The sequence below is a fragment of the Pseudomonas alliivorans genome (genome assembly GCF_017826695.1).
Lineage (GTDB): Bacteria > Pseudomonadota > Gammaproteobacteria > Pseudomonadales > Pseudomonadaceae > Aquipseudomonas > Aquipseudomonas alliivorans.
Window position 1 is genome coordinate 57,672 of the sequence record NZ_JAFFZW010000009.1, and the last position, 57,671, is coordinate 115,342.

The window sequence follows — 57,671 nt, forward strand, 5'->3', positions numbered from 1 at the left end:
AACAGCACTGCGAACCCGACGCTGGCAATCAATGACCAGCCTCCGGCCACCACCAGAGAGCGACGCAGGGTTGTTCGGTCGCGCGCACCAATGGCATGGCCGCACAAGGCCTCCACCGCATGAGCCAGTCCGTCCAGCGCGTGGGAAGTCAGCAACAGTCCGTTGAGCAGCAGTGCGTTGGCCGCCACTGTCGCATCGCCCAGCCGGGCGCCCTGCACGGTGATCAAAAACATCACCGATTGCAGCGCCAGCGTGCGCAGAAAGATGTCGCGATTGACCGCCAGCAGCGGTCTCCAGTTGCTCCACAGTTTCAGCGCCGCCCAGGCAATCTGGCCGGGCCAGACCCGCAGCACCCTGCGCGCCAGAATCAGGCCGAGCACGACCCCGGTCCACTCGGCCAGCACAGAGGCCCGCGCGGAGCCGACTACGCCCCAGTCCAGACCGATCACGAACCAGAGATTGAGCGCGATGTTCACCAGGTTCGTGGTCAGCAGAATCGCCAAAGGCGCTCTCGCGTTCTGAGTGCCCAGAAACCAGCCGACCAGCGCATAGCTGGCCAGCGCGGCGGGCAGACCGAACAGTCGGGTGTGAAAGAAATCCAGCGTCATCTGCAGCAGGTCGGCAGACGGTTGCATCATGGCCAGCGCCAGTTGGCTGAAGGGCACGGCGACCACACCCAGCACCAGCGCCAGGCCGACCGCCAGCAGCAGGCCCTGCAACAGAATCTGGCGCAGCGCGGCGCCATCCGAGCGCCCCGCCGCCTGCGCCGCAAAGCCGGTGGTGCCCATACGCAGAAAACCCATCGCCCAGGCCAGAAAGGTATAGAGCGTCGCGCCGACCGCCACCGCGCCCAACTGATGCGCATGCGGCAGATGGCCGATCACCGCGCTGTCGACCAGCGCCACCAGTGGCACGGAGATATTCGACAAGATCATCGGCGCAGCCAGCGCCCAGACCCGACGGTGGGTGGGGCGATGACGCCAATCGTGGAACAAACTGGACATGAGGACTCCCGGCAAGGCGGGCATTGTAGCCAGCGCTGCGCGGGTTTGCCGATGGAAGATTCTGCGAGAGCCATCACACCCATCGCTTCTTACGCTCCGCGTGGGAATGCCGCTCTGGATGCTCCGCGTCCGGGTTGCGCCAGTTGCGAACAAAGTCTCAATCCGAGGGTCTATTCGCGCGCCTTGTAATAAATGTAACCTTGACTGCTATATAGTCTCACCCGTTACAGCCCCCTCTCTATTGCCGTCGATGAGTGCCCAAATGTTCAACAAAGGACTGTTTTTGGCTTGCGCGCTTGCGCTGCTGAGCGCCTGTGATTCTTCAACGTCGCAAAAGCCTGCCCCCGCAGCAGCGCCTACCACCCAAACGACCGCAGCCGAGACCAGACCCAAACCCGCGGTGGATCTGGCGGCGTTGAGCAAGCGCTACGCAGGCCGCGAATTGACAGTTATTGATGTCTCGGAAATCCAGGTCGATGGCGCCAGCACGCTGTCGGTGAGTTTTTCCGTGCCGCTGGACCCGGAACAGAAATTTGGCGAGAAGCTGCACCTGGTGGACAGCAAGAATGGCAAGGTCGATGGCGCCTGGGAGCTGTCCGACAATCTGATGGAGCTGCGTCTGCGCCATCTGGAACCGCAACGCAAACTGGTCCTGACTGTCGATGCCGGTTTGCTGGCCGTCAACAAGGCCAGACTGGCCGCCGAGTTCATCAGCCGTCTGGAAACCCGCGACCTGCAACCGAGCGTGGGCTTTGCCAGCCGTGGCAGCCTGTTGCCGACCCGACTTGCCGAAGGCCTGCCGGTGATCGCGCTGAACGTCGACAAGGTTGATGTCGAATTTTTCCGCGTCAAAGCCGACTCGATGCCCAGCTTCCTGGCTCAGTGGGATGGCGCATCCAGCCTGTCCAGTTACAGCTCCGAAGAACTGCTGCCCATGGCCGACCTGGTGTACGGCGGCCGCTTCGACCTCAAGCCTGCCCGCAACACACGCGAAACGTTGCTGCTGCCGATTGCCGGAATCAAGGCCCTGCAACAACCCGGCGTCTATCTGGCGGTGATGCGTGCCTCAGGCACTTACAGTTACTCGCAGCCTGCGACCCTGTTCACGCTCAGCGATATTGGCCTGTCGGTGCACCGTTACAGCAATCGCCTGGACGTGTTCACCCAGGCGCTGGAAGGCGGCAAGGCCATCAGTGACGTCAACGTCGACGTCTACGATGAAAGCGGCAAGGTGGTCGCTCAAGGCAAGACCGAGGGCGACGGCCACACCCAACTGCCGTTGCCTGCCAAGGCTGCGGTAGTGCTGGCGCACAAGGATAAGCAGACCAGCATGCTGCGTCTGAACAGCTCCGCGCTGGACCTGGCCGAGTTCGACATTTCCGGCCCGCAGGCGCACCCGCTGCAATTCTTCATCTTCGGCCCGCGCGACCTGTATCGCCCAGGCGAAACCGTACTGCTCAACGGCCTGCTGCGCGACAACGACGGCAAGAACGTCAAGCCGCAGCCAATCACCGTCGAAGTACGCCGCCCTGACGATCAGGTCAGCCGCAAGTTTGTCTGGGAAGCCGACAAGGACGGCTTCTATCAGTATCAATTGCATCTCGCCGACGAGGCCCCGACGGGGCGCTGGCAGTTGGTGTTCGACCTGGGCGACGGCAAGCCGCAGCTCTATGAATTCAAGGTCGAAGACTTTTTGCCGGAGCGTCTGGCACTGGAACTCAAGGGCAGCGATGAACCTGTCGCACCCGCAGACAATCCCGAATTCGACATCACTGGCCGCTACCTGTATGGCGCGCCAGCCTCGGGCAATACCCTGACCGGTCAGGTGTACGTGCGCCCGTTGCGTGAAGCCGTGCCTGAACTGCCGGGCTACCAGTTCGGCTCCATCACCGAAGAAGACCTCAGGCACGATGTCGATCTGGAGCCCGTCACCCTCGACCCCAACGGCCACACAACGCTGGCGGTTGAAACCAAATGGTCTGAAGCCAAATCGCCGCTGCAACTGATTTTGCAGGCCAGCCTGCAGGAATCCGGTGGCCGCCCGATCACCCGTCGCCTGGTTCAGCCGATCTGGCCTGCCGAGCAGTTGCCGGGCGTACGTGCGCTGTTCGGCAAGAGCACTGGCGACGATGAGTACGACGAGGACGCCAGCAAGGGCGAAGCGCAGACCGATGGTGACGGCCCGGCCGAGTTCGAAATCGTCATGGCAGACGCTGCGGGCAACAAGCTGGCAGCGGACAACGTCAAGGTGCGTCTGATTCGCGAACGCCGCGACTACTACTGGAACTACTCGGCCGACGATGGCTGGAGCTATCACTTCAACGAGAAATTCCTGAACCTGAACGAGGAAACCGTCAGCCTCAAGAAGGACTCCACGGCCAAAATCAGCTTTCCGGTCGAGTGGGGCCCGTACCGCGTCGAAGTGGAAGACCCATCCACCGGCATGGTCAGCAGCATGCGTTTCTGGGCCGGTTACCGCTGGCAGGACAACACCGACGGCGGCGCGGTCAGACCGGATCAGGTCAAGCTCGCGCTGGACAAACCCGCTTACAACGACGGCGACACCGCCAAAATCACAGTAACGCCTCCTGCCGCAGGCAAGGGTTATCTGCTGGTCGAATCCAGTGAAGGCCCGCTATGGTGGAAGGAAATCGACGTACCGGTGGAAGGCAAGTCGTTCGATATCCCGCTGGACAAGAAGTGGGCACGCCACGACCTGTACGTGACGGCACTGGTGGTGCGTCCCGGCGAGCGCAAGGCCAATGTCACGCCCAAGCGTGCCGTCGGTGTTCTGCACCTGCCGCTGGACCGTTCGCAACGCAAGCTGGCATTGACCGTTACTGCGCCGGAGAAGATGCGTCCCAAGCAACCGCTGAAACTCAAGGTGGCCGCGAAAAACGTCGATGGCAGCGTGCCAAAACAGGTGCACGTGCTGGTTTCGGCCGTGGACGTGGGCATCCTCAACATCACCCGCTATGCCACGCCTGATCCGTTTGCCAGCCTGTTCGGGCGCAAGGAGTACGGCGCCGACCAACTGGACATCTACGGCCAGTTGATCGAAGCCGGTCAGGGTCGTCTGGCCAGTCTCGCTTTTGGTGGTGACGCTCTGGCCAAGGGCGGAAAACGTCCTGACACCAGCGTCACCATCGTGGCCCTGCAAAGTGCACCGGTTACGCTGAACGACGCCGGTGAAGGCGAAGTCAGCGTGGACATCCCGGACTTCAACGGCGAGTTGCGCGTCATGGCGCAGGCCTGGACCGAGGACCGCTATGGCATGGCCGAAGCGAAGACGGTGGTCGCCGCGCCGATCATTGCCGAGCTGTCGACACCGCGCTTCCTGGCCGGTGGCGACCAGACCACAGTGGCGCTGGACGTCTCCAACCTGTCAGGCGCGGCTCAAAAGCTGGACGTGAAGATCAGCGCCGAAGGCCAGTTGAGCATTCCCGGTGGCGATCAGCTCAAGCCACTGCAACTCAAGCAAGGTCAGCGCGTCACCCTGAAAATACCGGTGCTGGCGCAAGGTGGCCTCGGCCAGGGCACGATCAAAGTGCGGGTGGAAGGCCTGAACCTGCCGGGCGAAAACCTGCCTGCGTTTACGCGTGAATGGACCGTCGGCGTGCGCCCGGCCTACCCGGCCCTGCTCAAACATTACCGCGCGACCCTGAACGATCAGCCCTGGAACCTGCCCGAAGGTGCTCTGGAAGCCTTCGAGCCGGCTGGCCGCGAAGCCATGCTGTCGCTGTCGAGTCGTCCGCCGTTGAACCTGGGCGAACAGATCCGGGCGTTGAAGGCCTACCCTTACGGCTGCCTGGAGCAGACCGCGAGCGGGCTGTACCCGTCGCTGTATGCCGACGCCGCCACCCTCAAGCGTCTGGGCCTGACCGGCGAACCGGATGCCGAACGCAAGCGCAAGGTCGAAATCGGTATCGAGCGCCTGCTGGTCATGCAGCGTTACAACGGCAGCTTCGGTCTGTGGAGCTCAGACAGCGAGGAGGAATACTGGCTGACGGCTTACGTCACTGACTTCCTCCTGCGTGCCCGTGATCAGGGCTTTGCCGTCGCGCCGGATTCACTCAAGAAGGCCAACGAGCGTCTGCTGCGTTATTTGCAGGATGCCGGTCAGATCCAGGTCAGCTACAGCCAGAACGCCGAGCACACCCGCTTTGCTGTTCAGGCGTACGCCGGTCTGGTGCTGTCGCGCAGTCAGCAGGCGCCGCTGGCCGCGCTGCGCAGCCTGTTCGATCGCCGCAGTGATGCACGCTCCGGTCTGCCGCTGGTGCAACTGGCCGTCGCGCTGGAAAAAATGGGCGACAAGCCGCGTGCCGATCTGGCGCTCACGGCGGGTCTGGCAATCAACCGCAAGAACGAATGGCTGGCCGACTACGGCAGCTCGTTGCGTGATCAGGCGCTGATTCTGGCGTTGCTGGAAGAAAACGACATGGCCAGGGACAAGCGCGATGAACGCTTGTTTACCCTGGCCGATGAAGTCGCCGCCAATCGCTATCTGTCCACGCAGGAAAGCAACTCGCTGTTCCTGGCCGGTCGCAACCTGCTGAACAAGCCGGACAAGGACTGGGCGGCACAACTCACCAGCGGCACTGACATGCGTGAGCTGAGCAATAAGCAGCCGGCCCTCAAACTCGACGGCCCGCTGCTGGCTTCGCCACTGTCGGTCCACAACGAAGGCAGTGAACCGCTTTATCAGCAACTGACGGTGTCGGGCTACCCGACTCAGGCGCCGGTGGCCGGTGGCGACAACCTCGGTATTCGTCGTGAGTACCTGAGCCTGAGCGGCGCGCCATTGAACGTTGGCGCGTTGAAAACCGGGCAACTGGTGCTGGTGCATCTGGAAATCGGCGCTCGTCAGCGAGTACCTGATGCGCTGGTCGTGGACTTGCTGCCAGCCGGTCTTGAACTGGAAAACCAGAACCTGGCACAAAGTTCGGCCAGCCTGGCAGACGCCAGCGAAGAGGTAAGAACCCTGCGCGAGTCGATGGAGAACGCCGGAATCAAGCATCAGGAATATCGAGGTGACCGCTATGTGGCCGCGCTGGATATCAACGCAGGCACCAGTGTGCACCTGCTGTACCTGGCTCGCGCCGTGACGCCGGGCACCTACCGTGTACCACCGCCGCAGGTGGAGTCGATGTATCGGCCAAACTGGCAGGCTCTGGGTGATGCGCCTGCGCAGATGGTTGTGAAGGGTAAGTGAGGTGCCTTACGTGCCCGCTTGCACAGGGGCACGTTGCCGCGTGAAGGGCTGAATCAGTGAATGATCCAGCTCAGAAGCCACAGGCCCAGTGCCAGCCAGATGATCCCGAGGATGATCGACGCACGCATGAAGGCCCGTACCGCGGAGTACAGCAGCATCAGCCCGATGACCAGCGCCACGATGCTGATCAGCGAGGTGTCCATGCCCAATGTGCGGGACAATCCGTCGACAAAGTTGCCGCCCGCGTTGGTGAAACCGTTGAACAGCCACGCCAGACCGTCGACGAAGAAGCGGATGACCGCGCCGATTGCCTGCCCGAGCCACTCAAAAAAGCCTTCTACCTGCATATGTCCATCCTGATTGGGGCCATGAATAAAATGATCTGTGCGCTTTGGCTGTCGCCAGGCGTATCAGGTTCCGTGGATGATAAAGGCTCTTTGCGTTGAAACCTGAATTTCTTGTGCGTCTCATGACCGTACTCAAGCCTGCACCGGGCTCGCTGCGCACCTCGCGCATCTACCAATGCGTGCGCTGGACGGTGTGTGCCTTGCTACTGTTGATCGCCCTGCTCTGGCTGGCGGACCGCATCTGGCCTCTGCCACTGCCCAGGGACGATCTGGCCCGCGTGGTGCTGGCCGAAGACGGCACGCCGCTGTGGCGCTTTGCCGATGCCAATGGGGTGTGGCGCTACCCGATCAGCAACGATCAGGTGTCGCCGTACTACCTTGAAGCGCTCCTGACCTACGAGGATCGCTGGTTCTACAGCCATCCCGGCGTGAATCCGCTGGCGCTGGTGCGCGCCACCTGGCAGAACGTCACCGGTGCGCGTGTGGTGTCGGGCGGCAGCACGCTGTCGATGCAGGTCGCACGCCTGCTCGATCCGCATTCACGCACGCTGTTCGGCAAGCTGCGCCAGTTGTGGCGCACCGCACAGTTGGAATGGCATTTGTCGAAAGACCAGATCCTCGGTATCTACCTCAACCGCGCTCCGTTCGGTGGCACATTGCAAGGTGTGGCGGCTGCCAGTTGGGCGTATCTTGGCAAATCCCCGCACAACCTGACCCGTGCCGAAGCGGCGCTGCTGGCGGTATTGCCTCAGGCACCGAGTCGTCTGCGCCCGGATCGTCACCCGCAGCGGGCTCAGGCCGCACGGGACAAGGTCCTCAGGCGCCTGGCCGAATTTCACGTGTGGCCGCAAGGCAGTGTGGACGAGGCGCTTGAAGAACCTTTGTGGCTGGCGCCGCGCCAGGAACCGAGCCTTGCTCCGCTGCTGGCCCGGCGTCTGAACCGCCCGAACAGCCCGCCGCTGATTCGAACAACGCTGGACGCCAGCCTGCAACGGCGCATGGAAGACCTGTTGCTGGGCTGGCGCGCACGACTTCCGGAACGCACGTCGGCGGCCATTCTGGTGGTCGAGGCGGACACCATGGCGGTGCGTGCTTACGTGGGTTCGGTGGACATCAACGATGCCAAACGTTTTGGCCATGTGGACATGGTGACGGCGCTGCGCTCACCGGGTTCGACGCTCAAGCCGTTTCTTTACGGCATGGCGATGGACGCCGGGCTGATCCATTCCGAATCGCTGATGCAGGACGTGCCGCGCCGGTATGGTGATTACCGGCCGGGTAACTTTTCGACCGGTTTCGGCGGTCCGGTGGCGGCCAGTTCCGCGCTGTCCATGTCGCTCAATCTGCCAGCGGTGCAACTGCTGGAAGTCTATGGGCCAAAGCGCTTTGCCGCCGAACTGCGCAACGGCGGAGTGCCGCTGACACTGCCGCCGCTGGCGGAGCCCAATCTTGCGCTTATTCTGGGGGGGGCAGGCAGTCGGCTGGAAGATCTGGTGACCGGTTACAGCGCCTTCGCTCGCGGCGGACGCAGTGCAGACGTGCGCTTGCAGCCGCAGGACCGTTTGCGCGAACGACGAATGATGTCGCCCGGCGCAGCATGGATCATTCGGCGGATTCTCAGCGGTCAGTCACGACCTGACATCGACCCTCGGGCCGAACTGGTGCAGCGTCCGCAACTGGCCTGGAAGACCGGCACCAGCTACGGCTTTCGCGATGCCTGGGCGATTGGCGTCGGGCCGCGCTTTCTGGTGGGTGTGTGGATCGGCAGGCCCGACGGCACACCGGTGCCGGGGCAATTCGGGCTGGCGTCGGCAGCGCCACTGATGCTTCAGGTCCACGACGTGCTGGTGAACCGCGACAGCCAGCGCGGCATCGTCGCGCCGGTGCAGCCAGTGCCGATGAACGTCGGCGTGGCGGCCATCTGCTGGCCGCTGGGTCAGCCGATGAGCAAGAGCGACCCGAATTGTCGTCGTCAGCGTTTTGCCTGGACCCTGGATGGCACCACACCGCCCACGCTGCAAGCCGCCGATCAACCGCTGGGGCTGGGGTTACAGGAAAGAATCTGGATCAACGCCAAGGGGCTGCGGGTCGCCCCCGGTTGCCCGGATGCCCAGCCGGAAGACATCGCGCTATGGCCTGCACCGCTTGAGCCCTGGCTCCCCCGAGCCGAACGTCGCGAAGCGCGCCTGCCTGCTGTCGACCCGGATTGCCCGCCACAAAACCTCAACCTGGCGCCGCCGTTGAGCATCGTCGGCGTGCGCGACGGCGACCACCTGCGCCTGCCCGCCGCCAGCCGTCAGGCCTTGCGCCTCAAGCTGTCGGCACTGGGCGGCAGCGGTCGGCGCTGGTGGTTCATCGATGGCGCGCAGGTCGCGGACACCGACAACGAACAGGACTTCACCCCGACCCTGAACCGATTGGGGGGTTATCAACTGAGCGTGCTCGACGAAAGCGGTCAGACGGCGCGGGTGGAGTTCAGCGTGGTGGATTGAGGCTACACGTACAACAAATCCCATGGGAAGCGGCTTGCCGGCGATAACGTCAGGCCCGTCACCGACAGGCCTACTGCCAAAATGCATCGCCGACAAGCCGCCCTCCACAAGGTATGCAGTTATCCAGTGAGAGCTGGTTAGAAAGGGGAACGCTGCTCAAGCGACTTGAGCACGATAAGGCGGTCAGGCACCGGCTCACTGAACCTGAAAGATCTTCGGCTCGGGGAAGAGGTTGTTCAGGGTTTCCAACAGACGCACGTGGTAGATGGGTTTTCGAAACAGGTCAAGCACGTGCAGACGCAGCATGTCACTCACGTCGTCCATGTCGGCATGGCCGGAGGTGACGATCACCGGCAAGTGCTGACGCGAGGTGTGTTCCCGCAGATGTTTGATCAACTGAAGACCGCTTTCCTCGGGCATGCGCAGATCGGTGATCACCAACGCGATGTCCGGATGAAGGGTCAGTTGCTGCAGGGCGATCTTGACCGAGGAAGCCGTGAAGCAGCAGAACCCCTCACCTTCGAGCAATTCCGCCAACTCTTCATTGGCGTCCTCTTCATCGTCGACCAGAAGCAACTGTTGGCGGGTAGGCTGGACGGCCATCGTGAATACCTTTAAGCATGAGTCGTCGCGAGCAGGATATCCAGATTTCCCCGTGCGAAAAAGAGCAGCGCGGACAATGACCGTTCAAATCACAACGCATTCTGGATATTGGTAAACATCGTAGTGATCCTGCCACTGATGGCCGGTACAAACGCAACGAGCGCAACCGCGACCATTGCCGCCAGCAAGGCGTACTCAATACCCGAAGCACCCTCCTGATCCTTGATGAAGGTTCTGATGCGAGTGTGACACTCAACATAAAGCGCCGTAAGGAACATCTTATTTCTCCTTGCGCCCCGAAGGGCGCGACATGCATACACATGTGAAACCGTCTGCACTTACAGCATTGTCTCCATTCCCCAAACCCACAATCGTAATAAAGCATTAGTCGAAAAGTGATAGGCGACGTGATGCATGCCTTGCTGAGAGACTCGCCAGACCATGCCACGAGCGGCTCTATGGGAGCTCGTCCAGGAGCGCAACCCGACGACAGTGTGGGTATTACCGATTAGCCCTCGAATGGCGCTTTGAGGGCATTGGGCTACTTTCATAGAACGAAATGGATACGTTCATCCTTGCGCGCTCGCTCAGTTCACGCAAGCGCTTGAGGTTGTCGTGCGATGACAAAGGGAAAGTTGCCATGAGCAGTCGTATCACCATGGTGCTCGCCGTGCTGTTTTTGCTGGGTGCGATCATCGCCGGGTATCTGGGAATCATTGTCAGCAGGCAACCTGAAGCTGCGCCGCCCGTCGCTGCTCCACAGACTGCAGCAGAGCCGGCCACAGCGCTGCCTGCTGCACCGTCACCGGCAACGGCGCCGATGGAGGATGCCCTGCGCCAGAGCGTCGTTGTGCTGGCCCGGGATGTTCCGGCGTACACGCCGATCACGGCGGATGACTTGACGGTGGAGCGCCTCAAGGTCGCGCCCGTCGGCAGCTTCGATTCGATCGAACCTGTCATTGGACGGATGAGCTGGCGTACGCTGAGCGCTGGAGCCTGGCTGAACGAAAGCATCTTCGACGTCGGAGGCGCGCTGGCCCGCATGATCCGCCCTCAGGAACGTGCGCTGGCGCTGTCAGTGGATGAAGTCACGGGCGCAGCCGGCCAGTTGAGCCCCGGCGACTACGTGGATGTGCTGCTGTTCTTGCCGACCGATGCCGATAACCCTCGCCGCTCCAGTCAGGTCGCGATCCCCGCGCTGCGGGTCCTGAGCGTTGGCGAACTGCTCGGGCCGGACCTCGACGGCAAGCCGGTCGATGCCATCAGCGCCAGTGACCGTATCAAGCAGGAAGAACGCCGTGCCACTGCTCGTACCGTGGTGGTTGCCGTACCGCAGGCTCTGCTCGCCCGCCTGATGCTTGCCACGCAGAGCGGCGTGCTGCGTCTGGCCGTGCGCAGCGCGTCCGAGGGCAACCTGCAGGATTACTGGGCCAGCGAGAGCACAACCCGCGCCGTGGCCGAGCGGCTGGATTCAGCCAATCGCCAGATGGTCAGTTTCAGCCAGTTGAGCCTGAGTTCGCCAGCCAACCCCATTCAGACCGGTGCACCTCGTGCCCGGCATGCCGTCGAGGTAATACGCGGTAACCAGATCACGCAACAAACTCCCTGATTGAGCAAGGATTGCCATTGATGAGCTGTTGTTCCCTGCCTGTTGCAAAACCCGGATTGCTGGCGTTGCTGCTGACTGCCCTCTCCGCCCCGACAGCCTGGGCTGCGCCTGAGACGTGTGCCGGCCTCAGTGCGCTGCCCGCCGTGGTGGAAGTCAGCCAGGGTGTGCAGCAGAACGTTCAGTCGCCGGTAGCCATTACCCGAATTGCCGTGGGCGATCCGAAAATCGCCGATGTGCATGTGAGCAGCAACGACGGTTTTCTGCTCACCGGCGTTGCCCCCGGCACGACCAGCCTGATGGTCTGGACAGACTGTTCCAAGGCCCCGCGCCAGAGCATGGTGTTCGTGCGTGGCCGGGCAACCGCTTCGATGGTGGACGCACAACCTCTGCCCTCCGCCGATGCGCAGTTGCCCAGTCAGGTTCAGACCGACATCCGTTTCATCGAAGTGAGCCGCCGCAAACTCAAGGAAGCAAGCACCTCGATCTTCGGCAAGGGCTCGAACAACTTCCTGTTCGGCGCGCCCGGCACGGTGCCGGGCGTGAACGTGACACCGGGCACCGTCAGCGGTACAAGGCCTAGCATTCCGCTGAACAACGACACCTTCAACATCGTCTGGGGCGGTGGCAGCAGCAAAGTACTGGGCATGATCAACGCCATGGAAAACAGCGGCTTCGCCTACACGCTGGCGCGCCCGAGCCTGGTGGCTCTCAACGGACAGAGCGCAAGCTTTCTGGCTGGGGGCGAGTTTCCCGTTCCAGTGCCCAATGGCGAAGGCAACGGCATCTCCATCGAGTACAAGGAGTTCGGCGTGCGCCTGACCCTGACGCCGACCGTGGTGGGCCGCGACCGGATTCTGCTCAAAGTCGCTCCAGAGGTCAGCGAACTGGACTTTTCCGCAGGCATCACCATCGCAGGGACCACTGTTCCGGCGCTGAACATTCGGCGTACCGACACCAGCATCTCACTGGCTGACGGCGAAAGCTTCGTGATCAGCGGTCTGATCAGCTCCAGTAACGTCTCGTCTGTGGACAAGTTTCCCGGCCTCGGCGATATCCCGGTGCTTGGGGCATTCTTTCGCAGTTCGCAGATCCAGCGTGACGAGCGCGAACTGCTGATGATCGTCACTCCGCATCTCGTCCAGCCACTGGCTGCCAACGCGCAACTGCCGTCGTTGCCCGGCGAAGGCCTGCGCAACTACGACCCCAGCTTTTTACGCATGTACTTCATGGAAAACGGCGACTTCGATCGCCGGGGCGGATTGTCCCAATGAGTCAGAGCCTGAGCCAGACGTTTCTGGCAATCACCCGCAACACCACCGATCTTGAATGGCTGCAAGGCGCGCTGGGCTCACTGGGCCAGGTGGTCAGCGCGGGCACCGGCAGCCTGGACGATCTGCTGGCGCTGGTGGATGTTACCTTCGCCAGCGTGGTGTTCGTGGGCCTGGACCGGGAGCACCTGATGAACCAGAGCGCGCTGATCGAGGGCGCACTGGAAGCCAAACCGATGCTGGCGATTGTGGCGCTGGGCGATGGCATGGATAACCAACTGGTGCTCAACGCCATGCGCGCCGGGGCGAGGGATTTCGTCGCCTATGGTTCCCGCTCCAGCGAAGTGGCCGGTCTGGTTCGGCGCTTGAGCAAGCGCTTGCCCGCCGTAGCGCCCAATCCCAACATGAGCGGGCTGTCGATGCTGTATGGCGCGCAAAGTGATGGCGACGGTGCCTTGATCGCCACGCACCTGGCCATGACGGTACAGAAAAGCGGACAGCGCGCCCTGCTGCTGGACCTGGGTCTGCCGCGCGGTGACAGCCTGGCGATGCTCGGTCTGGAATCGTCGTTCAGTTTCGGCGATGCCCTGCGTCACTTGCGCAGGCTGGATGCAACGCTGATCGACAGCGCCTTCACGACACACGAGAGCGGTCTGCGAATCCTCGCCTACACCGAAGCCGATGATCATCTGGAGCAATCCAGCGCCGCGGAGCTGTACATGCTGCTTAGCGCCCTGCGTCAGCACTTTCAGCACGTGATCGTGAATCTGGTCGGCCAGCCGGACAGCGAAGCGTTGCGCACCCTGGTCAGCCACTGCGACCAGTTGCTGTGGTACACGGACCAGAGCGTGCTGGGCTGTCGACGCAACCTCACTGTGCTGAACCTGTGGCGGGAAAAAGGCATGAAGCTGCAACACGCAGGGCTGCTGGTCGACCGCTACCTGCGTTCAGTCGCGCCCAACTCGGACACCATCGGCAAGACCTTTGGCCTGCCAATACGCGCTGTGCTGCCGTATGCCCCGGAATTGCGTCTCAACGCCAAGAACCAGGGGCTGACGCTGTTCGAGCTGGCCTCGCGTGATTCGCTGTGTTCCGGGCTGCGCAAACTGGGCGAGCACCTCATAAGCAACGCCGACGCCCATGACAAACCCGAACAAGGCTGGCTGGCCCGGCTGTGGGAGAACAGGTAATGCCGGAAAAACTGTTTGGCGTCTCCTCGCGTTCGCAAACCGGTGCCGATGATGGGCAGGGCCTGAAACTGGTGCTGCACCGTTACATCATTGACGGCATCGAAGAAAGCGGCAAAAACCTGCTGGAGGGTTCAAGGCCGGTTCTGGCGCAGTTTGTCATCGACAAGGTCGCCGAATACGTCGCACGCCTGAGGCTGGCGATTTCGCGTTATGAGATGGAGCGTCTCGCCGAAGAATTGGTGGATGAACTGACGGGCTTCGGCCCGCTGGAAGTCCTGTTGCGCGACAACTCGGTGACGGAAATCCTCGTCAACGGGCCAGGCAAAGTCTTTGTCGAACGTGACGGCGTGCTGCACCACACCGACCTGCGCTTCATCGACTCGCACCACGTCGAGCGCGTCATGCAGCGCATTCTTGCCCCGCTCGGGCGCAGGCTCGACGAGTCTTCCCCCATGGTGGATGCCCGACTTCCCGATGGCAGCCGGGTCAACGCGATCATCCCGCCCATTGCCCTGGACGGGCCATGCCTGTCGATCCGGAAATTTCGTCGCGAGATGTTCAAGAGTGCCGATCTGGTGGCGATGCAGACCATCGACCAGCCGATTTTCGACTTCTTCGCCGAGGCTGTGGGCAAGCGCTGCAACATACTGGTCAGCGGCGGGACCGGCACGGGCAAGACCACCCTGCTCAACGTGCTCAGCCAGTTGATCGACACGCACCAGCGTCTGGTGACTATCGAGGACGTGGCCGAACTCCAGCTTGATCACCCCCACGTTGTGCGTCTGGAAACCCGCCCGCCCAATGCCGAGGGCCATGGAGAAGTAAGAGCCAGCGACCTGATCCGCAACTCGCTGCGGATGCGCCCGGACCGCATCATTCTTGGCGAGATCCGTGGCGTCGAGGTGCTGGACGTACTGACCGCCATGAACACCGGTCACGACGGTTCGATGAGTACGGTGCACGCCAACAATGCCCAGGACGCCCTGCTGCGCCTCGAAACACTGGTGGGCCTGACCGGTCGGCAGATTCCGGAAAAGACGCTCAGGCAAATGATCTGCGCGGCACTGGACGTGATCATTCAGTTGACGCGCCTGCCCGACGGACGCCGCGCAGTCAGCGAGGTGGTGGAAGTGGTGGGCATCCGTGACGACGTCTATGTCACCAACACCCTGTTCCGGCTGGATCGCCGCACCGGATTCGGATTTCAGCGCGAGGCGATGCATGCAGCCGGCGAAAAACTGCGACCCGGATACTGAGACCAAGGAGCCCCTGACATGAGCGCCTCACTGTGGCTGGCAATCATCGCCGTGCTGTTACTCTGCGCCTCGGCCTGGCTGTTCCTGACGGCACTGAGTCGCGCCGACAGCGAGCGGGTCATGGAACGCCTGATTGCCGGTCAGGTGCAACCGGTCGTCGAAAGGCCGAGCTGGGTGTATCTGGACAGGGCTTTTTTGCGCGCAGGCCTCGGGCACCCGACCGAGCGTTACCGCCTGCTGCTGATGACATGGGCGGCAACGACCCTGATCGGCTATGTCATGTTTGGCTGGTTAGGCGCCGTGACAGGTCTGATCGGCGTGCCATTGATGCTGCGGCTGTTCGTTTCGTGGCGCTACCACAAGCGTGTGCGGCGTATGGTCGAGCAGTTGCCGCAGTTGCTCGATCACACCGTCCGAAGTCTCAAATCCGGCAGAACCCTGGCTGACGCTGTTCTGCACGGCATAAAAGCCGCCGACCAGCCGCTGCGGGACGGCATGAGCCGCATCGAGCGCAACGTGCAACTGGGCGTCGGTCTACCGGATGCGGCAAGGGACTTCGCCGAACTCTACGAGCGTGACGAATTTCATCTGTTCGCACTGGGTCTGCGCGTCAATCATCGCTACGGCGGCAACGCCAGCGATCTGATGGAAAACCTGATCAGGCTGATTCGCGAGCGGGAACAGGCCAGTCGCCAACTGCGCGCCATGACCGGGGAGACGCGCATGACATCCGTCGTGCTGGCGCTGCTGCCGGTCGGCATGGCTGGCTACTTTCTGGCGGTGAACCCTACCTATCTGATTCACATGTGGAACGACGGCGGCGGCCGGATCATGCTGATGGCAGCGTTCGTCCTGCAGGTAGTGGGCTGTCTGGCGCTGTGGCGCATGTTGCGGAGTATCTGAAATGGCCATCGCACTGTGCGCAATGATGCTGGTGGCTGCCGCACTTCTGGTGCTGTCCAATATCGCCCGTCAGCGGCGCAGTGAGCGTCTCGTGGTTCAGCGCCTTAAAGGCCAGACCGTACGCGAAAGCCGCATCGGCAGTTGGTTGCGCCTGCTGGGTGACACTCGCCTGGGTCAGCGCAGTGTCAGCCTGGACAGCGAAACGCAACTGTTGCTCAACCGGATCGGCTGGCGGCGTGCCAGCAAGCGCTCGTTATACGCGGCCTGCCAGATCGGCGTGCCGTTCGGGCTGGTTACTGTGGTCGTACTGGCGCAGATGCTGTTCTTCAAGGACGTCTCACAGCCGCTGGTCGCGCCCATGTTCGCACTGTGCATCGGCTACCTGTTGCCTAAAAGAGTTCTGGCGACCTACGCCAAAGCGCGTCAGAAACAGGTCGTCGTCGAGATATCCACCTTCATTCCCCTGCTGCGCATCCTGTTCGAGTCCGGCATGGCGGTGGAGCAGGCGCTGCGAGTGCTCAGTGGCGAAGGCAAGGACCTGCTGCCGGTCCTGTCGGAAGAAATTCGCGTCATTCTTACCCGCGTGGATTCCGGTCTGGAGCTGGGCGAAGAGCTGCGCAAGGCCTCGATGCTGCTGGATGTGGACGAATTCAGCGACACGTGCGTGATTCTCAATCAGTTGATCCATCAGGGCGGCGGTGCATTGAAATCGCTTCTGACCCTCAAACAATTGATCGATGACCGCCGCCTGACCCGTTTGCAGGAATACATCTCCAAGCTGTCGGCGAAAATGTCGGTGGTCATGATGCTGTTTCTGTTCCCCGCGCTGCTCATCGTGCTGGCAGGCCCCAGTTTTGTCGCCCTGAGCCGCGCTCTGGGAGGTTAATGTGCAGGCCGTTCAAGGAAGAAATGCAATGAAGGCAATCATCACGTTACTCGGGCTATTCATGTTGACCGGCTGTGCCGCCGACGGCAGCGCGCTCTGGATGCAGTCATCCACTCAGGCGCAGAGCTGCCCCAAATTGACATCGGATCAGGAGCTGTCCCTGAATCTGGCCCAGAACATGGCTGACGAAGGCCGACTGCACGCCAGTCTTGCCCACCTGGAAGGTCTGCCGGACAACCTGGGCGAAGTGCGGCTGCGCAAGGCACGGGTACTGCGGTTGCTGGGCAGCAACGAGGCGGAGCCGCTGTACCGCAGCCTGCTCGGCACCTGTCGCGCAGCCCAGGGCGAACATGGTCTGGGGCAACTGGCCGCCGCACGTGGCGACAATGTCCAGGCTCAGCAGCATTTGCTCAGGGCGAGCAAGCTGGAGCCCACCGACGAAAAAATCCGCAATGACCTGGGCGTTGTCTACCTGAATCAGTTGAAGCTCGAACAGGCGCGCTTTCAGTTCCTGACGGCCATGGAGCTCAAGCAGTCCGACCCGCTGGCAGCCGTGAATCTGGTCACGCTGCTGATTTACCAGGACAACTGGAAACAGGCAGCCGAACTGGCATCGCGCGCCAACCTGACGCCCGAGCAGATCACCGATGCCACTGCGCGAGCCGAACAACTCAAAGCCCCGGCGGCTCAGCCTGTGGCCCTGAAAGCCCGGACTACCGCCGCGCTCGATCAGGACGATCACGCCATTAAAGGAGCACTACCATGACCGGTAAAACCCTGACGTTCTGCCTCATGTGCGCTGCCACAATCGTTTTTCCATCGGGCGCTCGGGCCATCGATGACGGTGGCTCGTCACACCATCAGCCTGCGGGCCAAAGCCAGACCGAAGCCTGGTTGAAGGTGCAGGCCAAAGGCTCTGCAGCTTCTGCGATACCTCAGACCAGCACCGCTGTCGAACGAGATCTGAGCCTGCAACGATGGCTTGAAACCTATAAACATGAGATACCGGCGTATTACGACCAGAAAGCCGGTGGCAGTGTTTCTTCCGGCAAGTAGGATCTGCCCTTCGGAGCCCTCCTGAAATTGGCTCTTACAATCCTTGCCGCAGCACGCAGCGAAGCACTCCGTTATCATGCGCCAACTTCGAGTTCCGAGATTCTGGACTGCCATGCGCCGTTTGCTATGCCTGATGCTGTTGATCCTGACCCTGCCGGCCTTCGGCGCAAGCCTGCTGGACGGTCGCCCGGCCCCGACGCTGGGTGGCGCAGCCCTCGACAACAGCAAGGAATTCCTGCCCGTTCGTCAGGCCTTTCAACTAAGCCTCATCGAAACCACGCCGCAATCGATCAAGCTGCGTTTCGTCGCCACCGAAGGCTACTACCTGTACCGCCATCGCTTTCAGTTCCGCACCGAGCCGGCCGACATTGGCCTGGGTGAGGCCCAACTGCCCAAAGGCGAGCAGAAGCACGACGAGTACTTCGGCGACGTCGAGGTCTATCACGGCATTCTGGACATCGATCTGCCGCGCAAGCCCGGCGAAGAGCGACCTTTTACCCTTGCGGTCACCTATCAGGGCTGTGCCGACAAAGGCCTGTGTTATCCGCCCGAGACCGAGCGCCTGGACATTGGCGATGTGAAGGCCGGCCCGTCTGCCTCTGCGTCAGCGTCCGTAGCAAAAACGCCGTGGAGCTGGAAAGAACTGGCGCTGTTTTTCCTGGCAGGCGTGGGCCTGACCTTTACGCCCTGCGTATTGCCGATGTTGCCGATTCTGTCCGGCGTGGTACTGCGTGGACAGGTGGGTGGTGTGCGCGGTTTGAGCCTGTCACTTGCCTATGTACTGCCGATGGCGGTCTGCTTCGCCTTGCTGGGCGCACTGATGGGCCTGTTCGGCGCAGGCCTCAATCTACAGGCACGTCTGCAATCGGCCTGGGTGCTGGTGCCGTTCTCGGCCTTCTTCGTCATTTTCGCCATCGCCATGTTCGGTCTTTTCGAGCTGCGCCTGCCACAGGGTCTGAGCAATCGGCTTGATCGCATTGCGGGCAAGACCGAAGGCGGCTCGCTATGGGGCGCTGCTGTATTGGGTGTGGTGTCCAGCCTGTTGGTATCGCCCTGCGTTTCAGCACCTCTGGCGGGCGCGCTGCTGTATATCAGCGCCAGCGGCGATGCATGGGGCGGAGCCTTGAAACTCTTCGCACTGGGCCTGGGCATGGGCGCACCACTGCTGCTGGTGGCCACAGGTGGTGCCGCCTGGCTGCCAAAAAGCGGCCCATGGCTGGTCACCGTGAAAAACGCCATCGGCGTGCTCCTGCTGGCATTGGCCATCGGACTGCTCAGTCGTGTCATGCCAGGCCAGATCACCCTGCTGCTGGTCGGTCTGTTGAGTGCTGGCGTGGCGTTGTTCATGGGCACATTGCAACTGACCGACAAAACACCTCGTCAAAAGCTCGCTCAGCTCATCGGCCTGCTGCTATTGGTCTACGCTCTGGCATGCTGGTACGGCGCACTCACTGGCCAGACCGACCCCACACGCCCGTTGGGCCGCGCGCAAGCGACGGCTGGCAGCGGAGCGGTAGCGTTGGCGAATACCTGGCAGACCATTACCACCTCCGCAGAACTGGACCGCGTGCTCGACGAAGCCAAACGCGACGGCAAGCCTCTTGTGCTGGACTGGTACGCGGACTGGTGCATCAGTTGCAAGGTTATCGAGCATGAGGTGCTGCCAGACCCTGGCGTTGTTGCGCGATTGTCAGGCTACAGACTCGTCAGGTTCGACATGACTGACAGCAATGCAGCACAACGCGCACTGCTGGATCGCTACAAGCTGTTCGGCCCGCCAGCGCTGCTGTTTTTCAGCAAAAGCGGCGAAGAACTACAAAATGTTCGGGTTGTCGGCGAAATCGACGCTGCGGGTCTGATCGACCGCCTGAATGGAGCAAATGACCAAATCTAGCGCCTGAGTCACAAACTTTGCGCGAATATCGCTCATCGTGCTGGCTACTGTTGTTAACTGGACAGTCCATTGCCCTTCCGGCATAGTCGCCGGGCGTAAACGCTCGCAGACAATAAAAGGACTACACAATGGCGACCATTCTGGTTCTTCACGGACCTAACCTGAATCTGCTGGGCACTCGGGAACCGGGTGTCTACGGCACCGTCACCCTGCCCCAGATCAATCAGGACCTGGAACAGCGCGCTCGCGACGCTGGCCACCATCTGATGTACCTGCAAAGCAACGCCGAATACGAACTGATCGACAGGATTCACGCCGCTCGCGACGAAGGCGTGGACTTTATTTTGATCAATCCGGCCGCTTTTACGCATACAAGTGTGGCAATACGTGACGCGCTGATGGGAGTGAGCATCCCATTCATCGAAGTGCATTTGTCAAACGTGCACAAACGCGAACCTTTTCGCCATCACTCTTACTTTTCAGATGTTGCGGTAGGAGTGATCTGCGGCCTTGGCGCCAGCGGTTACCGACTGGCCCTGGAGGCCGCCCTGGAACAATTGGCCGTTAGCTCCAGGCCATGAATGGTGCAGCCAGAAGCTGACCTCATGGCTTGAACCGGCTGCCGAACTGAATGACAGACCCCTTGGGAGTTGATGATTGATGGATATTCGCAAAGTCAAGAAACTGATCGAATTGCTGGAAGAGTCCGGCATCGACGAACTGGAAATTCGTGAAGGCGAAGAGTCCGTACGAATCAGCCGTCACAGCAAGACCCCGGCGCAACCGTATTACGCCCCTGCTCCAGCACCTGTAGCTGCGCCAGTCGCTGCTCCTGCTCCAGCCGCTCCGGCTGCTGCTGAAGCGCCGTCGGCCCCTGCGCTGAACGGTTACGTCGTCAAGTCGCCAATGGTCGGTACGTTCTACCGCACACCTGCGCCGACCTCGCCCGCATTCGTTGAAGTAGGCAAGACCGTCAAGGTCGGCGATACCATCTGCATCGTTGAAGCGATGAAAATGATGAACCACATCACCGCCGAGAAAGCCGGCGTGATCGAATCCATCCTGGTAGAAAACGGTCAGCCGGTTGAATTTGACCAGCCGCTGTTCACTATCGTTTGAACCGGGGAGAGCCTGCGATGTTGGAAAAAGTTCTGATCGCCAACCGCGGCGAAATTGCCTTGCGCATCTTGCGTGCCTGTAAGGAACTGGGCATCAAGACCGTCGCTGTACACTCCACGGCAGATCGCGAGTTGATGCACCTGGGCCTGGCAGACGAGACCGTCTGCATCGGTCCGGCACCAGCCAACCTGTCCTATCTGCACATCCCTGCAATCATCGCGGCCGCCGAAGTCACCGGCGCCACGGCGATTCACCCAGGCTATGGCTTCCTCGCGGAAAACGCCGACTTTGCCGAGCAGGTCGAGAAATCGGGCTTTGCCTTCATCGGCCCCAAAGCCGAAACCATTCGCCTGATGGGCGACAAGGTATCGGCCAAGGACGCCATGAAGCGCGCCAAGGTGCCAACCGTTCCCGGTTCCGACGGTCCACTGCCTGAAGACGAAGCCACCGCGCTGCGTATCGGCCGTGAAGTCGGCTACCCGGTGATCATCAAGGCCGCCGGTGGCGGTGGTGGTCGCGGCATGCGCGTGGTTCACAAGGAAGAAGACCTGATCGAAGCGGCTGCCCAGACCCGCGCCGAAGCGGCTGCCTGGTTCAGCAACCCGATGGTCTACCTGGAAAAATACCTGACCAACCCGCGTCACGTGGAAATCCAGGTGATCTCCGACGGTCAGGGCAATGCGATCCACCTTGGCGATCGCGACTGCTCGCTGCAACGCCGTCATCAGAAAGTGCTGGAAGAGGCACCGGCTCCGTTCATCGACGAGCAAGCGCGCAAGGATGTCTTCGCAGCCTGCGTCAAGGCATGCGTCGACATCGGCTACCGCGGTGCGGGCACGTTCGAGTTCCTGTACGAGAACGGCCGTTTCTACTTCATCGAAATGAACACCCGTGTTCAGGTGGAGCACCCGGTTTCGGAGATGGTCACCGGTATCGACATCGTCAAGGAGATGCTCAGCATCGCCGCCGGCAACAAGCTCTCGTTCACCCAGGATGACGTGGTCATCAAGGGTCATTCGCTGGAATGCCGGATCAACGCTGAAGATCCGAAAACCTTCATCCCGAGCCCAGGCCTGGTCAAGCATTTCCACGCACCGGGCGGTAACGGCGTTCGTGTCGACTCGCACCTTTACAGCGGTTACAAGGTGCCATCGAACTATGACTCGCTGATCGGCAAGCTGATCACCTGGGGCGCGACCCGCGAAGAAGCCATGGCACGCATGCGCAATGCCCTGGACGAAATCGTGGTCGACGGGATCAAGACCAACATCCCGCTGCACCGTGATCTGACCCGCGATGAAGGCTTCTGCGAAGGCGGCGTCAACATCCACTATCTGGAGCACAAACTGGCCAATCAATAAGCCAGTGTGTTTCATAACGACGAAGCCGCAGTGATGCGGCTTTGTTGTTTGCACCGCTTGGAAGTAAACTTGCCCGCTTCTCGCGGCCAAGCCCGCACTTATTTTTGAATCGAAGGTAATCCGCCATGCCTTGGCTGCAAGTCCGTCTCGCCATCAGCCCAGAACAAGCCGAAACCTACGAAGACGCACTTCTCGAAGTCGGCGCCGTGTCCGTGACGTTTATGGACGCTGAAGACCAGCCGATTTTCGAACCCGAACTCAACACCACCCCGCTGTGGGCACACACTCACCTGCTGGCGCTGTTCGAAGCCGACACCGACGCCGATCTTGCACTGGCGCATCTGCGCCTGCTGACCGATGCGGAACTGCCCGAGCACACCGCCGAAGTCATCGAAGATCAGGACTGGGAACGCAGCTGGATGGACAACTTCCAGCCCATGCGCTTTGGCCAGCGCCTGTGGATCGTCCCGAGCTGGCATGCCGCACCCGAGCCCGACGCAGTCAATCTGCTGCTCGATCCGGGCCTGGCGTTCGGCACCGGCACGCACCCGACCACCGCACTGTGCCTGGAATGGCTCGACAGCCAGGACCTCAAAGGCTGCAACGTGCTGGATTTCGGTTGCGGCTCGGGCATTCTGGCCATCGCCGCACTGTTGCTGGGCGCCGAACAGGCCGTCGGCACCGATATCGACGTGCAGGCGCTCGAAGCCTCACGCGACAACGCCGGGCGCAACAACATCGCCGATGAACGCTTTGCGCTTTATCTGCCTGAAGACCTGCCTCGCGAACCCGCCGATGTGCTGGTTGCCAATATTCTGGCCGGTCCGCTGGTGTCGCTGGCACCGCAACTGGCAGAACTGGTCAGGCCGGGCGGGCGTCTCGCGCTGTCCGGCATTCTGGCCGAACAGGGAGAAGACGTGGCCGCAGCCTATGCTGCTACATTCGATCTGGACCCGATCGCGAACCGTGATGGCTGGGTACGCATCACGGGCCGTCGCCGTTAACCGCCGCCTGAACCGGACCGCCGCATGACCGACAGTTTCGTCACCCAGTGCCCGCACTGCCAGACCAGTTTCCGAGTCAGCCACGCGCAACTGAGCGTGGCACGCGGCGTGGTGCGCTGCGGCGCCTGCCTGCAGGTCTTCAACGCTGCCCGACAACTGCTGGAGCAGCGAGCGAGCGAAGAGCCCGGGAAACCGGTGCAGACCGACGCGCCTCTGATCGTCGAGCCTTTGATCGCAGAGCCTCCTCCGCCCGTCGCGCACGCGCCCATTGAAGAGCCTGCTGCACCCGTCCGCGTCGAGCCAGCCAAGGTTCAGGAGGAAGACGAGGATCTGTGGCAGGTCAGCGAAATGGATCTGGACAATCTGAATCTGGATGAAGAACTGGCGCGCCTCGAAAAGCGCGACAATCAGCGGCCGGACACGTTTGCGCGCCACAACCGTAACGATGACAGCCTGCTGACGGCGCAGCGTGACAGCCCTCAGGCCGACGAGTCCGCCTGGGTCGACACGCTGCACAATGATGACGTCAGTCATCTGCCCGAAGTACAGGCCGAAGTGGTGGACGAGCCGGCGCATGACCATGAGCCCAAGCACCTTTCAGACAACGACCGCACCGAACCTTCGCTGACCGCAGGCGCTCATCTGGACGATGACGAACCCGCAACGCCGCCTGTCAGCCTGCGCAAACAGCCTGCTGCTGAAAAGACCGAACGCTGGTCGGCGGTCGACGATCATGACATCGATGAGCATGATGACGACTACGGCCACGACGAACCCGAGCCTGATCCGCGCAGCAAACGCAAACGCAATGAACCCGCAGTACGCGACAAGCCCCTGCTGGACCTGACGGACGACCCTCTGCAACTGGACTGGCAGCGACCAAAACCGCGCTGGGGCCGTCGCCTTGCATGGGGACTGCTGATCCTGCTGGCTCTCGCAGGACTTGCCGGACAATACGTCTGGTACCACTTCGACCAGTTGGCGCGCCAGGATCAATACCGTCCATGGTTTCAGCAGCTATGCCCGCAGATCGGCTGCAAGGTGCCCTCGAAAGTCGATATTTCCCTGCTCAAGAGCAGCAACCTGGTGGTGCGCAGTCACCCTGAATTTCAAGGTGCGCTGATCGTGGATGCAATCATCTATAACCGCGCTTCATTCTCCCAGCCGTTTCCGCTGCTGGAGCTGCGGTTTGCCGATACCAGCGGTCAGCTGATTGCCAGTCGTCGGTTCAAACCCGGCGAATACATGAGCGGCGAAATGGCGGGCAAGGAAGAGATGCCGCCGCAGACTCCCATCCATATTGCGCTGGATATCCTCGATCCGGGTGCGAAGGCCGTGAATTACAGCCTGAACTTCCGCTCGCCCGAATAGCGATCCTGCAGGGTGATGCCACCCTGCGCAAGCGTGCCTTACGCTCTTTTTTCGCCGAACAGCCCCACATGTTCGGTAAGTTTTCCCTGATGATCGCTCTAGAATCCCGATCCTGGCGACATGGAAAAAGTTGTTCAGATTTTATCCAATTCAGCCTTTATCCAGTCATCGAGAGCGGGTATCATGCCCACCCTTTTTCAAACTCTCGGCTCGCTCTTACGGTTGCACAGGCAACTGGCTGAACGACCCGTTGCAGACCGTGTGAAACGGTTTTTTACACGGCCTGCGGATGATTCGGCCCCACTATAGGTAAGGCTATGTCGGCGGTACGCATCGGCCCATATACATTGCAGAACGGCTTGATCCTCGCCCCGATGGCGGGCGTCACTGACCAGCCTTTCCGTCAGTTGTGCCGCCAACTTGGGGCCGGGCTGGTGGTGTCGGAAATGGTGACCAGCGACATGAGCCTGTGGAACAGCCGCAAATCGCGTCTGCGCATGATTCACGAAGGTGATCCCGAACCCCGTTCGGTACAGATCGCCGGTGGGGATCCGCAGATGCTGGCGGACGCGGCGCGTGCCAATGTCGACCTGGGAGCCCAGATCATCGACATCAACATGGGATGCCCGGCCAAAAAGGTGTGCAACAAGGCAGCCGGTTCAGCGCTGTTGAAAGACGAACAACTGGTGACCGAGATCCTGCAGGCTGTGGTGGCTGCGGTCGATGTGCCGGTCACGTTGAAGATACGCACCGGCTGGGACCGGGAGAACAAAAACGGACTTACCGTCGCAAGAATTGCCGAGCAGGCCGGTATTCAGGCCCTGGCGGTCCATGGACGAACCCGTGCGGACCTTTACACCGGCGAAGCCGAGTACGACACGATTGCCGCTATCAAACAGGCCGTGTCGATCCCGGTGTTTGCAAACGGCGACATCGATTCACCCGAAAAAGCCCGGTATGTACTGCACGCCACCGGAGCGGACGGGTTACTGATTGGCAGGGCAGCCCAGGGGCGGCCGTGGATTTTTCGCGAGATAGAACACTACCTGCGCACCGGAGAGAAACTCCCGGCCCTGCAGCTCGGTGAAGTGGAGCGAATTCTGCTGGAGCATCTGGCAGCGCTTCATGTGTTCTATGGCGACGTGATGGGCGTGCGAATTGCACGCAAACATGTCGGTTGGTATCTCGCAACCTTGCCGGGCGCCAGGGAGTTTCGCGCCCGATTCAATCGATTGGAAGATACGGAAGCACAGTGCGCCAACGTTCGGGAGTTCTTCAGCCAAGGCTGCAAGGGCCCGGATAACCAGAATGATAAAGAGGTGGCCGCATGACGATGATGACCGAGACTTTAGTGAGTGGAACAACACCCGTGAGCGACAACGTCAATTTGAAACAGCACCTGAACACGCCCAGCGAAGAGGGTCAGACCCTGCGTGGCAGTGTCGAGAAGGCGTTGCACAATTATTTCGCCCACCTGGAAGGCGCATCCGTCACTGACGTCTACAACCTGGTGTTGTCGGAAGTCGAGGCTCCGCTTCTGGAAAGCGTGATGAACTACGTCAAGGGCAACCAGACCAAGGCCTCCGAGCTGCTGGGCCTCAATCGCGGCACGCTGCGCAAGAAACTCAAACAGTACGATCTGCTTTAAGCATTCAAAACAGAAAAGGCGACCCACCTGACAGCGGTCGCCTTTTTTTGCTGACTTCTTTTGCTTTGATGGAAATCGAGATGACCGACCAGACTACCCGCCTGCCGATCCGCCGCGCTTTGATCAGCGTATCCGACAAGACCGGAATCCTCGAATTCGCCCGCGAGCTTGAAGCGCTGGGCGTCGAGATCCTGTCCACTGGCGGCACGTTCAAGCTGCTCAAGGACAATGGCGTCGCGGCAGTGGAAGTGGCCGACTACACAGGCTTCGCCGAAATGATGGATGGCCGGGTCAAGACCCTGCACCCCAAGATCCACGGCGGCATCCTGGGTCGTCGCGGCATCGACGATGCAATCATGAACGAGCACGGTATCAACCCGATCGACCTGGTTGCCGTCAATCTCTATCCGTTCGAAGCCACCGTTTCCAAGCCGGGCTGCGACCTGCCGACCGCGATTGAAAACATCGACATCGGCGGCCCGACCATGGTCCGTTCCGCCGCCAAGAACCACAAGGATGTCGCCATCGTCGTCAACGCGAGCGACTACGGCCAGGTGCTGGAAAGTCTCAAGGCCGGTGGCCTGACCTACGCCCAGCGTTTCGACCTGATGCTCAAGGCGTTCGAGCACACTGCTGCCTACGACGGCATGATCGCCAACTACCTGGGCAGCGTCGATCAGACCGCACAGACCCTGAGCACCGAAGGCCGCAGCCAGTTCCCTCGCACCTTCAACACCCAGTTCGTCAAGGCACAGGAAATGCGCTACGGCGAGAACCCGCACCAGAGCGCGGCGTTCTACGTTGAAGCCAAGCCTGCCGAAGTCGGCATCGCGACCGCCACCCAGTTGCAGGGCAAGGAACTGTCGTTCAACAACGTGGCCGATACCGACGCCGCGCTGGAATGCGTGAAGAGCTTTGTCAAACCCGCCTGCGTGATCGTCAAGCATGCCAACCCATGCGGCGTCTCGGTGTGCCCGGACGACGAAGGCGGCATTCGTCAGGCCTACGAGCTGGCCTACGCCACAGACACCGAGTCGGCCTTTGGCGGCATCATTGCGTTCAATCGCGAGCTGGATGCCGAGACAGCCAGGGCCATCGTCGAGCGTCAGTTCGTCGAAGTGATCATCGCCCCGAGCGTCAGCGCAGAAGCGCAGGCCGTCGTGGCCAGCAAAGCCAATGTGCGCCTGCTGACCTGTGGTCAATGGAGCGAGCGCACCCCAGCGTGGGATTACAAGCGCGTCAACGGCGGTCTGCTGGTGCAGAGCCGTGACATCGGCATGATTACAGCCGACGACCTCAAGGTCGTCACCAAGCGCGCCCCGACCGAGCAGGAAATCCACGACCTGATCTTCGCCTGGAAAGTCGCCAAGTACGTGAAGTCCAACGCCATCGTCTACGCAAAGAACCGCCAGACCATTGGTGTCGGCGCAGGCCAGATGAGCCGCGTGAACTCGGCACGCATCGCCGCCATCAAGGCCGAGCACGCCGGTTTGCAGGTCCAGGGTGCGGTCATGGCCTCCGACGCGTTCTTCCCGTTCCGCGACGGCATCGACAACGCGGCCAAGGTGGGTATCACCGCTGTCATCCAGCCGGGTGGTTCGATGCGCGACAATGAAGTCATCGCAGCGGCAGACGAAGCCGGTATTGCGATGGTGTTCACCGGGATGCGCCACTTCCGCCACTAACTCAGGAAACGGCCGCAATGACGCAGGCGTCTGCTGCGTTGGATGGGGCTCCGCTGATGCTCATTGCCAGGAGGCAACTCCGCTCAGCGAAGCCCCATCCGCCTTGCATACACCTACGTCATTGCGACCTCGTACCGCGGGGTCATCTGACGATGAATTGCCGCGCTACCTCCCAGAATCAGCGTCATCGAGGTTTTTGACATGAATGTTTTGATTATCGGCAGTGGCGGTCGTGAACACGCCCTGGCATGGAAAGTCGCGCAGGATCCACGTGTAGAAAAAGTGTTCGTCGCACCGGGCAACGCAGGCACGGCCATCGAGGCCAAGTGCGAAAACGTTGCGATCGATGTACTGGCGCTGGAGCAACTGGCTGACTTCGCCGAGAAGAACGTGTCGCTGACCATCGTCGGCCCGGAAGTGCCCCTGGTGGCTGGCGTCGTGGATCTGTTCCGCAGCCGCGGCCTGGATTGCTTCGGCCCAACCGCTGGTGCAGCCCAGCTTGAAGGTTCCAAGGCGTTCACCAAGGATTTTCTGGCTCGCCACAGGATCCCGACCGCCGATTACCAGAACTTCACCGAAATCGAGCCTGCACTGGCCTACCTGCGCGAAAAAGGCGCACCGATCGTGATCAAGGCCGACGGCCTGGCGGCCGGCAAGGGTGTCATCGTCGCGATGACCCTCACCGAAGCCGAAGACGCCGTACGCGACATGCTGGCCGGCAATGCCTTTGGCGATGCGGGCTCGCGAGTCGTGATCGAAGAATTCCTCGATGGCGAAGAAGCCAGCTTCATCGTCATGGTCGACGGCAAGAACGTCCTGCCCATGGCGACCAGCCAGGACCACAAACGTGTCGGCGATGGCGACAGCGGCCCGAATACGGGCGGCATGGGTGCTTACTCCCCTGCCCCCGTAGTCACCGCCGAGGTTCACCAGCGCGTCATGGACCTGGTTATCTGGCCGACCGTCCGGGGCATGGCAGAGGAAGGCAACGTTTACACGGGTTTCCTCTATGCTGGTCTGATGATCGACAAGGCTGGCAACCCCAAGGTGATCGAGTTCAACTGCCGTTTCGGCGACCCGGAAACCCAGCCGGTCATGCTGCGACTGCAATCGAGCCTGGTCCTGCTGGTCGAGGCGGCCCTGGCACAGGCGCTGGACAAGATCGAGGCACAATGGGATCCACGTCCGAGCCTCGGGATCGTCCTGGCTGCAGGCGGTTACCCTGCCGACTACGCCAAGGGCGACACCATCAACGGACTGGATGAAGCCGCTAAACTCAACGGCAAGGTTTTCCATGCTGGCACCGCCCTGCAGGATGGCCGTGTCGTGACCAGCGGTGGTCGTGTACTGTGTGCGACAGCCCTGGGCGACAGCGTGGGCAGCGCTCAGCAGAACGCCTACGCGCTGGCGGCGAAAATCGATTGGGAAGGGGCTTTCTATCGCAAGGACATTGGCTACCGGGCCATTGCCCGTGAGCGTGGTGAGAGCCTGGAATAAAAGACCGGGCCGGCCTCTCTCCGAGGCTGGCCGGTTGTACCGGTGCTGCGCAGTTTTACCAGGTATTCACTTACGAAGGGATTTCATTGTGCGCTGGCTCAGGATTGCCATAGCCTCAACCGTCGCGTTGATGACCTTGCTCTTCATGCTCTCGGCTCAAGCCGATCATGGATCGGGCTGGTCAACGTTGCTCGACGAAAAGGCAAGCCTGGATCTGGATGAAATCCGTTCGGCGCGCTATCAGAATCAGTTCAGTCCTGTCGAACTCGAGCGCGTCACCGCCGCCGGAAGACACAGTGCTGTGTGGCTGCACTATCGACAGCATCCGACCCAGCACGAGCAACTGCTGCGCATCTTTGCCCCCGACCTGGCCACCGCCGACATGTACGTCATGGACGGCGACCGGCTGGTCGACTATATGCGCACAGGCAACGAGGTGCCCAGGCAGGATCAGCGACTGCCGTCCAACGACTTCCTGCTGACCGTGCCGCAAAGCAGTGTTCCGCTGGACATCTACCTCAGGCTGGTATCAACCCAGCAAATGCGTCCCAGCATCACGCTGGAGCCCGCCATCGAAAGCGCAGCCGACGAAACCGAGCCATTCCTGTTCGGCCTGCTGTTCGGTGCACTGGCCATGCTGATCATTCAGAACCTGACCCGCTACGGACACTCCCGCTCGCGCAGCAACCTGTGGCTGGCGGCCTGTGAAGCCTTGCTGGCACTGAGCGCCCTGCTGCTGCTCAACCTGCTCAGCCCGCTCGAGTCCTGGAACATTGCGCAGACACCCGGTGCCCATCTCGCGCTGCTGATGGCGGCGATTGCCGGACTGATCTACACCTACTGCTTCTTTGTCCATCGCAACGTGAAAGTGCTGGATCGTCTGCTGCTGGGTAACGCGGTGCTCATGGGCGTCGGTGCGCTGCTTGTGGTGCTCGACGACGACCTGCCCATCAACATCCTGACTTTCGTGCTGGTTTCCATGACCACACTGAGCATCCTCGCGGTCTCGGTGTGGCACTGGCAGAAAGGCTATCGCTCGGCGCGCCTGTTCGTGCTGGGCATGATCACCTTCAATATCGGCTACATGATTGTGCTGCCCGGCCTGCTGTGGCTGAGCCTGGTGCCGCCGCAATGGCTGATCCTCGCGCTGCTGTGCGTGTTCTGCATCAGCGGGCTGTTGATGAGCATTGCTCTTAGCGAACGCCAGCGCAGCATCACCGAAGACCGATTCAGCATCAGCCGCGACCAGGCCGCCAGCACCGCCGAAATCAATGCCAAGGCCGAATTTCTGGCCAAGATCAGCCATGAAATCCGCACCCCCATGAATGGCGTGCTGGGCATGACCGAACTGCTGCTCGGCACACCGCTGTCGGTCAAGCAGCGCGATTACGTGCAGACCATTCACAGCGCGGGCAATGAACTGCTCACACTGATCAATGAAATCCTCGACATCACCAAGCTTGAGTCGGGCCAGATCGAGCTGGATGACGTACAGTTCGACATCAGTGCGCTGGTCGAGGACTGTCTGAACATCTTCCGCGCCAAAGCCGAACAGCAACAGGTCGAACTCATCAGCCTGATTCAGCCACAGGTGCCACGCGTGATCGGCGGCGACCCGACCCGACTGCGCCAGACGCTGTTGAGCCTGCTGGAAAACGCGCTCAAGAAAACCGAAGAAGGTGAAATCCTGCTGGCCGTCGCGCTGGATACCGCAAAGTCCGGCAAGCCGCGCCTGCGCATCTCCGTGCAGGACACCGGCGAATCGCTGTCGGATGAAGAGCGCGACGCCCTGCTGCACGCGGAACTGCACAGCAAGAATTTCCTGGCCAGCAGCAAGCTGGGCGGCCACCTGGGGCTGGTCATCGCGCGGCAACTGATCGTGCTGATGGATGGCGAATTCGGTATCCAGAACAGCGGCACGCCGGGCAATACCCTGTGGCTGACACTGCCGCTGGACGCCAAGCTGCTTGAACAGCCGACGATTGACCTGGATAGCCCGCTGAAAGATGCCCGCGTGCTGGTGGTCGATGACAACGACACCTGCCGCAAGGTGCTGGTGCAGCAATGCAGCGCCTGGGGCCTGAACGTCAGCGCTGTGGCATCCGGCAAGGAAGCGTTGGCCCTGCTGCGCACCAAGGCGCACTTGCGTGACTACTTTGACGTAGTGCTGCTGGATCAGAACATGCCGGGCATGACGGGCATGCAGCTGTCGGCCAAGATCAAGGAAGACCCAAGCCTCAACCATGACATTCTGCTGATCATGCTGACCGGCATCAGCAATGCGCCAAGCAAGATCATTGCCCGTAATGCGGGCATCAAACGCATTCTGGCCAAGCCTGTGGCGGGCTACACGCTCAAGACTACGCTGGCCGATGAATTGACCCAGTTGAACAAGGGCGTCGCTCCGATCAATCCGGGCCCTGTGTTGAACATGCCGGTTCGTGTGCCCAGTGATTTCCGCATCCTGGTGGCCGAAGACAACAATATCTCGACCAAGGTGATCCGCGGCATGCTGGGCAAACTCAACCTGCATCCCGATACGGCCAGCAATGGCGAGGAAGCCCTTCGCGCCATGAAAGCGCAGCGCTACGATCTGGTACTGATGGACTGCGAAATGCCGATCCTGGATGGTTTCTCGGCCACCGAGCAGTTACGCGCATGGGAAGTCGGCAATCAGCGCGTGCGCACGCCGGTCGTGGCCCTGACCGCGCACATCCTCACTGAACACAAGGATCGCGCCCGCCAGGCCGGCATGGACGGACACATGGCCAAGCCTATCGAACTGTCGCAACTGCGTGAGCTGGTCGAGCACTGGGTGGCGCAACGGGACAAGGTTCGCGGCCTCACATCGGACGGCGAACTTTACCAGCAGAACTGACATCGTCAGGTCAGGCAGCCCGCTGCCTGATAGACTGCTCTCGCCCGCCCTCTGCCGCCAAGAGCCCACGCCATGCTCCATGTGTTGTCCAGCGTTTACTTGAAGATGCTGGTGCTTTACAGCCCGTTCTTCGTGCTGTCCTGCTTTATCAGTCTGACCCGTGGCCACTCGCGCAAGGAACAGAAGCGCCTGGCCTGGAAAGTCGCGCTGGCGACGCTGGTCTCAAGCGTATTGCTGTACCTGTTCGGACGAGTGATTTTCGATGTGTTTGGCATCACGGTCGATGCGTTCCGTATAGGCGCCGGCAGCGTGCTGTTTATCTCCGCTCTGGGTATGGCTCAGGGCAAGTCTGTAGTTCAGACCGATAACATCCAGCAGGACGTGACCATCGTTCCACTGACCATTCCGCTCACCGTGGGCCCCGGCACAATCGGCGCGCTTCTGGTCATGGGCGTCAGCCAGCCACATTGGGATGACAAGCTCACCGCCATCATGAGTATTGCGCTGGCCAGTCTGACAGTCGGCGTGGTGCTTTACCTCTCCAACCGAATCGAACGTATCCTCGGCGACCAGGGCCTGCAGATCGTCAGTCGGCTGATGGGGCTTTTCGTCTGTGCACTGGCCGCGCAAATAATATTTACGGGTGTGCGGGGCTATCTGGTGACGTAACCCGGTTCAGATATGAATCGCACGGATCATGCTTTTGCTCTTTCCACCCAGATAACGGATCACATCCTCGCGATGCGCTGCGTAGGTCTGACTGTCGAAGGTGTAACTCCCCCCCTTGAAAAAGAACAGCAACCTGCGCCCGCCAGCCGAATAAGCATCCGCTACCAACTGCAGACCACAGAGCAGCATCAGGACCTGACCGTTACCCATCTGTGCACAGGGTACGATCTGAAAGCTGCCAAGACGTGATCTTCCTGAGCCCGATTGAAAATAGGCACCGGCTGCCTGATAGATGCCCGCCGCCTCGAATGAACGGCGGACAAGGTCCCCGAGCAATTGGTGATCACCCACGCCCCTGATGGCAAAAGTCGCGCGCCTCAAGTCCTCCACGCTGCTGACCAGCAGCGAATCATCCATGACCAGACTCTGTGGATGCACACCGCGATAACGGAGTCTGCTGCGGTAGTAGTGCATCCAGCTGCTCCATTGTTTTTCAAAATCCAGGTGCGCTCCAGCAAACAGCTGGGCGTCCAGCAGTACGCCCTGAAGATCCTGTCGCTCCTGCACAGACAGACCGGGCAAAAACGTCACCAGACTTGGCATGCCCCCCAGATAGACAGCGTTGGTTTCGTCCACGCTCATGGTGATAATCCCCTCCATGGGATTGGTACAGGTTACAAACGAATGACTTCCCTTTTGGCATGGCTGGCCAGTTCATTCTGAATACGTACACGGGCAGGCTCGAACAGCTCACGGCTGAACCGGTAAGCAGCGCCGGCACAGTCAACCCTCATCTCGCCATTGAGTAGCTCCCAAGGGAAAAATCCTTTGCTGATTGCCATTGTGGTCATCTGCAGACCGCACAGCATGATGGAGACCTCACCCTCGTCAGCCATGACACAGGGCACTACCTGAATACTTTCGGATCGTCCCGAGCTGAACCATGAGTTGAAAAACGCTTTTGCGTGTCCGCTATTCATGAGCGTATCGAATGAACGGCTGAACAGTTCACGGAGCTCGGATGACGGGAATCCATTCAAAAAAGGTGGGTGCCTCAAGTCGCGAAGACGACGAATCATGAACGTCGTATCGGCGATGATTGCGGTACGCTGCGCTCCGGCATCGCCCACGGATCTTCGGTAAGCCCCCAGCCACCCCCTCCAGTTGCGTTGCACCGACGTCTCGCCATCGGCGCGAAGCTGCGCATAGAGAAGGCAGTCCATAATGTCCTGCCGCAGACCGACATCAATGCCCTCATCGAAAGAGACCAGGCGGTTGCTGTGCAAAATGCTTTCATTGAGCGACATGGGCCACCTCCCCGAGCGACAGGGTCAGTGAAGGATCCTGCTTTAGCCGGGCGGTATGGAACACTTCGCGAAATGGCGCATAGACCTGATCCATCAACTGCATCGAGTAGACAGTCACCTCGACATTTCCCAGGATCTGTCCGGGCTCAATCTGCTTGAAAAGAAACTCCCCCGTCAGGGTCTGACGGGTCTTGAAATGCACCAGCGCAAGGTCAAGAGTGCGATCCGCAGTAACGAACCCCACTTGCAGTGCCAAGGTGCTTTGCCCTGCCCTGGTTCTGCGCGAAGGATCATTGCTGTCGGGCGGGGGGGCCTCGACGTGCATGGCCTGGCTTGCCAGCAGTTTTATCGCCGGCTGCGCATTCGCCAGTTGCATGAACGCTTCGGTTCGAGTCAGCGCCGAGCTCGAAACGGATGTGGAAAAGGCTCGAGCAGCAAGGCTCCAGACCGTATTCAGCGTCCCCTTCGCCAGTGGTTCGCTTACATGTTCACTCGCTTTCAAAGCCCAGCCAAAACGCAGCGCAGCGGCGAGCCAAACCTCTTTCCAACGTTCGAAATCGTTGAATCTTTCGTGCTTTCTGGACGCCGCCAGTTGGGTATACAGCATTGAATCCAGAATATCGTTTGGCCATTCAATCTGCTGCTCTTCGGGAAAGAACAGCAGACTGCCTGCGTTGACCACACGTCCTTTAAATACCTGTTCCATTCTCAGTTCCTTCTGAACGTTGCGGAAGCACGAGGCTTCCGCAAGCAAGAATCAGATATCAAATTCTTCGAGAGCATTTTTGGCGTTATCGCCCAGTTTCTTCTGAACCACATCGCGAACGCTGGCATAGACGCGAGTGTTGAGCACCAGGCTGTTTTCACCTTTATAGGTCTCGACATCCGAGCTCTGCCACTCCCAGAACATGACATTGGTCACACCTATGTTGCTGCTGAAGGCAACCGCGCCCATGGCCAGACTGACATCGCCATCGGCAGACTGGGCGCAGGCGGCGATACGGAAGTTACCGCCACGGTGGGTCTTGGTCTGGCGCTCGAAAAGACGCAGAGGCTCCTTCTTGGCGCTCAGGGTGGTAACGGCGTCCTTGGCCACTTTCAACATGGAGAGCGACGCGGATCCCGGCAGCGTTGCGGCGGCAATCGCCGAGCCCAGAATCTCCAGACCGACTTCATCCATCGTGAAACGTTGCTGCGTGGCGCGATAACGGGCATAGCTCCAGTTTGTCGAGAGCCAGCCAAGCGCCGACAGCACCTTGTTGAACAAGCCGTACCACAGATCACTCTGAAGTTCGGGATTGAATTTTTCGTTGGCGACCAATGTGGCGTAGAGCAAGGAGTCCATTACGTCATCCTTGTTCTGGCGCGATACACCCTCGGCAAATGCGATCAGGGTGCCCGCCGCTACCGCAGCCGCTGCGCCATTTTCACCCTCTTGAAGATCCGAAAGCGGACTTGCAGATGCCGAACGCGCAGCCAGCGCGTCAACATGCTCGACAAGCGAAAGGGAAGCGTCAGCCAGCTTATAGTTGGCCAGCCCTGCGAAGTCGACCTGGTCAATACTGTTCATGATTGTTTCGTTTTTCATTTCATTAGTCCTTTAATTCATGAAAGTCCTTGTGGACGCCAACGAGAATAACCAAACAATCAACCGGGCGTTCGGCTGACCGCAGCAGCAAAGAGCCCCGCTGATGATGAACATCAAATGGGTCAGTTGAAAAAACGCGACTCAGTCCATGAATCACAACCTACGACATATAAGGACTTATGAACTTTCACAGGACAGAAGAGGAAAACGACTACGTTGTCCATCGTTCAAGGGGAATACATTCATTCAGACCGGGGATTAAAAAACTTGCGAGATCGCAGCACACAGGCGGATAAGCTTCGGCGTTTTCCCACCTCCTTGTGGAAGAACGCCGACAGTCAGTTACATTATTTCGCCGGTTTGGCGCCGTACCAGCGTGGCGTGTAGACCCACAGCCCCCCCTCATTGCGAGGAAAGGTACAGGTCAGGGAAGAACCGATCAGAACCATGGTGCGCATGTCCACCTGCTCGGGCGTCAGCTCGCCCAGCGTGATGATGCGCAGGGTCTGACCCGGACGACCAATGTCACGGCCCAACGTGACCGGCGTTTCAGGCGTGCGGTGCTGACGCACGATCTCCAGCGCCCGGCCCAGTTGCCAAGGCCGCGAGCGGGAAATCGGGTTGTAGAACGCCAGCGCCAGATCAGCCTGACAGGCGAGGTCCAGACGCTTTTCGATGACGTCCCACGGCTTGAGATTGTCCGACAGCGACAGCACGCAGAAATCATGCCCCAGGGGTGCGCCGGCCTGAGCGGCAGTGGCGAGCGAGGCAGAAACGCCGGGCAGGATTTCCAGTTCGACGGCATGCCACTGCGAATTGTCTGACTCATGCAGCGCTTCGAGCACGGCCGAGGCCATGGCGAACACGCCGGGATCGCCCGACGACACCACCACGACCGAACGGCCTTGTGCCGCGAGCTCGAACGCATGGCGCGCACGCATCATCTCTTCGCGGTTATCGGTGCAGTGCAGCACCTGATCCGCACGAAACGGCCCGGCCATGCGCACGTAGGTTTCGTAACCCAGTACGTCATTGGCCCGCGCCAGCTCTGCCTTGACCGCTGGCACCATCAGGTCAGCAGCCCCCGGGCCGAGGCCGATCACAGCAAGACGCCCACGGCCACGACCGATATGGCTTACGTCCAGCGGTTCAGCTGCGACGGCGATGGCCATGCCCGGACGGCTCACGGGTGGCAGTAACTGCGGCACGGCGCTCATCGCCATGTGACTGGCCGAGCCTGCCGTGACAAAGCGCACCGGCACATCCAGCTCATCTGCCGCCTGATGCAGCAGCGCGTTGGCCATGTGTTGCTCACTTGCCAGCAGGCAAGCCAGAGACTGTTCGGCAATTCGAGCGTCACGCAGGGCCTGACGAACCTGCGACGCCATTTCAGGTGAACACTCGTCCACCGCCACCAGCACATTGCGCGGATAGATCAGCAGTTCGCTGGCCGACGGCTCACGCAGCCCGGAGCCAATGTGGATCGTCAGCTCTGCCTGCGGGTCTTCGGGCAGTTGCGCCTGAGCCAGCCAGGGCGCGTCGCCTTCGATGCGCACCTGTTCGCCGGATAGCAGATCGGACACGAAGCGCTTGCCCAGTTCCAGATCGCCCAAGGCATAGCCACTCGGCGGGTTGAGCAGGCAGGTGCCGAATCGCAGTTCGCCACTGGTGGTGATCGCCGGATTGACTGCAAGGCCTGCGGCAATCGTACGGGCCATGACGTTGACACCACCCAGCCCGCCCAGCAGCGGCACCACCGCGCTGCCGTCTTCGGCCACGGCCAGCACCGGCGGCTCGACGCCCTTCTCCAGCAGCAACGACGCCAGGGTACGAATCACGATGCCCGCCGCGCACAGCGCAATGATCGGGGTGTTCTCCCGATACAGCTGACGCACGGTGGCGCCAAACTCGGTGTAGGTGCTGTCCGCACCCTGCACCCGCTCGGCCAGACCGTGGACCACTGCATCGGGATACAGACGCTGGATACGTCGCGCGGTCGTCAGACTGCCGTTGCCAAGAATGATGATGGCTGGAGTGTTGTGTGCCATCAGCCTTGCCACCTGTCGCCGGGAACGATAATCAGCGAGAAATAGGGCGAGGACATCGGGTCGACCTGATCCAGCGGTACGATCTTCTGATTGGCCATGGTGGCCCGCTCGACGTACAGCGCGCGTTCGTGCATCCCCAGTTCGGTCAGCACTTCTCGCACCTTATGGAAGTTGCGGCCCAGCTTCATGATCACCGCTGCGTCGGCATCGGCCAGCTTGCGCTTCAGGTCGTCATGGGCGAGCACGCCAGACAGCACCGACAGGCTCTGATTGCGGTACACCAGCGGCGCACCCAGCACCGAAGCGCCACCCAGCATCGAGCAGACGCCCGGAATCACTTCAGCCTCATAACGCTCAGCCAGACGGTCATGCAGGTACATATAAGAGCCGTAGAAGAACGGGTCGCCTTCACAGATCACTGCCACGTCCCGGCCGGCATCCAGGTGCGCAGCGATCAGCAGGCTTGACTCGTCGTAGAAATCGCTGATGACTTTTTCGTACGACAGCGGCGCAGGCAGCGCTTCAGTGGTGACCGGGTAGACCAGCGGCATCAGCGTCTGCACCTCCTGAAGGTGCGCCTCAATGATGCCGAACGCGTTGCCTTTCTTGCCCTTGGCCACGAAATACGCGACCACCGGCGACTCGCGCAGCAGGCGTAGCGCCTTGACGGTGATCAGCTCCGGGTCGCCGGGGCCGACACCCAGACCGATCAATCGACCGCGTGCCTGCATCATTCGATCTCCGTGGCCAGTGCGTTGACGGCGGCCACGGCCATGGCGCTGCCGCCACGACGGCCCTGCATGATCACAAACGGCACCCCACGGCTGTCAGCGGCGAGCATGGCCTTGGATTCGGCAGCGCCGACAAAACCTACCGGGAAGCCAAGGATCAGCGCAGGCTTTGGCGCACCGGCGTCAAGCATTTCCAGCAGGTAGAACAGCGCTGTCGGCGCATTGCCGATGACCACCACGCTGCCTTCCAGATGCGGACGCCAACGTTCCAGGGCCACGGCGGAGCGGGTGTTGCCCAGCTCAAGCGCCATTTCCCGCACACCTTCGTCGTGCAGAGTGCAGATGATTTCGTTATTGGCAGGCAGGCGCGTGCGTGTGATGCCTTCGGAAACCATGCGCGCATCGCAGAGGATAGGTGCGCCTGCAGCCAGCGCATCACGCCCGGCCTTGCCGGCACCCGGAGAGAAGCGCAGGTCTTCGATGACCTCGACCATCCCGCAGGCGTGAATCACGCGCACCGCGAGTTTTTCCAGGTCGGCAGGGATCGTGTCCAGGCGCGCTTCGGCGCGAATGATCGAGAAGGAGTTGCGATAAATCTCCTGACCATCGCGGATGTAATCAATCATGCATGTTGCTCCGTGAGTCGGCGTTCAACAGCGCACCGACTGCTTCAATAGTGAGGTCACGCGCGCGCAGCACACCGAAACCGGCATGGGCTGCGTCGCGAAAATAAAGGTCATAACGGCCGGGCGAGACGGCCAGCAGGGTCACGGGTGCCACATGCGCCGCTGCGCAGGAGCGTCGGCAGCCCGTGAGGTGTACCGCCCGGCGGTCATACAAGCTCGTTGCCAGCAATCGGGCGTCAGCCTTGGTATCGGCCAGTCCCTTGCCACACCCGGCCGAACCGGTGCAGGCGACGAGGTGCGCCAGCGGCTGCCCGACCGAACCGATCAGGCCGGCAGTCTGCAACGCATCGAGAACATCCGGCCCTCGTTCGACCGTAACGTTGGGCACCATCAGGCTTTGCCAGGGCGTCAGGCGCAAAGAGCCGTCGCCCTGTTCCGTAGCCAGTCGCGCGACGGCCGACAGCATTCCGGCATCGAGACGTCCCAGCGGCACGGCAGCGCCAACCGCTACCAGGCCTGGATCAGCCTGTGGATAAATCCCGATGTGACGATCATGCAGGATGGCAGGACGTTGCCAGCCTGTAATTCCGGGTTCGACGCACAGGGCGACGTTCAAACGCGCCGAAAGCCGACTGAGAATTTCGTCGTTCGACACCTCGGCCAGCAGATGACGCATGCGAGTGTGTTCCGGGCGCGCCAGCTCAAGAAACAGCTCAAGCAACGCCACGACCAGCGCCTGACCATGGACTACAGGCACCGCGGCCAGAGGGTTGTCACGGGCCGGACAGCCTGCCAGACCGAACGCCAGCAGCACTTGGCCGTCATGCTCAAGCGCCGAAAGCCAGAGGTCGTGAGGATGCTCCAGCATCACCAGCGCTTCGCCAGCATCCAGAGAAATCGCGAACTTGGGCGACAGCTCATGAAAACGTGGATGCGTTTCCAGCGCCGCCAGAATCTGCGTCGCCAGCGGCCGGGCATCGAACAGCATCTGCGCGTCCAGCCCTGCGACCGGGCTGAGCATCAGGTTGCGCACATCGTCGCTGTCCGGATTTTCAGGGCCAAGACCTGCATCCATCAGCACGCGGATCAGTCCGTCATGGTCGTCGCCCACGCCGCGAATCTGCAGATTGGAGCGGTTAGTGGCTTCGATCACGCCCTGTGCATAGGTTCGCGCCGCATGGGCCACAGCCTGCGCCTGCGCGGCCAGCAGCACCCCGCCGGGCAGCTTGATCCGGCAGATGCCACCGTCCAGCGCCGGGACGATACGCAGCAACCCCGGACAGGCCGAGGGGCGTAGCGTTGCGCTGGATGTGCGAGCGGACTTCTGCTCGTTCAATGGATCACCTGGCAGGAACTGGCTGAACTGACTGAGACTGGCTGCAACCGTCCATGATTAGAGCACTTGTACCCCGTCGGGCGCGGTATTATGCCTGCTTTGTCCGCAGGCATGAAAAGGCGCTCTGTCGGAAGTTCGGATTGAGGGGTATGCATGTCGCCTTGGCTGACAGTCGTGGGAATCGGAGAAGACGGTTACAAAGGCCTGGGCAGGAACGCCCGGCACGCGCTGCTGCATGCCGATCAGGTGTTCGGCGGGCCACGCCAACTGGCCTTGCTGCCGCCTTGCATCCGCGCAGAACGTCGGACATGGCCGAGTCCTTTTTCACTGAATCCAGTGCTTGAACAGCGCGGTGCCGAAGTCTGCGTGCTGGCCAGCGGTGATCCGATGCTGTTTGGCGTCGGTGCCAGTCTGAGCCGTGTCGTAACCATCGATGAGATGCGTATCCTGCCTGCGCCGTCCTCCTATTCTCTGGCCGCAGCGCGGCTCGGCTGGCCATTGCAGGACGTGGTTACCCTGTCCGTCGTCGCACGCCCCGTCGCTGCGCTCAATGCACATATTCATCATGGCGTGCGCCTGTTGGTGCTGAGCAACGACGGCAGCAGCCCGGCAATCATTGCCGGGCTGCTGCGTGAGCGCGGTTTCGGCCCCAGTCACATGACCGTGCTGGAACACCTGGGTGGCGATGCAGAGCGGCGTGTAGACGGGCTGGCCAGCGAGTGGGGCAACCCCGACATTGCAGCGTTGAATCTGGTCGCTATCGATTGCCGCGCCGATGCCAACGCCACGCGCCTGACGACACTGGCAGGCTTGCCGGACAGTGCGTTCGAGCATGACGGCCAGTTGACCAAGCGTGATGTCAGAGCCATCACGCTGGCCCGTCTGGCACCGGTGCCGGGCGAACTGCTGTGGGACGTCGGTGCCGGTTGCGGCTCCATCGGCATTGAGTGGATGCGTGCCCACCCGACCTGCCGCACGCTGGCCATCGAGGCGGACGAAGGACGGCAGCAATTGATCGAATTCAATCGCGATGCGCTCGGCGTGCCGGGTCTGCAACTGGTGCGCGGCACAGCGCCTCAGGCCTTGGATGGTCTGGAACGGCCGGACGCGATTTTCATCGGTGGCGGTGTGACCCGCACCGGCGTGCTGGACACCTGCTGGGAGCAACTGCGCTCTGGCGGCAGGCTGGTCGCCAATGCCGTCACTCTGCAAAGCGAAACCGCATTGATGGCCTGGCGCGAGCGTCATGGCGGCGAACTGACCCGCATCCACGTCGCTCATGCCCAGCCGTTGGGCGAGTTCGACACCTGGCGTCAGGCCCTGCCGATCACTCTGCTGGAGGTGGTCAAACCCTGATGCGCGACGAGACCGCCGAACAACCCGCACCGCTGCGCAGCGGCCTGACCACAGGCAGTTGCGCAACCGCGACCAGCCTTGCGGCGGCCCGGTTGCTGCTCTGCGGGCAAGTGAACGATGCGGTCGAGATCGTGCTGCCCAAGGGCAAACAGGTTCAGATGCGTCTGGAATTCTGCCGCCGTGTGGACGATTACGCCGAAGCGGGCACACTCAAGGATGCAGGCGACGATCCTGATGTCACCCACGGCGCGCTGGTATTCGCCCGCGTCAGGCTTGAGTCTGCACCCGGTGTGCGCTTTGTGGCGGGCACCGGAGTGGGTACGGTGACTCGCCCCGGCCTGGTGCTGGGCGTCGGCGAGCCCGCCATCAACCCTGTTCCACGCCGCATGATGACCCAGCACTTGATGGGGCTGGCGGAGTCGCTGGGTTACGACGGTGGTTTCGAAGTCACGATCGGCGTCGAGGGTGGCGAAACACTGGCGCTCAAGACGATGAACCCGCGTTTGGGGATTCTCGGCGGGCTGTCGATTCTGGGCACCAGCGGTATCGTCCGGCCGTTTTCCTGCGCGGCCTATATCGCGTCAATTCATCAGGGTATCGATGTGGCATTCACCAACGGCTACGCGCACATCGCCGCCTGCACCGGCAACGCCAGCGAAGACACGATGCGCCGGGTCTACAACATTCCAGACATCGCCCTGATCGAAATGGGCGACTTCGTCGGCGCGGTGCTCAAACATCTGCGCAAGGTGCCTGTGACCCGGCTCAGCCTGTGCGGAGGCTTCGGCAAGATCAGCAAACTCGCCGCCGGGCACATGGACCTGCACAGTCGGCATTCCAGCATCGACCTGCCCCAACTCGCCCTGTGGGCGGCAGATGTCGGGGCCGATGCTGCGCTGCAACAGCAGATACGCGACGCCAACACCAGTCAGCAGGCCTTGGCAATGAGTACTGCAGTGGGTGTGCAGCTGGGAGATGCCGTATGCCGGCACGCCCTGAATTTCGCCCGCAGCGTGGTGCCCGCCAGCGTACAGGTCGAGGTGTTTGCCATTGATCGTCAGGGCGGCATCGTCGGGCATGCTGGCGTTGCCTCACGTGGAGAGACCCTATGAACCGCATTCTGTTACTGGGTGGCATTACCGAAGCCCTGGCCATCGCCCGAACCCTGGGGCCTGAGCACATTTACAGCCTGGCGGGCGTCGGTCGGGTGCCGACCGATCTGAAGTGCCAACTGAAAGTCGGCGGGTATGGCGGCGCCGAAGGCATGGCGCAGTACATGCGCGAGCAAGGCGTCGACCTGCTGCTGGACGCGACGCACCCTTATGCCGCGCAAATCAGCCACAACGCCGCACTCGCCGCAAATAGCGCCGGTATCCCCTGCTGGGCCTTGCGCCGCACCGCGTGGACAGCCGGACCCGGCGATGACTGGCGCGAAGTGGCTAACTGGTCGGAACTGGTCGCGGCACTGGCACCCTTCAAGCGTCCGTTCTTCACCCTGGGCCGCGAGCCGCTGCAACATCTGGAAGAGATTCCCGAACACCAGTTCTGGACCCTTCGCGCACTGGACAGCTATCCCGGCAACGAGCGTTGCGACGTCATCGGCGCCCGCGGCCCCTTCCAGCTGGAAGATGAACGACAGTTGTTCGAGCAACGCCAGATCGATGTGCTGATCAGCAAGAACAGCGGTAGCGATTCCACCGAACCCAAACTCGACATTGCGCGCGAACGCGGCGTGCCGGTGCTGATCCTGAAACGGCCTGAATTGCCGGAAGTGGATCGGGTATTCCGGACTGTGGATGAGGTGTTGCGAGCGCTTGAGTCATGACGGGGCTGAGCACCGATGCGGGTTTCATGCAGCCTTGCAGCGACCGGGCCCACGTCTCGCCGATTCGGCCATAGCACACTTCTATTGGACACACGCCCTACCCTGCCCGATCATTCCCGGCATACCGCAACACCCCTCCCAAGGAGCACCCTGCCATGAGCAAGCCAAAGCGGCCTAACAAGGCCAAATCCATCGTCGCCCAACCGTTGTTCCGAAGCCGACAGGAACGACCCGCCAAGGGCAAAGGCAGCTACCGCCGCGAAGCCTTCCAGTCTAAAAGCTGGGAGGCTTCTTCCGTTATAGCGGCCTGATATCAAGCGACATCTCCGGGGCGCTTTTGGATGCTTGGCCGTGTTATGGTCTGCACCTAACGGTAATACCCTTGGACTCAAGCATGCCTTCTTGTTTTACCCATCGCCCGCAGTTGCGCCAACTCATCGCCGCCTCCAGCCTTGTCGCATTGGTAGCTTGCGCAGAAAAACCCACTGCAGCCGATGCCACGCCTCTCCAAGCCGCCAAAGCCCAGACCGCCGCTCCGGCCGTTGCGCCCACACCTGCATTGGTTGTCGATGATTCCCTGACCATTCAACCCGCTGTCAGCTTCGCTGAATGGCAGGCGGGCTTCCGCGCTCAGGCGCTGAAGGCCGGGATCCGCGCGGACGTCTTTGATCAGGCATTTGCCGGGGTCACGCCGGACATGAGCGTCGTCAAGGCAGACCGCAGCCAGCCCGAGTTCAGCCGCCCGGTGTGGGAATATCTGGATGGCGCGATTTCCGCCGCCCGAGTGCGCAAGGGTCAGGCACTGCTTTCGCAATACGCCGATGATCTGCAGAAGATCGAGCAGCAGTACGGCGTAGACCGTCAGACACTGGTCGCGGTGTGGGGCATGGAAAGCAACTTCGGGCAGCTTCAGGGTTCGCAGTCAGTCATCCGCTCGCTGGCAACGCTGGCCTATGAAGGCCGCCGTCCGGGCTTTGCACAGAGCCAATTGCTCGCCGCACTGGAAATCCTTCAGCATGGCGATATCACGCCAGACAGAATGCTGGGCTCCTGGGCTGGCGCGATGGGCCAGACCCAGTTCATCCCGACCACGTACAACACGCACGCCGTTGACTTCGATGGCGACGGCCGCCGTGACATCTGGAACACGCCAGCCGACGCTCTTGCCTCCACTGCGCATTACCTGCAAAGCTCCGGCTGGCAGCGCGGTCAGCCATGGGGCTTTGAGGTTGTTCTGAGTTCAGGTTTCGATTACGCACTGGCCGACTCGACGACTCGCAAGAGCTTGGCCGAATGGCAGCAATTGGGTTTGAAACAGCCTGACGGTTCGGCGATTCCGGTCGCGGCCAGTCAACAACAGGCAGCGCTGCTGTTGCCCGCTGGCTATCGTGGCCCTGCGTTCCTGGTGCTGGATAACTTCCGCGCGATCCTGAAGTACAACAACTCGACCTCCTATGCCTTGGCGATCAGTCTGCTTTCGGACCGGTTCAAGGGTGCAGGCTATGTCGTGGGCAGTTGGCCACGCGGAGACGTGCCACTGAGCCGCTCCGAACGCATCGAGCTGCAAACCCTGCTCTCCGCCCGTCAGTACGACGCAGGCGCGCCAGATGGCATCATCGGTGCCAACACACGCAAGGCCATCCGCAGCGCTCAACAATCATTCGGCTGGCCCGCCGATGGTTACCCGACGCATGAATTGCTGAACAACCTGCGCAAGCCTTAAAAAGGTGACGCAGAGCGTCACGGGCTGTATGTCCAGACAGAACGTGGGCACGATCACCACGCCTTACACCGATCGTTCCCATGCTCCGCGTGGGAATGCCTCTCAGGACGTTACGCGTTCCGGATCGCAGGCCCACTCAATGGTCCCGAAATAAAAAAGGCCAGGTATCGCTACCTGGCCTTTTGGTGTTGCTGCGTACCGTCAGAGCATCGCCTTGGCGATCTTGGCCTGCTCGTCAGCGTGGTACGAAGAACGTACCAGCGGGCCTGAGGCAACGTTCTTGAAGCCCATCTTGTAACCTTCCTCGGCGAACCAGGCGAAGACATCAGGGTGCACAAAGCGCTGTACGGGCAAATGGTTACGCGAAGGCTGCAGGTACTGACCCAGCGTCAGCATGTCGATGTCGTGCTCGCGCATGCGCTGCATGACTTCGATGACTTCCTCGTCGGTCTCGCCCAGACCCAGCATCAGGCCGGACTTGGTCGGTACGTGCGGGACCATCTGCTTGAAGCGTTGCAGCAGGGTCAGCGACCACTGGTAATCCGAACCCGGACGCGCAGCCTTGTAAAGGCGCGGCACGGTTTCCAGGTTGTGGTTGAACACATCAGGTGGCTCGGCGGCGGTGATTTCCAGCGCCACGTCCATGCGACCACGGTAATCCGGCACCAGCGTCTCGAGCTGAACGCCCGGCGACAGCTTGCGGATTTCGCGGATGCAGTCGGCAAAGTGCTGAGCGCCACCGTCACGCAGATCGTCGCGGTCAACCGAGGTGATCACAACGTATTTCAGACGCAAGTCGGCAATCGCGACGGCCAGGTTCATCGGCTCATCGGTGTCCAGCGCCTTCGGACGGCCATGACCCACGTCACAGAACGGGCAGCGACGGGTGCAGATATCGCCCATGATCATGAACGTCGCGGTACCGCCGGAGAAGCACTCGCCCAGGTTCGGGCAGGACGCTTCTTCGCAAACGCTGTGCAGCTTGTGTTTGCGCAGCAGTTGCTTGATACGGTCGACTTCCGGGGAAACCGGAATGCGTACACGAATCCAGTCAGGCTTTTTCGGCAGATCGACGGTCGGAATGATCTTCACCGGAATGCGCGCAACCTTCTCCGCGCCGCGCAGCTTCACGCCGGCTTCGACTTTCGGACGGGCCACACGCTCGGATACGTCGAGCGCCGGGATCAGGGTTTGCACGGTTTCAGTCATATTCGTTTATTCCGCCCGTTAGGGTCGCCTGCTCAGCGTAGTCGAGGTGTCTGACGAGCTGCGCGCGCAGTCGGGCACTTACCTCGGAAAATTCTATCTGCTCTGCGTGATCGCTCAGTTGGGTCATCGCCAGCCCGGCGTAGCCACACGGGTTGATGCGGCGGAACGGCTCAAGGTCCATGTCGACGTTCAGCGCCAGACCATGAAACGAGCAACCGTTGCGAATGCGCAAACCCAGCGATGCGATCTTTGCGCCATCCACATACACGCCCGGTGCATCCGCCTTGGCGGCTGCCGTCACCCCATAGCTGTTCAGCAGGGCGATGAGCGTGTTCTCGATCCGGGTCACCAGATCGCGCACGCCAAAACCGAGACGCCTGACATCCAGCATCAGGTACGCCACCAGTTGGCCCGGGCCATGATAAGTCACTTGGCCGCCACGATCGACCTGTACGACAGGAATATTGCCCGGCAGCAGCAGATGCTCTGCCTTGCCGGACTGTCCCTGGGTAAAAACAGGAGGATGCTGCACCAGCCAGACTTCGTCCGCCGCGTCTTTGCCGCGGCCATCGGTGAAGCGCTGCATGGCATGCCAGGCGGTTTCGTAATCCATCATACCCAGATCGCGAAACCCCAGAGCGTCGCCCATCAGAGCACCATGTGCACGACACCCGTAGCGCGCAGAGCACTATTGATATCGCGCAACTGGTCTTCGCCCGTGGCGACGATATGCAGTTGTACGGTGGTGTACTTGCCGTTGCTGCTCTGACGCTCGGCGAGCGTCTTGATGTCGATCTTGGCATGTCTGCTCAAGACCTCGATCACGGCATCGGTGAAGCCGACACTGGTGTCACCGATCACTTTGATCGGGTAGTCAGCGCAGGGGAATTCGATTTTGTGCGACTTGACGTCGGTATCTGTCATGGCAGTAAAGGTCTCACAAGCCGTGACGACGGACACGCGGCCCGCTCAGATCATGAGCAGGCCGCGAGAAGGTCGGCATTGATTACTAATAAGGTCAGTTGAACAAGCCGTAGAAGAACAGGCGGATGCTATCCCACACGCGGCGGAAAATGCCACCTTCCTCCACAGGCTCCAGCGCAATCAGATTAGCGGTGTGAACCACCTTGTCTTCCATCTTCACTTCGACCTTGCCGATCACGTCGCCCTTGGCGATTGGCGCAACCAGTTGCGGGTTCATGGTCATGCTGGCAGACAGCTTCTTCATGTCGCCTTTTGGCATGGTCATGCTCAGGTCTTCAGCCAGACCGGCCTTGACCTGACGCGCCGTACCTTTCCAGACCGGAGCCTGGGCCAGTTCGGTGCCCTTCTGGTAGAAGTTCTGGGTTTCGAAGAAGCGGAAACCGTAAGTCAGCAGCTTCTGGGTTTCGGCAGCACGGGCCTGCTCGCTGTTGGTACCGAATACCACGGCAATCAGGCGCATGCCGTCACGAACGGCGGAAGACACCATGCAGTAGCCTGCTTCTTCGGTGTGGCCGGTTTTCAGACCGTCAACGGTCTTGTCGCGCCACAGCAACAGGTTGCGGTTGGGCTGTTTGATGCCGTTCCAGAAGAACTCTTTCTGCGAGTAGATCGCGTAGTGAGCCGGGTCTTCGTGAATGATCGCGCGAGCCAGCTTGGCCATGTCGTGAGCCGACGAGTAATGGTCGGGGTTCGGCAGACCGGTCGGGTTCATGAAGTGGCTATTGGTCATGCCCAGATCGCCAGCCGTCTTGTTCATCATGTCGGCGAACGCGTCTTCGCTGCCGGCGATGTGCTCGGAAATCGCGACGCTGGCGTCGTTACCGGACTGGATGATGATGCCGTGCAGCAGATCGCTGACGGTCACCTGGCTGCCCACCTTGATGAACATCCGCGAACCGCCTGTCCGCCAGGCGTTTTCACTGATGGTCACCGGATCGTTCTCGCCGATCTGGCCACGGCGGATTTCCAGGGTCGCGATGTACGCGGTCATCAGCTTGGTCAGGCTTGCAGGCGCCAGACGCTGATCGCCATTGTTCTCGACCAGGACGTTGCCACTGGTGGCATCCATCAGCACATACGACTTGGCGGCCAGTTGCGGCGCGGCCGGTGTCATCTGTTCTGCGGCCCAGGCAGCCGGAGTGATTATCAGGGGTACAAGCAGGCACAAACGTTTTGCAAAGGTGGTGATGTTCATCCGTCTCTCGAAAATGCTAATGGGCAAACATGCCCTTGCGGGCAAAGCTGAACAGACCGGCGAAGCGAAAACGCTTCGGTACGGCTCGTGGCGCCAGGCTGTAACCCTGGCTGACAAAGTCGTCTGTTCGACACACGACCTCGTGGGCAGTCACCGGCAACGCCTGCCAATGGCAATGCGCGAAGCCTGCAACTGCAACTCGCTCTCCACCGCTGCCGGAGAGCGACTGTCATAAAATCCGTTACTGGTCCGATGTCACCACGCTCGGCTGACCGAGGTTGGCCGACCGGACGCTGTCCTGCAATTGCTGGGCTTCACCCGGCGTGCCGACGGGTCCCATCCTGACGCGATAAAGCGTCTGCTGATTGCGGGCTATCGAGCTCACGAAAACCGGCGCTCGAACCATCCCGCTCAGCTTCGATCTCAGGAGCTCCGCAGCGTCCGGGTTCGCGAAGGCTCCGACCTGGAGAAATAGCCCAGCGGCTTGTCCTGAATCGTTTTTTTTTGCGTCAACCTGAACCGGCACGACGGGAGCAGCATGTTGCTGAGGGGGCGGTGTGTATTGCTCGACCGTCCCGGTGGAGGTGCTCAGCGCGGGCGGTGTCGCCTGTGCCATCACTTGCGGCTGATTGAGCATCAGCGGCGCAGGACGGCCGCGCTGCGCCCACCATTCCTGTGGATCAATACCTTCGACCTTGACGCGCGCGGTGCCGCTTTCGGCATAACCCAGCTTCTTGGCCGCCGCGTAGGACAGGTCGATGATGCGATCCGAATAGAACGGACCACGGTCGTTGACCCGCAGAATCACGGTGCGGTTGTTGTCCAGGTTGGTCACCTTGACGTAGCTGGGCAGCGGCAGCGTCTTGTGCGCCGCGCTCATGCCGTACAGGTCATAGACTTCGCCGTTGGCGGTGTTCTGACCATGAAACTTGGTGCCGTACCAGGACGCCGTACCCGACGCGACGTAGCGCTTGGACTCACTCATCGGAAAGTAGGTCTTGCCCAGCACGGTATAAGGGTTGGCCTTGTAGGGACCGGTGTGCAGGGTCGGCGTGGCATCCGGGATGCGTGAGACATCCACGTCCCACCATGGCGCGCCGTCCTTGTGGGCACGGTTGATGTCCAGACCGGGCATGGAGCGCACCACCGCGCCGCCTTTTGGCGACTGCTGTGTGGTGCGTGAAGGGGAAGAGCAACTGGCGACCAACAGGGCCAGCCCTGCAAAACCCAGCAACTTCAACGATGTACGAATCGGCAATGCCCGCATTACTTGACGCCTCGAGCTTGAACCAACGATTCAGACAGCTGATACACGGCCATGGCGTACATCACACTGCGGTTATAACGGGTGATTGCATAAAAATTATTCAGACCCATCCAGTATTCGGGACCATTGTCGCCTTCAAGGCGAAACGCTGTCACCGGCATGTCGTCGCGCAGCGCATCATGACTCGCCCAGCCCAGGCCTCGCAACTCCCCGACAGACATGACCGGATCAAGCCCCGGACTCAACCCTTCGTCGACGCGGTCGCCACGGGCATCGGCCCGGCTGACGACCTGCTGTCCGCCCACCCAGCCGTGGCGCTTGAAGTAGCTGGCCACACTGCCGATGGCATCATCAGGATCGGTCCAGATGTTGATATGGCCATCACCGTCGAAGTCCACGGCGTAGGCACGAAAGCTGCTCGGCATGAATTGCGGCAGCCCCATGGCGCCAGCATAGGAACCCTTCAGGGTCAGCGGATCGACCTGTTGTTCACGCGCCAGCAGCAGAAACTCTCTCAGCTCCTTGCGGAAGAACGGTGCCCGGGGCGGATAGTCGAAGCCCAGCGTCGACAGCGCATCGATCACGCGGTAGTTGCCGGTGTTGCGACCGAAGAAGGTTTCGACGCCGATGATCGACACAATGATCTGCGCCGGAACGCCGTATTCCTGCTCGGCACGCGCCAGTGCGGCCTCATGCTGACGCCAGAAATCGACGCCGCGGGCAATGCGCGTGTCCGTGATGAACATCGGGCGGTAGTCTTTCCACTGCTTGACGCGCTCGGCAGGACGGGAGATGGCATCGAGAATCGCCTGCTTGCGCTCGACTTCCCGGAACAACCCCATCAACTGCTCGCCGGCAAAACCGTGGTCACGGGTCATCTCGCCGACGAATTCGGCCACTTGAGGTGAGCCATCGTAATCACCGGCAATGGCCTCCTGCACCGATCCAAGGATGCCCACCAGGCCGACCACCGGAGCATATCGAGCCCAGTTACGCATTGCTTGCATTGAGTTGTTCACCTTAATCAAACCTGAGCGATCCATTTACGATGCGTATGGATCGACATCAAAACCCCAAACGCTGACAGTAGGGTCACGAGCGAAGTTCCGCCGTAACTAATGAAGGGCAGCGGGACACCTACAACCGGCAGCAGGCCACTGACCATACCGATGTTGACGAAAACGTAAACAAAAAACGTCATGGTTAGCGCACCGGCAAGCAACTTTCCGAACAATGTCTGTGCCTGGGCGGTAATGACCAGCCCCCGACCGATCAACAGCATATAGATGATCAGAAGCGCACAGATGCCCACCAGCCCGAACTCTTCGCCCAGAACCGCAATGATGAAGTCGGTATGGCTCTCCGGCAGGAAGTCCAGGTGCGACTGGGTGCCCAGCAGCCAGCCCTTGCCGAAGACACCGCCCGAACCGATGGCTGCCTTGGACTGGATGATGTTCCAGCCGGTGCCCAGTGGATCGCTTTCCGGGTCGAGAAAGGTCAGCACGCGCTGTTTCTGATAGTCGTGCATGAAGAAAAACCACATGGCGACCGCCGCCGGCACGGCTGCGGCCAGTACGCTGATGATCCAGCGCCAGCGCAGGCCGGCCATGAACAGCACGAAGGCACCCGACGCCAGAATCAGCAGCGAGGTGCCGAGGTCAGGCTGGCGCACAATCAGAATGAACGGCACACCGATCAACGCCAGGCTGACCACCACATGCTTGAGATGCGGCGGCAGCGTGCGCTTGGAGAGGTACCAGGCAATGGTCGCCGGCATGATGATCTTGAGAAACTCCGAGGGCTGGAAGCGGATGACTCCGGGAATGTTGATCCACCGGGTCGCTCCCATGGCGTTGTGCCCCATGACGTCCACCACCACCAGCAACAGCACCCCGAGCACATACAGGACCGGCACCCAGCGGGCCATGAATCTGGGCTCCAGCTGGGCGATGATCACCATCGCCACCAGACCGATGCCGAAAGAACTGGCCTGCTTGATCAGCAGGTCCCAGTTCTTGCCGCTTGCGGAATACAGAACGAACAGGCTGCCCGCAGCCAGGGTCAGCAGCAGGATCAGCAGTGGGCCGTCGATGTGAATGCGCTGCAGAAAGGTAGCGCGGCGGCGCATCACGTCTTCGCTGGACAGGATGCGGTCGAAATTACTCTTCACGGGCCGCAGCCTCCAGATTCATGGAATCGGCGTACTCAGGCTTGAGCTGGCCGTTCTCGTCGAGCAGCCAGGCATCCATCACCTGACGAACAACAGGTGCCGCCACGCCGGAGCCGGACTCGCCGTTCTCCACCATCACTGCGACTACGATTTTCGGATTGTCGGCGGGCGCAAAGCCGACGAACAGGGCGTGGTCACGATGCCGCTCCTGAACCTTGGTGCGGTCGTACTTTTCGCCCTGCTTGATTGCAACGACCTGTGCAGTACCGCTTTTGCCCGCGATGCGGTATTGCGCACCGATAGCGGCCTTTCGCGCCGTACCACGCGCGCCGTGCATGACTTCCTGCATGCCGTGGTTGACCCTGGCCCAGTTGGCCGGGTCGCGCAGAATGATATTCGGCATCGGGTTCTCGTCCACCGGCGGCTTGCCTTCGATGGTTCTGGCCAGATGCGGCCGGTTCCACACGCCCTTGTTGGCCACCAGCGCAGTCGCCTGAGCCAGTTGCAGCGGCGTGGCCTGCATGTAGCCCTGGCCGATGCCGAGAATCAGGGTCTCGCCCGGGAACCAGGCCTGACGGCGGGTGGCTCGCTTCCAGTCGCGGGACGGCATCAGGCCTGCGGACTCTTCGAACATGTCCAGCGAGACTTTCTGGCCGATGCCGAACTTGTTCATGTAGGCGGAAAGCCGATCGATGCCCAGCTTGTGAGCCAGGTCGTAAAAATAGGTGTCATTGGAGCGCATGATCGCAGTGTCCAGATCGACCCAGCCGTCACCCGTACGATTCCAGTTCCGGTATTTGTGGTCATAATTGGGCAACTGGTAGAAGCCCGGATCGAACACCCGTGAACCGGGCGTCACGACACCGGCATCAAGACCGGCAATGGCGACGGCAGGCTTGATAGTCGAACCCGGCGGATAGAGGCCTCGCAGAATCCGGTTGAACAGCGGCCGGTCGATGGAATCGCGCAGCTCGGCGTAGGCCTTGAAGCTGATACCGGTCACGAACAGGTTAGGGTCGAAGCTTGGTGCGCTGACCATAGCCAGCACTTCGCCGGTTTTCGGGTCCAGCGCCACGACTGCGCCACGGCGCCCGCCCAACGCAGCCTCGGCCGCTTCCTGCAGATTGATGTCCAGGCTCAGGACGATGTCCTTGCCGGGAATCGGATCGGTACGCTTGAGGACCCGCAACACGCGGCCGCGGGCGTTGGTCTCGACCTCCTCGTAACCGACCTGACCGTGAAGCTCGGGCTCGTAGAAACGCTCGATGCCCGTCTTGCCTATATGGTGGGTGCCACTGTAATTGACCGGATCGAGGCTCTTGAGCTCTTTCTCGTTGATCCGGCCCATATAGCCGACCGAATGCGCGAAATGTGGCCCTTGCGGGTAGTGCCGGACCAGTTGCGCCACGACCTCGACGCCCGGCAGGCGGAACTGGTTGACCGCAATCAGGGCAATCTGCTCTTCAGTCAGTTCGAACAGAACTGGGACAGGCTCAAATGGACGCCGTCCCTGCTTCATGCGTTTTTCGAAAATGATCCGGTCGTCAGGCGTGAGCTGCAGAATCTCGACGATGGTGTCCAGCACTGCCGACCAGTCGCCCGAGCGCTCGCGCGTGACCGAGAGGCTGAAACTGGGCCGGTTGTCCGCCACCACAACGCCGTTACGGTCGTAGATCAGGCCACGGCTGGGCGGAATCGGCTGGACGTGAACCCGATTGTTTTCCGAGAGCGTCGAGTGGTAGTCGTACTGAATGACCTGCAGGAAATACAGCCGGGCAATCAGTACACACACCAGCAACACGACCGCCACAGCACCGAACACGACCCTGCCGCGCACCAGGCGTGCGTCTTTCTCATGGTCTTTGAGGCGGATCGGTTGAGACATTTAGGCCGTATTCACAGTAAAAACGATGCTACTTGTGATAAGGGTGCCCGGACAGAACGGTCCAGGCGCGATACATCTGCTCACCGATCAGGATACGCACCAGCGGATGCGGCAAGGTCAGCGGCGATAGCGACCAGCGCTGCTCGCTGCGGGCACAGACTTCCGGCGCCAGCCCCTCGGGACCGCCCACCATCAGATTGACCGTGCGTGCATCCAGACGCCAGCGATCAAGTTCGACCGCCAGCTGTTCGGTGCTCCACGGCTTGCCCTGCACTTCCAGCGTGACAATGCGCTCGCCCGGCTGGACCTTCGCCAGCATCGCTTCGCCTTCCTGACGGATAAAGCGCGCGACGTCGGCGTTCTTGCCACGGGTATTGAGCGGAATTTCCACCAGTTCAAGCGCAAGCTCGGACGGCATCCGCTTGGCATATTCATGCCAACCTTCTTCCACCCACTTGGGCATGCGCGAACCAACGGCGATCAGACGCAAACGCACGATAATGCCTTATTCGTTACCCGGAGTGTGGTGCGCAGCGCTGGCAGCGCGGCTTTGCTCGGCACCCTGCCACAGACGTTCCAGGTCATAGAACTGGCGTGCGGCGGCAGTCATCACGTGAACGATAACGTCGCCCAGGTCCAGCAGGACCCAATCGCTGTCGCCCTTGCCTTCTTCGCTCAGCGGCATGAGACCGGCAGCCTTGACCTTCTCGCGAACGCTGTCGACCAGTGCATTGAGCTGGCGGTTGGACGTACCGGTGCAGATCAGCATGTAGTCGGCGATGCTGGTCTTGTCACGCACATCGATGGACAGAATGTCTGCGCCCTTGACGTCTTCCAGTGCGGCGGTTGCCACGGCGACGACTTCTTCACTGCTCATTTTTTGCTTTGTCATATAAAACTCATTCAGCTCGTATGTGTGGGAGCGCCCAAACGCTTATCTGTAAAAAGCAGTTTCAGGGCGACCCATCCGTGTTCGGCGCACGGTAAAGCCCGTGCGCATCGATATAGGCCAGTACCGCGTCTGGCACCAGAAAACGTACCGACTTACCGCTGGCCAGCAGTTGACGGATCTGGGTGGCAGACACCGATAAAGGCGTCTGCCAGACGAATGTAATGTTGCCGCCCGGCCCTTTCAGGGCTTTCGGATCGCTGACTGCGCGTGCCGCCAGCAGATTGCGCATGGCATCCGGCGACTCGCTGTCCGCGTCCGGGCGTTGCAGCACCACGATATGGCAGTGCTCCAGCAATTCTTCCCACCGATGCCAGGAGGGCAGCCCGCAAAAGGCATCCCAACCCAGCAACAGGAACAACTGGTCCCGAGGCGCCAGTTCGGCGCGCATCGATTCCAGGGTGTCGAGGGTATACGACGGTTTGTCCCGTTTCAGTTCACGGTCATCCACCGTCAAGGGTGACACGCCTTGCACTGCGCTGCGGACCATCGCCAGACGATCCTCAGCCGTGACACTCGGCATGTCGCGATGCGGAGGCCTGGCGCTGGGCGTCAGGCGCAACTCATCGAGTTCCAGCAGTTCAGCCACTTCCAGCGCACCGCGCAAATGGCCGATATGAACCGGATCGAACGTGCCCCCAAGCATGCCGATACGTCTGGGCAGCGTTGTCATGGGCTCGCTCAAGTCAGGCTTGTCCGCGCAGCTGACCGTCACCGATCACGATGTACTTCTCGCAGGTCAGCCCTTCCAGGCCCACCGGTCCGCGGGCGTGCAGCTTATCAGTAGAAATGCCGATCTCGGCACCCAGCCCGTATTCGAAGCCGTCGGCAAAGGAGGTCGGCGCATTGACCATCACCGAACTCGAGTCGACTTCCGCCATGAACCGGCGCGTCTGACCCTGATGATCGGAAACGATGGCATCGCTGTGATGCGAGCCGTAATGGTTGATGTGCTCGATCGCCTCATCCAGACCGGTGACGACACGAATCGACAGGATCGCCGCCAGGTACTCGGTGTGCCAGTCCTCTTCGGTTGCCGCCACGACGTCGATCAGCTCGCGGGTGCGCTCGCAACCACGCAGCTCGACGCCCTTTTCGCGAAACTGCGCAGCCATCGGCGGCAGAAACTCGGCGGCAACCGTCTGATCGACCAGAAGGGTTTCCATCGCGCCGCAGATACCGTAGCGATAGGTCTTGGCGTTGAACGCGATCTTCTGCGCCTTCGCCAGATCGGCATGGGCACTCACGTAAACGTGACAGATGCCGTCCAGATGCTTGATGACCGGCACACGGGCGTCACGGCTGACGCGCTCGATCAAACCCTTGCCGCCACGCGGGACGATGACGTCCACGTATTCAGGCATGGTGATCAGCGCACCCACGGCAGCGCGGTCAGTGGTTTCGACCACTTGCACCACAGCCGCGGGCAGCCCGGCATCAGCCAGACCGCGCTCGATGCAGGCAGCAATTGCGCGATTGGAATGAATGGCCTCGGAACCGCCACGCAGGATGGTCGCGTTACCCGACTTCAGGCACAGGCTGGCCGCATCGATGGTCACGTTCGGACGCGACTCGTAAATGATGCCCACAACGCCCAGAGGCACGCGCATCTTGCCGACCTGGATACCGGACGGCCGATAACTCATGTCACGAATCGCGCCGACCGGATCCGGCAGACCGGCGACCTGACGCAACCCGACGATCATGCCGTCGATGCGGGCGGGGGTCAGGGCCAGACGCTCCAGCATGGCCGGCTCGAGACCGTTGGCCTGACCGTTGGCCAGGTCCAGCGCATTGGCGGCGGACAACTCGGCACGCGCTTCGTCCAGAGCGGCGGCAGTGGCCAGCAAGGCGCGGTTTTTCTGCGCGGTGCTGGCACGGCCGATCACTCGCGAAGCTTCGCGGGCGGCGCGACCCAGACGGGTCATGTAGTCAAGAACGGACTCAGTCATGGTCTCAGTGGTCTTGGCAGAGAGGAAAGCGGCCGATTATAGCTGTCGTGCCGCTCGAACGACAGCGCAGACAGGCGGATGGTCGATAACAGTGCGCACTTTTCTGCAACTGTCGCCATTTGCAACGGTCGAGATGCCGCCATGACGTGCATCAGGCGCGTCTGGGTCCAGTCACTTTCAGAAACAACAAAGTCAGCCGTCATGACACATTCAGCTGCAATTCAAGCAGCGCTTGTTATTATCGGCAGCCACCTTTTTCAGTTGCCAGCCTATGCCGACCGCACTTCCCGACAGCTTTTTTCATCGCGATGCCCAGACCCTGGCGCGCGAGCTGCTGGGCAAGGTCATCCGGCACAAGGTCGGCGAGCTGTGGCTCGCCGCGCGCATCATCGAAACTGAAGCCTACTATTGCGCCGAGAAAGGCAGCCACGCTTCGTTGGGCTACACCGAGAAACGCAAGGCACTGTTTCTCGAAGGCGGGCACATTTACATGTATTACGCCCGGGGCGGCGACTCACTGAACTTCAGTGCCGAAGGGCCGGGCAACGCGGTGCTGATCAAGTCGGCG

53 protein-coding genes (2 of these 53 cut by a window edge) are annotated in these 57,671 nt (G+C 61.1%); 28 read left to right on the forward strand and 25 right to left on the reverse strand.

The window, feature by feature from the left end; genetic code table 11:
- On the reverse strand, nucleotides 1-1,004 hold the 5' portion of the coding sequence (locus tag JTJ32_RS20900) for an MATE family efflux transporter (protein WP_099227058.1). 337 nt of this gene lie to the left of the window's left edge; 1,004 of the gene's 1,341 nt are visible here — the first part of the coding sequence; its start codon is at nucleotides 1,002-1,004; its stop codon lies off the left edge, out of view.
- A gap of 262 nt (nucleotides 1,005-1,266) precedes the next feature.
- Between JTJ32_RS20900 and JTJ32_RS20905 the strand changes: the two genes are divergently transcribed.
- Nucleotides 1,267-6,216, forward strand: a complete 4,950-nt coding sequence (locus JTJ32_RS20905; protein WP_210043179.1) for an alpha-2-macroglobulin family protein — start codon at nucleotides 1,267-1,269, stop codon at nucleotides 6,214-6,216.
- A 53-nt stretch (nucleotides 6,217-6,269) separates the two neighbouring features.
- On the opposite strand, the gene JTJ32_RS20910 is transcribed toward JTJ32_RS20905, so the two are convergent.
- Nucleotides 6,270-6,563: a hypothetical protein gene (locus JTJ32_RS20910; protein WP_099227060.1), complete on the reverse strand. Its 294-nt coding sequence runs from the start codon at nucleotides 6,561-6,563 to the stop codon at nucleotides 6,270-6,272.
- A 95-nt stretch (nucleotides 6,564-6,658) separates the two neighbouring features.
- Between JTJ32_RS20910 and pbpC the strand changes: the two genes are divergently transcribed.
- Nucleotides 6,659-9,055, forward strand: coding sequence for a peptidoglycan glycosyltransferase PbpC (gene pbpC, locus JTJ32_RS20915; protein ID WP_408004613.1), 2,397 nt, complete (start codon nucleotides 6,659-6,661; stop codon nucleotides 9,053-9,055).
- 195 nt (nucleotides 9,056-9,250) lie between these two features.
- Here pbpC and JTJ32_RS20920 read toward each other — a convergent pair whose 3' ends face one another.
- Nucleotides 9,251-9,658, reverse strand: a complete 408-nt coding sequence (locus JTJ32_RS20920) for a response regulator (protein WP_099227061.1) — start codon at nucleotides 9,656-9,658, stop codon at nucleotides 9,251-9,253.
- Nucleotides 9,659-9,747: 89 nt separating this feature from the next.
- Nucleotides 9,748-9,936, reverse strand: coding sequence for a Flp family type IVb pilin (locus tag JTJ32_RS20925; RefSeq protein WP_184323504.1), 189 nt, complete (start codon nucleotides 9,934-9,936; stop codon nucleotides 9,748-9,750).
- A gap of 362 nt (nucleotides 9,937-10,298) precedes the next feature.
- Between JTJ32_RS20925 and cpaB the strand changes: the two genes are divergently transcribed.
- The 20 genes from cpaB to JTJ32_RS21025 all read left to right on the forward strand — a co-directional run bounded on the left by cpaB (nucleotide 10,299) and on the right by JTJ32_RS21025 (nucleotide 32,952).
- Nucleotides 10,299-11,267: a Flp pilus assembly protein CpaB gene (gene cpaB, locus JTJ32_RS20930; protein WP_210043180.1), complete on the forward strand. Its 969-nt coding sequence runs from the start codon at nucleotides 10,299-10,301 to the stop codon at nucleotides 11,265-11,267.
- A 20-nt stretch (nucleotides 11,268-11,287) separates the two neighbouring features.
- Nucleotides 11,288-12,538: a type II and III secretion system protein family protein gene (locus JTJ32_RS20935; protein ID WP_210043181.1), complete on the forward strand. Its 1,251-nt coding sequence runs from the start codon at nucleotides 11,288-11,290 to the stop codon at nucleotides 12,536-12,538.
- Nucleotides 12,535-13,725, forward strand: coding sequence for a CpaE/TadZ family protein (locus tag JTJ32_RS20940; protein WP_099227065.1), 1,191 nt, complete (start codon nucleotides 12,535-12,537; stop codon nucleotides 13,723-13,725). Before JTJ32_RS20935 ends, JTJ32_RS20940 begins: the two co-directional genes overlap by 4 nt.
- Nucleotides 13,725-14,981, forward strand: a complete 1,257-nt coding sequence (locus tag JTJ32_RS20945; RefSeq protein ID WP_099227066.1) for a TadA family conjugal transfer-associated ATPase — start codon at nucleotides 13,725-13,727, stop codon at nucleotides 14,979-14,981. Before JTJ32_RS20940 ends, JTJ32_RS20945 begins: the two co-directional genes overlap by 1 nt.
- 18 nt (nucleotides 14,982-14,999) lie before the next feature.
- Entirely contained in the window at nucleotides 15,000-15,884 is an 885-nt protein-coding gene (locus JTJ32_RS20950) for a type II secretion system F family protein (RefSeq protein ID WP_210043182.1), read from the forward strand.
- Between the two features lies 1 nt (nucleotide 15,885).
- Nucleotides 15,886-16,770, forward strand: a complete 885-nt coding sequence (locus JTJ32_RS20955; protein WP_210043183.1) for a type II secretion system F family protein — start codon at nucleotides 15,886-15,888, stop codon at nucleotides 16,768-16,770.
- A 28-nt stretch (nucleotides 16,771-16,798) separates the two neighbouring features.
- A complete protein-coding gene (locus JTJ32_RS20960) occupies nucleotides 16,799-17,536 on the forward strand; it encodes a tetratricopeptide repeat protein (protein WP_184323509.1) in 738 nt (245 codons plus the stop codon).
- On the forward strand, nucleotides 17,533-17,826 hold the full coding sequence (locus JTJ32_RS20965; RefSeq protein ID WP_236059386.1) for a DUF3613 domain-containing protein: 294 nt from the start codon (nucleotides 17,533-17,535) through the stop codon (nucleotides 17,824-17,826). Before JTJ32_RS20960 ends, JTJ32_RS20965 begins: the two co-directional genes overlap by 4 nt.
- A 112-nt stretch (nucleotides 17,827-17,938) precedes the next feature.
- Nucleotides 17,939-19,720 carry a protein-disulfide reductase DsbD gene (locus JTJ32_RS20970; protein WP_210043184.1) on the forward strand — a complete coding sequence of 594 codons (1,782 nt, stop codon included), beginning with the start codon at nucleotides 17,939-17,941 and terminating at the stop codon, nucleotides 19,718-19,720.
- 128 nt (nucleotides 19,721-19,848) lie between these two features.
- On the forward strand, nucleotides 19,849-20,301 hold the full coding sequence (aroQ, locus tag JTJ32_RS20975) for a type II 3-dehydroquinate dehydratase (protein WP_024685406.1): 453 nt from the start codon (nucleotides 19,849-19,851) through the stop codon (nucleotides 20,299-20,301).
- A 79-nt stretch (nucleotides 20,302-20,380) separates the two neighbouring features.
- Nucleotides 20,381-20,839, forward strand: coding sequence for an acetyl-CoA carboxylase biotin carboxyl carrier protein (gene accB / locus JTJ32_RS20980; RefSeq protein WP_099227071.1), 459 nt, complete (start codon nucleotides 20,381-20,383; stop codon nucleotides 20,837-20,839).
- Between the two features lie 17 nt (nucleotides 20,840-20,856).
- A complete protein-coding gene (gene accC / locus JTJ32_RS20985) occupies nucleotides 20,857-22,200 on the forward strand; it encodes an acetyl-CoA carboxylase biotin carboxylase subunit (protein ID WP_099227072.1) in 1,344 nt (447 codons plus the stop codon).
- Between the two features lie 125 nt (nucleotides 22,201-22,325).
- Entirely contained in the window at nucleotides 22,326-23,204 is an 879-nt protein-coding gene (gene prmA, locus JTJ32_RS20990; RefSeq protein ID WP_184323511.1) for a 50S ribosomal protein L11 methyltransferase, read from the forward strand.
- Between the two features lie 24 nt (nucleotides 23,205-23,228).
- On the forward strand, nucleotides 23,229-24,575 hold the full coding sequence (locus JTJ32_RS20995) for a DUF3426 domain-containing protein (RefSeq protein ID WP_210043185.1): 1,347 nt from the start codon (nucleotides 23,229-23,231) through the stop codon (nucleotides 24,573-24,575).
- A 317-nt stretch (nucleotides 24,576-24,892) separates the two neighbouring features.
- Complete coding sequence (gene dusB / locus JTJ32_RS21000) at nucleotides 24,893-25,906, forward strand: tRNA dihydrouridine synthase DusB (RefSeq protein WP_099227075.1); 1,014 nt, start codon at nucleotides 24,893-24,895, stop codon at nucleotides 25,904-25,906.
- Nucleotides 25,903-26,223: a DNA-binding transcriptional regulator Fis gene (gene fis, locus JTJ32_RS21005; RefSeq protein ID WP_002555375.1), complete on the forward strand. Its 321-nt coding sequence runs from the start codon at nucleotides 25,903-25,905 to the stop codon at nucleotides 26,221-26,223. Before dusB ends, fis begins: the two co-directional genes overlap by 4 nt.
- A gap of 80 nt (nucleotides 26,224-26,303) precedes the next feature.
- Complete coding sequence (gene purH, locus JTJ32_RS21010) at nucleotides 26,304-27,908, forward strand: bifunctional phosphoribosylaminoimidazolecarboxamide formyltransferase/IMP cyclohydrolase (RefSeq protein ID WP_210043186.1); 1,605 nt, start codon at nucleotides 26,304-26,306, stop codon at nucleotides 27,906-27,908.
- 201 nt (nucleotides 27,909-28,109) lie between these two features.
- Nucleotides 28,110-29,405: a phosphoribosylamine--glycine ligase gene (purD, locus tag JTJ32_RS21015; RefSeq protein ID WP_099227077.1), complete on the forward strand. Its 1,296-nt coding sequence runs from the start codon at nucleotides 28,110-28,112 to the stop codon at nucleotides 29,403-29,405.
- Between the two features lie 88 nt (nucleotides 29,406-29,493).
- A complete protein-coding gene (gene retS / locus JTJ32_RS21020) occupies nucleotides 29,494-32,283 on the forward strand; it encodes a hybrid sensor histidine kinase/response regulator RetS (RefSeq protein WP_099227078.1) in 2,790 nt (929 codons plus the stop codon).
- A gap of 72 nt (nucleotides 32,284-32,355) precedes the next feature.
- On the forward strand, nucleotides 32,356-32,952 hold the full coding sequence (locus JTJ32_RS21025) for a MarC family protein (protein ID WP_184323515.1): 597 nt from the start codon (nucleotides 32,356-32,358) through the stop codon (nucleotides 32,950-32,952).
- Between the two features lie 6 nt (nucleotides 32,953-32,958).
- On the opposite strand, the gene JTJ32_RS21030 is transcribed toward JTJ32_RS21025, so the two are convergent.
- The 8 genes from JTJ32_RS21030 to cobG form a co-directional block, all read right to left on the reverse strand.
- The gene (locus JTJ32_RS21030) at nucleotides 32,959-33,594 is read right to left on the reverse strand and encodes a hypothetical protein (RefSeq protein WP_210043187.1); all 636 of its coding nucleotides are present in this window, start codon (nucleotides 33,592-33,594) and stop codon (nucleotides 32,959-32,961) included.
- 32 nt (nucleotides 33,595-33,626) lie between these two features.
- Nucleotides 33,627-34,259, reverse strand: a complete 633-nt coding sequence (locus JTJ32_RS21035; protein WP_210043188.1) for a hypothetical protein — start codon at nucleotides 34,257-34,259, stop codon at nucleotides 33,627-33,629.
- Nucleotides 34,246-35,013: a hypothetical protein gene (locus JTJ32_RS21040; RefSeq protein ID WP_236059387.1), complete on the reverse strand. Its 768-nt coding sequence runs from the start codon at nucleotides 35,011-35,013 to the stop codon at nucleotides 34,246-34,248. Before JTJ32_RS21040 ends, JTJ32_RS21035 begins: the two co-directional genes overlap by 14 nt.
- Before the next feature lie 3 nt (nucleotides 35,014-35,016).
- The gene (locus JTJ32_RS21045) at nucleotides 35,017-35,847 is read right to left on the reverse strand and encodes a hypothetical protein (RefSeq protein WP_210043189.1); all 831 of its coding nucleotides are present in this window, start codon (nucleotides 35,845-35,847) and stop codon (nucleotides 35,017-35,019) included.
- A gap of 347 nt (nucleotides 35,848-36,194) precedes the next feature.
- Nucleotides 36,195-37,895 (reverse strand): precorrin-3B C(17)-methyltransferase, encoded by a 1,701-nt coding sequence (gene cobJ, locus JTJ32_RS21050; RefSeq protein ID WP_210043191.1) that lies wholly within the window; start codon nucleotides 37,893-37,895, stop codon nucleotides 36,195-36,197.
- Nucleotides 37,895-38,626, reverse strand: coding sequence for a precorrin-2 C(20)-methyltransferase (locus tag JTJ32_RS21055; protein ID WP_210043237.1), 732 nt, complete (start codon nucleotides 38,624-38,626; stop codon nucleotides 37,895-37,897). Before JTJ32_RS21055 ends, cobJ begins: the two co-directional genes overlap by 1 nt.
- On the reverse strand, nucleotides 38,626-39,252 hold the full coding sequence (locus tag JTJ32_RS21060; RefSeq protein WP_099227085.1) for a precorrin-8X methylmutase: 627 nt from the start codon (nucleotides 39,250-39,252) through the stop codon (nucleotides 38,626-38,628). Before JTJ32_RS21060 ends, JTJ32_RS21055 begins: the two co-directional genes overlap by 1 nt.
- Nucleotides 39,245-40,588: a precorrin-3B synthase gene (gene cobG, locus JTJ32_RS21065; RefSeq protein WP_210043193.1), complete on the reverse strand. Its 1,344-nt coding sequence runs from the start codon at nucleotides 40,586-40,588 to the stop codon at nucleotides 39,245-39,247. The genes JTJ32_RS21060 and cobG overlap by 8 nt, the downstream gene beginning before the upstream one ends.
- A gap of 153 nt (nucleotides 40,589-40,741) precedes the next feature.
- Between cobG and cbiE the strand changes: the two genes are divergently transcribed.
- The 5 genes from cbiE (at nucleotide 40,742) to JTJ32_RS21090 (ending at nucleotide 45,492) form a co-directional block, all read left to right on the forward strand.
- The gene (gene cbiE / locus JTJ32_RS21070) at nucleotides 40,742-41,944 is read left to right on the forward strand and encodes a precorrin-6y C5,15-methyltransferase (decarboxylating) subunit CbiE (protein ID WP_210043195.1); all 1,203 of its coding nucleotides are present in this window, start codon (nucleotides 40,742-40,744) and stop codon (nucleotides 41,942-41,944) included.
- Nucleotides 41,944-43,056 (forward strand): cobalt-precorrin-5B (C(1))-methyltransferase, encoded by a 1,113-nt coding sequence (locus JTJ32_RS21075; protein WP_210043196.1) that lies wholly within the window; start codon nucleotides 41,944-41,946, stop codon nucleotides 43,054-43,056. The genes cbiE and JTJ32_RS21075 overlap by 1 nt, the downstream gene beginning before the upstream one ends.
- Nucleotides 43,053-43,769 carry a cobalt-precorrin-6A reductase gene (locus JTJ32_RS21080; protein WP_210043197.1) on the forward strand — a complete coding sequence of 239 codons (717 nt, stop codon included), beginning with the start codon at nucleotides 43,053-43,055 and terminating at the stop codon, nucleotides 43,767-43,769. The genes JTJ32_RS21075 and JTJ32_RS21080 overlap by 4 nt, the downstream gene beginning before the upstream one ends.
- A 155-nt stretch (nucleotides 43,770-43,924) precedes the next feature.
- Entirely contained in the window at nucleotides 43,925-44,080 is a 156-nt protein-coding gene (gene arfA, locus JTJ32_RS21085; RefSeq protein ID WP_099227090.1) for an alternative ribosome rescue factor ArfA, read from the forward strand.
- A gap of 83 nt (nucleotides 44,081-44,163) precedes the next feature.
- Nucleotides 44,164-45,492, forward strand: coding sequence for a lytic murein transglycosylase (locus tag JTJ32_RS21090; protein WP_099227091.1), 1,329 nt, complete (start codon nucleotides 44,164-44,166; stop codon nucleotides 45,490-45,492).
- A gap of 201 nt (nucleotides 45,493-45,693) precedes the next feature.
- On the opposite strand, the gene lipA is transcribed toward JTJ32_RS21090, so the two are convergent.
- The 13 genes from lipA to JTJ32_RS21155 all read right to left on the reverse strand — a co-directional run bounded on the left by lipA (nucleotide 45,694) and on the right by JTJ32_RS21155 (nucleotide 57,103).
- Nucleotides 45,694-46,701 (reverse strand): lipoyl synthase, encoded by a 1,008-nt coding sequence (gene lipA / locus JTJ32_RS21095; RefSeq protein WP_099227092.1) that lies wholly within the window; start codon nucleotides 46,699-46,701, stop codon nucleotides 45,694-45,696.
- Nucleotides 46,694-47,350, reverse strand: coding sequence for a lipoyl(octanoyl) transferase LipB (gene lipB / locus JTJ32_RS21100; protein ID WP_099227093.1), 657 nt, complete (start codon nucleotides 47,348-47,350; stop codon nucleotides 46,694-46,696). Before lipB ends, lipA begins: the two co-directional genes overlap by 8 nt.
- A complete protein-coding gene (locus JTJ32_RS21105; protein WP_004885838.1) occupies nucleotides 47,350-47,625 on the reverse strand; it encodes a DUF493 domain-containing protein in 276 nt (91 codons plus the stop codon). Before JTJ32_RS21105 ends, lipB begins: the two co-directional genes overlap by 1 nt.
- A 94-nt stretch (nucleotides 47,626-47,719) precedes the next feature.
- Nucleotides 47,720-48,880: a D-alanyl-D-alanine carboxypeptidase family protein gene (locus JTJ32_RS21110; protein ID WP_099227094.1), complete on the reverse strand. Its 1,161-nt coding sequence runs from the start codon at nucleotides 48,878-48,880 to the stop codon at nucleotides 47,720-47,722.
- A 16-nt stretch (nucleotides 48,881-48,896) separates the two neighbouring features.
- On the reverse strand, nucleotides 48,897-49,034 hold the full coding sequence (locus tag JTJ32_RS21115; RefSeq protein ID WP_180274272.1) for a hypothetical protein: 138 nt from the start codon (nucleotides 49,032-49,034) through the stop codon (nucleotides 48,897-48,899).
- A gap of 87 nt (nucleotides 49,035-49,121) precedes the next feature.
- Entirely contained in the window at nucleotides 49,122-50,147 is a 1,026-nt protein-coding gene (locus JTJ32_RS21120; RefSeq protein WP_210043198.1) for a septal ring lytic transglycosylase RlpA family protein, read from the reverse strand.
- On the reverse strand, nucleotides 50,147-51,166 hold the full coding sequence (gene mltB / locus JTJ32_RS21125; protein WP_371321857.1) for a lytic murein transglycosylase B: 1,020 nt from the start codon (nucleotides 51,164-51,166) through the stop codon (nucleotides 50,147-50,149). The genes JTJ32_RS21120 and mltB overlap by 1 nt, the downstream gene beginning before the upstream one ends.
- A 5-nt stretch (nucleotides 51,167-51,171) precedes the next feature.
- A complete protein-coding gene (gene rodA, locus JTJ32_RS21130) occupies nucleotides 51,172-52,275 on the reverse strand; it encodes a rod shape-determining protein RodA (protein ID WP_167378066.1) in 1,104 nt (367 codons plus the stop codon).
- A 31-nt stretch (nucleotides 52,276-52,306) separates the two neighbouring features.
- Nucleotides 52,307-54,202: a penicillin-binding protein 2 gene (mrdA, locus tag JTJ32_RS21135; protein ID WP_099227098.1), complete on the reverse strand. Its 1,896-nt coding sequence runs from the start codon at nucleotides 54,200-54,202 to the stop codon at nucleotides 52,307-52,309.
- Nucleotides 54,203-54,230: 28 nt separating this feature from the next.
- Entirely contained in the window at nucleotides 54,231-54,698 is a 468-nt protein-coding gene (gene rlmH / locus JTJ32_RS21140) for a 23S rRNA (pseudouridine(1915)-N(3))-methyltransferase RlmH (RefSeq protein WP_003313894.1), read from the reverse strand.
- Nucleotides 54,699-54,707: 9 nt separating this feature from the next.
- Nucleotides 54,708-55,094, reverse strand: coding sequence for a ribosome silencing factor (gene rsfS / locus JTJ32_RS21145; RefSeq protein WP_004885856.1), 387 nt, complete (start codon nucleotides 55,092-55,094; stop codon nucleotides 54,708-54,710).
- Between the two features lie 61 nt (nucleotides 55,095-55,155).
- Nucleotides 55,156-55,815, reverse strand: coding sequence for a nicotinate-nucleotide adenylyltransferase (gene nadD / locus JTJ32_RS21150; protein ID WP_184323570.1), 660 nt, complete (start codon nucleotides 55,813-55,815; stop codon nucleotides 55,156-55,158).
- 22 nt (nucleotides 55,816-55,837) lie between these two features.
- Complete coding sequence (locus JTJ32_RS21155; protein WP_210043199.1) at nucleotides 55,838-57,103, reverse strand: glutamate-5-semialdehyde dehydrogenase; 1,266 nt, start codon at nucleotides 57,101-57,103, stop codon at nucleotides 55,838-55,840.
- A gap of 271 nt (nucleotides 57,104-57,374) precedes the next feature.
- Here JTJ32_RS21155 and JTJ32_RS21160 point away from each other — a divergent pair, with 271 nt between their 5' ends.
- Nucleotides 57,375-57,671 carry the start of a DNA-3-methyladenine glycosylase gene (locus tag JTJ32_RS21160; protein ID WP_184323527.1) on the forward strand. Its footprint extends 375 nt past the window's final position, so only the first 297 of its 672 coding nucleotides appear in the window; the start codon lies at nucleotides 57,375-57,377; its stop codon lies off the right edge, out of view.

Coding starts and splice junctions, on each gene's coding strand:
- JTJ32_RS20905 (WP_210043179.1), top strand. CDS start 1,267: ATGTTCAACAAAGGACTGTTTTTGGCTTGCGCGCTTGCGCTGCTGAGC.
- JTJ32_RS20910 (WP_099227060.1), bottom strand. CDS start 6,563: ATGCAGGTAGAAGGCTTTTTTGAGTGGCTCGGGCAGGCAATCGGCGCG.
- JTJ32_RS20920 (WP_099227061.1), bottom strand. CDS start 9,658: ATGGCCGTCCAGCCTACCCGCCAACAGTTGCTTCTGGTCGACGATGAA.
- JTJ32_RS20925 (WP_184323504.1), bottom strand. CDS start 9,936: ATGTTCCTTACGGCGCTTTATGTTGAGTGTCACACTCGCATCAGAACC.
- cpaB (WP_210043180.1), top strand. CDS start 10,299: ATGAGCAGTCGTATCACCATGGTGCTCGCCGTGCTGTTTTTGCTGGGT.
- JTJ32_RS20935 (WP_210043181.1), top strand. CDS start 11,288: ATGAGCTGTTGTTCCCTGCCTGTTGCAAAACCCGGATTGCTGGCGTTG.
- JTJ32_RS20940 (WP_099227065.1), top strand. CDS start 12,535: ATGAGTCAGAGCCTGAGCCAGACGTTTCTGGCAATCACCCGCAACACC.
- JTJ32_RS20945 (WP_099227066.1), top strand. CDS start 13,725: ATGCCGGAAAAACTGTTTGGCGTCTCCTCGCGTTCGCAAACCGGTGCC.
- JTJ32_RS20950 (WP_210043182.1), top strand. CDS start 15,000: ATGAGCGCCTCACTGTGGCTGGCAATCATCGCCGTGCTGTTACTCTGC.
- JTJ32_RS20955 (WP_210043183.1), top strand. CDS start 15,886: ATGGCCATCGCACTGTGCGCAATGATGCTGGTGGCTGCCGCACTTCTG.
- JTJ32_RS20960 (WP_184323509.1), top strand. CDS start 16,799: ATGAAGGCAATCATCACGTTACTCGGGCTATTCATGTTGACCGGCTGT.
- JTJ32_RS20965 (WP_236059386.1), top strand. CDS start 17,533: ATGACCGGTAAAACCCTGACGTTCTGCCTCATGTGCGCTGCCACAATC.
- JTJ32_RS20970 (WP_210043184.1), top strand. CDS start 17,939: ATGCGCCGTTTGCTATGCCTGATGCTGTTGATCCTGACCCTGCCGGCC.
- aroQ (WP_024685406.1), top strand. CDS start 19,849: ATGGCGACCATTCTGGTTCTTCACGGACCTAACCTGAATCTGCTGGGC.
- accB (WP_099227071.1), top strand. CDS start 20,381: ATGGATATTCGCAAAGTCAAGAAACTGATCGAATTGCTGGAAGAGTCC.
- accC (WP_099227072.1), top strand. CDS start 20,857: ATGTTGGAAAAAGTTCTGATCGCCAACCGCGGCGAAATTGCCTTGCGC.
- prmA (WP_184323511.1), top strand. CDS start 22,326: ATGCCTTGGCTGCAAGTCCGTCTCGCCATCAGCCCAGAACAAGCCGAA.
- JTJ32_RS20995 (WP_210043185.1), top strand. CDS start 23,229: ATGACCGACAGTTTCGTCACCCAGTGCCCGCACTGCCAGACCAGTTTC.
- dusB (WP_099227075.1), top strand. CDS start 24,893: ATGTCGGCGGTACGCATCGGCCCATATACATTGCAGAACGGCTTGATC.
- fis (WP_002555375.1), top strand. CDS start 25,903: ATGACGATGATGACCGAGACTTTAGTGAGTGGAACAACACCCGTGAGC.
- purH (WP_210043186.1), top strand. CDS start 26,304: ATGACCGACCAGACTACCCGCCTGCCGATCCGCCGCGCTTTGATCAGC.
- purD (WP_099227077.1), top strand. CDS start 28,110: ATGAATGTTTTGATTATCGGCAGTGGCGGTCGTGAACACGCCCTGGCA.
- JTJ32_RS21025 (WP_184323515.1), top strand. CDS start 32,356: ATGCTCCATGTGTTGTCCAGCGTTTACTTGAAGATGCTGGTGCTTTAC.
- JTJ32_RS21030 (WP_210043187.1), bottom strand. CDS start 33,594: ATGAGCGTGGACGAAACCAACGCTGTCTATCTGGGGGGCATGCCAAGT.
- JTJ32_RS21035 (WP_210043188.1), bottom strand. CDS start 34,259: ATGTCGCTCAATGAAAGCATTTTGCACAGCAACCGCCTGGTCTCTTTC.
- JTJ32_RS21045 (WP_210043189.1), bottom strand. CDS start 35,847: ATGAAAAACGAAACAATCATGAACAGTATTGACCAGGTCGACTTCGCA.
- cobJ (WP_210043191.1), bottom strand. CDS start 37,895: ATGGCACACAACACTCCAGCCATCATCATTCTTGGCAACGGCAGTCTG.
- JTJ32_RS21055 (WP_210043237.1), bottom strand. CDS start 38,626: ATGCAGGCACGCGGTCGATTGATCGGTCTGGGTGTCGGCCCCGGCGAC.
- JTJ32_RS21060 (WP_099227085.1), bottom strand. CDS start 39,252: ATGATTGATTACATCCGCGATGGTCAGGAGATTTATCGCAACTCCTTC.
- cbiE (WP_210043195.1), top strand. CDS start 40,742: ATGTCGCCTTGGCTGACAGTCGTGGGAATCGGAGAAGACGGTTACAAA.
- JTJ32_RS21075 (WP_210043196.1), top strand. CDS start 41,944: ATGCGCGACGAGACCGCCGAACAACCCGCACCGCTGCGCAGCGGCCTG.
- JTJ32_RS21080 (WP_210043197.1), top strand. CDS start 43,053: ATGAACCGCATTCTGTTACTGGGTGGCATTACCGAAGCCCTGGCCATC.
- arfA (WP_099227090.1), top strand. CDS start 43,925: ATGAGCAAGCCAAAGCGGCCTAACAAGGCCAAATCCATCGTCGCCCAA.
- JTJ32_RS21090 (WP_099227091.1), top strand. CDS start 44,164: ATGCCTTCTTGTTTTACCCATCGCCCGCAGTTGCGCCAACTCATCGCC.
- lipA (WP_099227092.1), bottom strand. CDS start 46,701: ATGACTGAAACCGTGCAAACCCTGATCCCGGCGCTCGACGTATCCGAG.
- lipB (WP_099227093.1), bottom strand. CDS start 47,350: ATGGGCGACGCTCTGGGGTTTCGCGATCTGGGTATGATGGATTACGAA.
- JTJ32_RS21105 (WP_004885838.1), bottom strand. CDS start 47,625: ATGACAGATACCGACGTCAAGTCGCACAAAATCGAATTCCCCTGCGCT.
- JTJ32_RS21110 (WP_099227094.1), bottom strand. CDS start 48,880: ATGAACATCACCACCTTTGCAAAACGTTTGTGCCTGCTTGTACCCCTG.
- JTJ32_RS21120 (WP_210043198.1), bottom strand. CDS start 50,147: ATGCGGGCATTGCCGATTCGTACATCGTTGAAGTTGCTGGGTTTTGCA.
- rodA (WP_167378066.1), bottom strand. CDS start 52,275: ATGCGCCGCCGCGCTACCTTTCTGCAGCGCATTCACATCGACGGCCCA.
- mrdA (WP_099227098.1), bottom strand. CDS start 54,202: ATGTCTCAACCGATCCGCCTCAAAGACCATGAGAAAGACGCACGCCTG.
- rsfS (WP_004885856.1), bottom strand. CDS start 55,094: ATGACAAAGCAAAAAATGAGCAGTGAAGAAGTCGTCGCCGTGGCAACC.
- JTJ32_RS21155 (WP_210043199.1), bottom strand. CDS start 57,103: ATGACTGAGTCCGTTCTTGACTACATGACCCGTCTGGGTCGCGCCGCC.